The organism is Bradyrhizobium sp. 21 (assembly GCF_023073335.1).
Classification (GTDB): domain Bacteria; phylum Pseudomonadota; class Alphaproteobacteria; order Rhizobiales; family Xanthobacteraceae; genus Bradyrhizobium.
The window spans coordinates 110,979-152,129 of the sequence record NZ_JADPJG010000028.1; the positions used below are offsets into that span (position 1 = coordinate 110,979).

Here is a 41,151-nt window from a genome sequence, read left to right on the forward strand (position 1 = left end):
GCGCAGGGAAATTCTTCGATCTTCGCGCTTGGCGACCCCGCTCATGATCGGGAGACCGGCGTGCGATCGTGAAAAATCGCGGGCGGACCGAGGCTTGAGACGGGCGGCTTTGAAGGGCAGCCGTTACTGGACGTCGAGCGGCGCGGTGCCGGTGGCCTGGCCGCTGGCATCGGTGGTGATCTTGTCGACCCGCGCCTCGGCCTGGCGCAGCAACTCTTCGCAGCGGCGCTTCAGGGCTTCGCCGCGCTCGTAGATCGTGACGGATTCCTCGAGCGGCACCTTGCCGTCCTCGAGCCGCTTCACGATCGTTTCGAGCTCCTCGATGGCGCGTTCGAAGGTCAGCCTGGAGACGTCGATTTGGGTATTTTCGGCCATATAAGTTTCCGATTGCCCGATTCGCTTTCTCAGCGAGAAAACAGAGTTTTGCGGGCGTAATGTGGCGGGTGCTTCAGGCGCCCATCAGGGCGCCGACATGCGCCGTAACAGATTCTTTCAATCCCTGCAGGTCGTAGCCGCCTTCGAGCACAGAAACAACGCGCCCCCCCGCGGACTTGTCGGCGAGGTCCATGAGCTTGCGCGTCACCCAGGCATAATCCTCGGCGCGCAAATTCAGCGACGCCAGCGGATCGCGATAGTGCGCATCGAAGCCTGCAGAGATGACGAGCAGCTCCGGGCTGAATTTTTCGAGCTGCGGCAGGATCAAATTCTCGAACGCGATGCGGAATTCCGGGCCGCCGTCCTCGGAAGCGAGCGGCGCGTTGACGATGGTGTCGTGGTCGCCGCGCTCGCTCTTGGCGCCGGTGCCCGGAAACAGCGGCATCTGGTGCGTCGAGCAGTACATCACGGTCGGGTCGGACCAGAAGATGTCCTGCGTGCCATTGCCGTGATGCACGTCGAAATCGACGATGGCCGCGCGCGTGATGCCGTATTTGCGCTGCGCGTGACGTGCTGCGATTGCGACGTTGTCGAAGAAGCAGAAGCCCATCGGCTTGCCGATCTCGGCGTGATGGCCGGGCGGGCGCACCGCGACGAAGGCGTTGCGATGCTCGCCATTCATCACCGCTTCGGTCGCCGCGACCGCGCCGCCGACGCCGCGCATGACCGCTTCCCATGTGCCCGGCGACATCGAAGTGTCGCCATCGATATAGACCTGGCCGCTGGTCGGGGCGATGTGGCGCAGCTCGGTGACGTAATGCTCGTTGTGGCAGAGCGTGACCAGGTCGAGATCGCCCTCCGGCGCCTGGTCGCGCACCAGGAACTGGAAGCGTTCATGCGACAGTGCTTCCTCCACCGCGCGCAGGCGGTCGGGCCTTTCGGGATGTCCCGGCGGCGTGACGTGGTCGAGGCAGGCCTTGTGGGAGAGGAGAAGCGTACTCATCAGGTCGGCCTCATGGGATGCGGGCTCTCGACGTCGCTTGGCGCATCCGGCGCCAAAACGCAAATGCAGACCCAATCTAGGCGTTCCGCCGGGAATGGCAAAGGGTCGCACGGACCAGCCCGTTTGATCCGGATCAATTCACGCGCAGGATGCGGCTCAGCGGCAGCGGACCGATCGGTCCGTGCGCCCTGAAGAAGGCGAACAGCGCGTCAGCGTCGTAGCCGCCATATTGCGGACCCGTGCCTTGTTTGGCGACTGTAAAGCCGTCGCCCCCGACTGCGAGATAATCGTTGAGGGTGACGCGATAGCTGCTTCCCGCTTCGATCGGCCTGCCGTCGAGCGTCATCTTGTCGGCGGCGACGCGCTCGCCGAATGGCTTCGCCGCATCCCAGGCATAGCTGAACCCGTTCGAGACCTGGAGGATACGCGGCCGCTTCGGATCCAGCCATTGCTGCTCCAGCATGTCCTTGAGCTGGCTGCCCGTGAGCGTCATGGTGACGAGGCGGTTGCGGAACGGCTGGCTCGCGAAAACATCGCCGAAGGATATCGCGCCGTTCTCCTTTGGAACGATGTCGGTGCGAATGCCGCCGGGATTGGTGAGGGCGATGACAGCGCTGCCGTCCTTGGCGTCCCTGGTCGCGGCAAGCTGCGCGTCCGCGATGACGTCGCCGAGCGCGCTTTCGCCGGCCTCGTTCGGCACGCGTGACAGCGTCTGCGTCACCGATCCGGCCGGGCGATTGGCTATCGGCGCCGACAGCTTGTCGTAGGCGTCGATCAGCGCGGTCTGCTCGGGATCCTTCGCCAGCGAGGCATTGGCGACGAGGACGTTCTCGCCCCTGGCGCTGATGATGTCGCGCGTAACTGGGTCGAGCTTGAGGTCGATCGCAGTGACCAGTGTGCCGTATTTGTCGCCGCTGGTGACGAGGCGCCCGTCGATGTCGCAGACATAGGCCCGGTGGGTGTGGCCGCTGACCACGACGTCGACGGCGCGATCGAATTTTTTGACGATATCGACGATCGGTCCCGTAATGGCGGGGCATTCATTGTAGTCGCCTGAGGGCTCGCCGCCCTGGTGGATCAGCACCACGATCGCCTCGACCCCGCGCGCCTTCAACTGCGCGACTTGCGCGTTCACCGTTTCGGCTTCGTCGCGGAATTCGAGGCCGGTGATGCCTGACGGCGAGACGATGCCCGCGGTCTCCTTCAAGGTCAGTCCGATGAAGGCGACGGGGATACCCTCGAACTCCCTGATCTCGTAAGGCGGCAGCACGCTCTTGCCGGTCGTGGTCTCGATGGCAGAGGCCGCGAGATAGTGGAATTTGGCACCCAGGAAGGGATGCGGCCCCTGGCAGCCGTCGACCGGATGACAGCCGCCATTCTGTATCCTGAGCAGCTCGGTCTTGCCCTCGTCGAATTCGTGATTGCCGACCGAGCTGATCGCGAGCCCCATCATGGAGAGCGCCTCGATCGAAGGCTCGTCGTGGAACATCGCCGACAAAAATGGGCTCGCGCCGATCAAATCGCCGGCAGCGACGAGGATCGTGTTCTTGTGTCCCTCGCGCAGCTGCTTCACCAGCGTCGCCATGTATTCGGCACCGCCGGCCGCCACCATGACCTTCCTGGCCTTGTCCTCGGGATCGTTGATGCGGATGCCGCCCGGCGGCGGCCGCAGATTGCCGTGAAAATCGTTGATGGCGAGGATGCGCAGCTCGACCGGCGCCGCGGTCTGGGCCGAGGCGGGGAGGGGGGTGAGCGCGAGTGTGAGGGCGGTCAAACGGAGAAGATGTCGCATGGAACCAGATTAGTCGTTCCGCGCGAAGATTTCACGAAGCTTTCGTCCCACTCCCACAAGCGCAAAGGGAGGATAAAAGCTGCCCTTATCGCTTCTTCCGGTTCGCGAACGCATTGAACGCCGCAATCGCCTCGTCCGATTTCAGCCGCTCGGCGAACAGGTGGGCCTCCTGGTCGATGCGGCGGGTGAGCTCCTCGGGCGCGGTGCGCAGCAGTCTGCGCGAGGTCGCGACCGCTTCGGCGGGAAGCCGGCAGATCTCGCGCGCCACCTTGCGCGCCTCGACCTCGGTGTGTCCCGGCGAGACCACGGTGTTGACGAAGCCGGCGGCATGCGCCTCCGCTGCCGTAAAAGCCCGCCCCATCACCAGCATCGCGAAGGCGCGCTGGTAGCCCATCGTGTTCGGCATCAGGAGGCTGGCCGCGCCGACCGGCACGAGCCCGAGATGGATGTAGGGCGCGGAGAAGGTCGCAGCGGTCGACGCCAGCACATAGTCGCAGTGGAACAGCATCACGGTGCCCATGCCGATCGAGGCGCCGTCGACGGCGGCGATGATCGGCTTGACGTTGAGCGCCAGCGAATAGAGAAATTTTGCACCGTCCGACAGTGTCTCGGAATTCGACTCGGCCTGCATGAAATCGTCGATGTCGTCGCCGGCGGTGAACACGCCGGAGCCGCCGGTGATGATCATGCAGCGGATGTCGGGATTGTTTTGGGCGGTGTCGATCGCTCGGCTCATCTCGCGATACATGTCCTGCGTGATCGCGTTCTTCTTGCTCGGCCGGCGCAGGGTGATCACGCGCGTCCCGCGTTCTTCGGTGACGACGATATTGCCATTCGGCATGAGAGCTCCCTGCGATCGCTGCGACGCTTGCCTTTGCCGAGTCTCGCGAGCATCAGCCTACATCATCTTGCAGGCCTGCCAATGCGCTCGCTCGGCCTTTTCGAGGCCGGCCGGGCGCCGCGGCTCTTCTTCCATCCGAAGACCGCATCGCGCCGGATCATGCCGGTTGTATCGCTTCGCATATGCAGTTGCGCATTGCAACAAATGGCTACAATGTTTTGTTTGAAAAACCGAGGGTTGTGGTGCACGATTGCCTCTTGCGACGGTTCCTTTGACGGATTGCTCGATTGATGATTGCCGCAACGGGTGTCGACGAATCCTCGCTGCACTACCGCGGCTGGCGCGTCGTGCTGGCCTGCTTCCTGATGGCCTTCTTCATGTTCGGCTTCGGCCTGTACGGCCAGGGCGTCTATCTCGCCGAGCTCCAGCGCGCCCATGGCTGGCCGGGCACGCTGGTCTCCGCGGCCAGCACCTTCTCCTTTCTCCTGACCTCCGTCCTCGTCATCTTCACCGACGATCTGCTCGCCCGCATCGGGCTGCGGACGCTGATCCTGTGCGGCCTGTCGGCGCTCGGCGCTTCGACGGTGCTGCTGGCGCTGCTGCACACGCCCTGGCAACTCTATCTCGCCTATGCGCTGATGTCGGTTGGCTGGACTGGCATGGGCACCGTGGTGATCGCGACCGTGCTGAACTCCTGGTTCGAGCGCCGCCGCGGGCTCGCGCTCAGCCTCGCCTACAACGGCGCGACCTGCGGCGGCATCGTGCTCGTTCCGCTGCTGCTGTCGCTGACCGGCAGCATCGGCTTTCGTTCCGCCATGCTGGCGGCCACGATCGCGATGGTGGTGCTGGTGCTGCCGGTGGTCGTGATCTTCATCGGCTGGCCCGCCGGGATGTCGCTGGCATCGGGCGGATCCGCGTCCGGTGCCGGCACGGCCGCGCCGGCGCAGTCCCGCAGGGTGCTGCTCGCCAACGCGGCGTTCTGGACCATGGTGCTGCCGATCGCGATCGCGCTGTTGGCGCAGATGGGTTTCATCATCCACCAGGTGACGTTCCTCGAGCCGATGATCGGCCGCTACGCCGCCGGCCTTGCCGTCACCGTCATGGCGGCGATGGCGGTGGTCGGGCGCCTGTCGCTCGGCCTGTTCGTCGATCGGCTCGATCCGCGGCTCGCCTGCGCGGCGTCGATGACGAGCCAGGCGGCGGCGCTCTTCGTGCTTGTGCAGAGCACGAACCCGACCGTGCTGCTCGTGTGCTGCGCCGTCTACGGTTTCTCGATCGGCAACATGATCACGTTCCCGCCCCTGATCATCCAGCGTGAGATCGGCGCCGGCGCCTTCGCCGCCGCGATGGGACTGGGCACGTCGATCAGCGGCATCGTCAGCGCCTTCGGCCCCGGCATTGTCGGTCTCGTGCGCAGCGTCACCGGCGATTACACGACGGCGTTCGCGATGTGCGTGGTGCTCGATCTGGTGGCGGCGGCGGTCGTGCTGTGGCGGCCGGGGCGGCGTGCGAAGCTCGCCGCTTCGTAGCCGGGTTGAACGGCACTCCGGGACACTGCCCTCCGCCTACCCCAACAACACCGCATCCGCCGCCGCAACCGACTCCGCGCTCTCCGTCACCGTGCGCTCGAGCGCGCCCGCCTGCACGGTGATGTTCTCGGCGAAGAAGCGCGCCAGCGAGACGTAGCGCGCGGCGTCCGTGTTGCCATCGGATTTCGCGGCAAGCGCTTCGGACGCCAGCATGCAGCCGCCGAGCGTGGCCCCGAATTGCTGCAGATACGGCGTCGCGCCGGCGAGCGCCTCGTTCGGCGCGGACGCAACGCGCTCCAAAAGCCATCTGCTGGTGCGCGTCAGGGCCTCCAATGCCTCGCGCAATTTTACGCCCGTGGTGCCGAAGGCGGGATCGTTGGAGGCTTCGACCTGCTTCACGGTTGCCGAGAGCTCGTCGAGCAGCGCCCACACCGACGCGCCGCCATTGGCGGCGAGCTTTCGCGTCACGAGGTCGATGGCCTGGATGCCGTTGGTGCCCTCGTAGATCGCGGTGATCCGCGCATCGCGATAGTGCTGCGCCGCGCCGGTCTCCTCGATGAAGCCCATGCCGCCGTGCACCTGCACGCCGAGATAGGCGACCTCGTTGCCGATGTCGGTCGAATAGCCCTTGGCCATCGGCGTCAGCAGCGCCGCGCGCGCGGCGGCGTCAGCGCGCACCTTCGGATCCTTGGCGCGCGTGGAGACGTCGATTGCGACGGCGGTCGCATAGCAGATGGTCCGCGCCGCCGCGGTCTGCGCCCGCATCCGCATCAGCATGCGCTTGACGTCGGGATGCACGAAGATCGCGTCCGAGCCGTCGCCCTTCTTGCCGACCGCGCGGCCCTGCTTGCGCTCTTGTGCATAAGACAACGCCTGCTGATAGGCGCGGTCGGCAACGCCGACGCCTTCGAGGCCGACGCCGAGACGGGCCTGGTTCATCATCGTGAACATGCAGCGCATGCCCTGGTTCTCTTCGCCGACCAGGAAGCCGATCGCGCCGCCATGATCGCCCATGGTCATGGTGCAGGTGGGGGAGGCATGCATGCCGAGCTTGTGCTCGACGCCCGAGGCAAAAATATCGTTGCGCGCGCCGAGCGAGCCGTCGTCGTTGACCATGAATTTCGGCACCAGGAACAGCGAGATCCCCTTGGTGCCGGCGGGGGCGTCCGGCAGGCGCGCCAGCACGAAATGCACGATGTTGTCGGTCATGTCGTGCTCGCCATAGGTGATGAAGATCTTCGTCCCCTTGATGCGATAGGTGCCGTCGGCCTGCTTTTCCGCGCGGGTGCGCAGCGCGCCGACATCGGAGCCGGCCTGCGGCTCGGTCAGCTGCATCGTGCCGGTCCATTCGCCGGAGACGAGCTTGTCGAGATAGATTTTTTTCAGCTCGTCGCTGCCATGCGCGTCCAGCGCCTCCATCGCCGACGCCGTCAGCAGCGGGCAAAGGCCGAAGGCGAGGTTCGAGGCGCTCCAGATCTCGGTGCAGGCCGCGTTGATCGCGACCGGCAGGCCCTGGCCGCCAAAATCCTCGGGCCCGGAGACTGCGTTCCAGCCGCCCTCGGTCCAGCGCTTGTAGGCATCCGGCCAGCCCGGCGCCGTCGTGACCTTGCCGTCGGTAAGCTTGATGCCGTGCTCGTCGCCGACCTTGTTGAGCGGCGCCAGCACGTCGGTTGCGAACTTGCCGGCCTCTTCCAGCACCGCGGCGACGATGTCGGCATCGAAATCGCCGTAATGACCGGCCTCCACGGCGGCCTTCAGGCCCGCGCCGTGGTTGAGCGACAGCAGCATGTCAGAGATCGGCGCGCGGTAGGTCATGGCTCACTCCCCGTGGACAGGTCTTCGCTAGACAGGTCTTGGCGCCGTATTCCCATGAAACGGGGGAGGTCTCAACTGTCCGCAGGAGGGCGGAAGAATTCCCGTCGGGAACGGGGCGGCGTCGCGGTCATATAAGGTATGGCGCGGCGCCCCCGCCGGCTGCGGTATTTTGGCCCTCCGGGCGGTTGAAATGCCGCGTCTCTCCCTATAGACCGGCACCACTCGAGGGAATCTGCGGTAGCGCGTGCCGCCGCCGTTTCCGAGGGCCTGTTGGGGCGTAGCCAAGTGGTAAGGCAGCGGATTTTGATTCCGCCATTCGGAGGTTCGATCCCTCCCGCCCCAGCCAGATTTCCCACACAGTCTGCTGCGCAAGAATACCATGGCAGGGCACTGATCACATCGCATTCGACCGAAATGGCCGGGGATGGCAGCTGGTTCAAAGAGAGCGCGTGGAGGCAGCGGCCGTGTCAAGCTCGAGGAGGTTGCCCGCAAGGCCAATGTCTCGACCGCGACCGTATCGCGCGCGTTCAACGAGCCCGGGAAGGTTTCCGAAGAGGTCAGGCAGCGGGTCAAGGACGCCGCACGCGCGCTGAACTGGATTCCGAATGCCGCCGGAAGGGCGCTGGCCTCGCGCAGGACGCATATCGCCGGCGCCATCATCCCGACGCTCGACAACGAAATCTTTGCCCATCAGATCAGCGGCATGCAGACGGTCTTCAGTGAACGGGGCTTCACGCTGTTCCTGGGCTGCTCGAACTACGATCCGGACGAAGGGTTGAGGCAGGCCGATGCCATGCTTGCGCGCGGCGTGGAAGCGCTGGCCGTGGTCGGTGAAAATCATCCTCCCGAGCTTTTTGACGCGCTCAACTCGCGGCGCATCCCCTACGTCGTGACATACTCCTACGACAAGCTGTCGCCGCACCCGTGTATCGGCTTCGACAATCGGGCCGCCTTCGATCGGATGACCCACCACCTGCTGTCTCTGGGCCATCGTCGGTTTGCCGCCATCTTTCAGCCCGACACCAACAACGACCGCGTGAGGGAAAGGCTTCGCGGCATCAGCGAAGCGCTCGCGGCCGCGGGACTGGAAATGGCCGCGCAGGATCTGATGATGGGTCCCTCGACGCTGGAATTCGGGGCGGCAAGTTTTGCGAGTTTGATGACGCGAGCGGTCGAGGCGCGGCCGACCGCGATCATCTGCGGCAATGACAATCTGGCGCTCGGTGCGCTGATGGCTGCGCGGGAGTCCGGCCTGGAGGCGCCCAGGGATTTTTCCATCACCGGCTTCGACGATCTTGCGATTTCATCGCGCTTTTCGCCCGGACTCACGACGATGAGGGTCGACAATCAGCAGATCGGCATCTTGGCGGCCAACGAGCTCCTCGCTGTGATCGCAGGCGAGCAAGGGCAGGCACAATCCCGGGAAATCGTACCTGTTCTGAAGATCCGCGAGAGTGCCGGTAAGGCCAGGGGCCGCTGAGCAACAAGCGGCAAGGGCAACCGCCGTCTCATCAACAAGCGCAAACGCTCCGCAGGCAGCCCGCTTGACAGCTGTGATGTAAGCGCTTACATGACGCCGCATCAAAAGCCATGAAAGCAACCGGCGGGCCCCTCGCCGGGATCGGACGGAGAGGAAACGATAATGCGCGACAGCCTTTTGCGGTGGGTGAGAAACTGTTCGATGGCGGTCTCTCTGCTCATGCCGGTGATGGGAACGGTGAGCCCGGCGACCGCCGAGGAGAAGCTCGTCGTTTGGTGGAACAAGGGCTACTACAAGGCCGAGGAAGACGCGCTGCTCGCCGTCGTCAAGAAGTTCGAGGCCAAGACCGGGGTCAAGGTCGAACTGTCGCAATATGCGACGCAGGACATGATGCCGAAGCTCGTGGCGGCGCTCGATGCGGGCAGTCCGCCCGACGTCAGCTATGCGGACACCTACCATTTCCAGGGCGCCGGCAAGTGGGCGTCCGAAGGCAAGCTGGTCGATCTCGGCTCCGTGCTCGCGCCCATCAAGGGCGAGTTCTCGCCGGAGTCGCTCGAAACGGTGATGCTGTACAACGACAAGACCAAGGCAAAGGCCTACTACGCCTTCCCGTTGAAGCAGGCGACGCTGCATCTGCACTATTGGAAGGACATGCTCGAGGAGGGCGGTCTCAAGGAGACCGACATCCCGAAGGACTGGAAGGACTTCTGGTCGTTCTGGTGCGACAAGGCGCAGCCGGCCGTGCGCAAGGCAAGCGGCAAGCGCGTCTACGGCATCGGTCATCCCATGGGCGTCGACGCCACCGACAGCTTCATCTCGTTCCTGGTGTTCATGGATGCCTACAACGTCGTGCTCGTTGACGACAACGGCAAGCTCCTGGTCGACGATCCCAAGGTGAAGGCGGGCCTCGTCGCCGCCATGAAGGATTACGTCGAGATCTCCGCGAAGGGCTGCACCCCGCAATCGGCGACGAGCTGGAAGGACCCCGACAACAACGTCGCCTTCCACAACAAGACGACCATCATGACGCACAATTCGACGATCTCCGTCCCCGGCAAATGGCTGGACGATGCCGGCAACGAGACGCTCACCCCCGAGCAGCGCGATGAGGCGAAGAAGAACTATTCCGACCGCATCCGCACCATGGTCTGGCCCAACAAGCCGGATGGCACACCGGTCCACACCCGGGCCTCCGTGGTGGTCGGCCTGATCTTCGAGCAGGCCAAGAACAAGGAGCGGGCCAAGGAGTTCGTTTCGTTCCTGCTGCGCGATGAAAACCTGCAGCCCTATGTCGAAGGCGCGCTCGGCCGCTGGTTCCCGGTCAAGACCGCCGCACAGAAGTCCGCCTTCTGGGACGGCGACGTCCATCGCCGTGCCGAGCGCGACCAGTTCTTCGCCGGCGTCGGTGGTTACGAGATGAGCAAGAACTACAAGTTCACCACCCTCTACAGCGAGAACGTCTGGATCAAGGCCGTGAACGCCATCGTCACCAACAAGGTGCCGGTCGACAAGGCCGTCGACGACATGATCGCGCGCATCAAGGAAGTGGCTGGCAACTGACCGCCAGCCACGCCCCTGACGCTCACGCGTTGCAAGACGCGTGAGCGGTTCGAGGTCACCGTACCTGCAGGCGAAGCTCCGTGGAGATCGTGCATGTCTCTGATCACCGTCTTCGGCTCGATCAATGTCGACCTCGTCGCTGGTGTCGACGCGATTGCCCGCCCCGGCGAGACGGTTCTGGCCAGCGGCTATGTCACGCTGTGCGGCGGCAAGGGCGCCAACCAGGCGGTCGCCGCCGCGCGCGTGTCGTCGCAGGGGCGCGTGGCCATGGTCGGCCGGATCGGGCGGGATGCGTTCGGCCAGCTGTGCATGGACAATCTTGCGGCCAACGGGGTCAACGTCGATCGCGTCACGAGGGGTCCGGAGCCGACCGGATGCGCCTTCATCGCCGTCAGCACAGACGGAGAGAATGCCATCACGGTTGCGAGCGGCGCCAATGGATATCTTGCGGCTGAATTGATGGATGCGGCCGAACTGTCCTCGGCGACGACGCTTGTCCTTCAGATGGAGGTGCCGTTTCCGGCCTCGCTCGCCGTTGCGCGGCGCGTCCGCGCGGCGGCAGGCCGCGTGATCTGGAATCTCGCGCCGGTACCGGAGCGCCTGAGCGGAGCCGATCTGCGCATGCTCCTCGAAGCCACGAGCGTTCTCGTCGTGAACGAGCACGAGGCCTGCGTCGCGGCGCGGCGATTGGGCTGGACCGGCGAGCGCTTCGAAGCCGCGGCGGCGTTTCTCACAGCCACAGGTGCTGTGACCTGCATCGTGACCGCGGGACCTCTGGGAGCCCGCGCGTGTCATCCGGACGGCACGCACCACGCCGTTGCGGCCGAACGGATCATCCCGATCGATACGACCGGGGCGGGCGACACCTTCGTCGGCATTCTGGCGGCAGGGCTCGACGAGGGCCGCGGCTGGCATGAGGTGCTTGCCCGCGCGTGCCGCGGAGCCTCGCTGGCCTGCCTTGCACACGGCGCGCAGAGAGGCATGCCGACCGCCGAGGCTCTGTTGTGAGGGCCGCCGGCGGACTGCCGCATGTGTTTTTCCGCGAGAGACTTTTCCATCTCGCCGATGTCAACGTTTTTGGAGTTAGCCTGTGACTGCAACCATCCAGGGCATCATTCCCGTGATGCTGACACCGTTCACTGAAGCGGACGCGATCGACTATTCCGGTCTCGAAAATCTCATCGAATGGTACATTGCCAATGGCGCGGACACGCTGTTCGCCGTGGCCCAGTCGAGCGAGATGCAGTTCCTGAGCCTCGAGGAGCGCGTCGCGCTGGCGCGTTTCGTCGTCGAAAAAGCAGCCGGCAGGGTGCCCGTCATTGCGTCGGGCCATGTCAGTGAATCCCGCGACGATCAAGTGACGGAGCTGATCTCGGTCGCCGCAACCGGCGTGGATGGATTGGTGCTGGTGACGAACCGGTTCGACCCGAAGGGGCAGGGCGGCGCCGTCTTCATGGATAATCTGCGCCATCTGCTCGATGCGCTGCCTGCCGATCTTCCCCTCGGCCTCTACGAATGCCCCGCGCCGTTCCGCCGGCTCCTGTCCGACGACGAATTGGCGTTCTGCGCCGACAGCGGACGGTTCGCGATCCTCAAGGACGTGTCCTGCGACCTCGCGACCGTGAAACGCCGCGTCGCACTGACGCGCAATTCATCCCTCGCCGTCGTCAACGCCAATGCAGCGATCGCCTTCGATGCAATGAGGGCCGGATCTGCCGGCTTCACCGGCGTGTTCACGAATTTCCATCCCGATCTCTACAAATGGCTGTTGGCTCACAGCTCTGAGCATCCGGCGCTGGCGGACGATCTCTCCGTCTATCTCGCGCTCGCGGCGATGGCCGAGCCGATGGGATATCCCAAGCTGGCGAAGCTGTACCATCAGAGGCTCGGCACGTTCTCGTGCGCCCGCAGCCGGGCCGTCGATTTCGACATCCGTGAGCGCTTCTGGGCGCTCGACGCCTTGCTCGACAAGATCATGCAGGGGCAGGAAAACTTTCGCGCCAGGATTGCGGCGACGCGCTGACCAGATCACGGATGAGGCTGCGGCGGATGCCGCCTGTCGGCAAGCTCCAGGACGGCAGGACATGGACGAGCCGGCGGGATTTCAGCGGGACGTCGGGCAGCACGGAGAGTCCTCCGCCGGCATGTCGGCTAGGCCGGAGGGGCAACCGAAGCCTGGAGCGAGAGGGCATTCTCCATCGCGGCACCCAGCGTCGTGTTGTCAAATATGCACCAGACTTCACTTGATGAAATCAACGTGGACATTTGCTCACCAAGCTTGCTCACGAATTTGTCGTCATAAGCCGAGTAATAGACACGAGGCGACCCGTGCAACCGGAAATAACGCAGGCCCTGCCATCCTCCCGGCTGGTCCGCATTTAAGGCGCGGGCCGGATCGGCCCCCGCGCGACTGATGTGTCGCTCGGCGAACCATTGCTCGACATCCGGTGTAAACCAGCTTTCATGACGCGGCTCGCAAACCAGTGCGGCGTGTGATTCTTGCCGCAACGCTTCGAAAAGCACGTGCGCCTCGCGCTCATCAAAGATCTTGCGCGGCGGAAACTGGATGAGAAAAATTGCGAGCTTTGCCGCAAGCCCCGCGTTTTGCTCAGCGCGATATTTGTCTTTTTAGAAGCGCGGGCAACGCTGGCGGCCGGTGTTCACTCCGTCGCTTCCATGTGGTTTCGGTCCACGACCCGCAGCGTTCGCCGCACCATGCCCTCGACAATTGCCGCCGACTCGCTTGGACGTAGATAGATCGCCGTGGACTTCAGCAGCCATGGCAACACGGCCTGCTCCAGCCGCTCCTCATAGGCGTGGCGCATCATGTCGAAAGCCTGCAGGCCGGGCCCCGCCAAGATCATATGGTGTGGGCGCAACACGGATATCGTCGCCGCGACCGCCTCGGCAAGCGCGCGACCTGCCTGCTGGAATAGGTGCTCGAGACGGGGATCGCCGCCTCGTGCTCGTTCCCGCAGCAAGGCCATCTGCGCCTCGGAGGGCTGCTGCGAGGCCGCCGGCGGCAAGTCGAGGAAGGTCCGGGCGTCCCGGTAGAGCGCATAGTCGGCGAGATGGGCTTCGATGCAGCCGCGCTGGCCGCAGCGGCATTGCGGCCCGTTCGATCCCAGCTTGATGTGGCCGATCTCGCTGCTGGCGCCTGCGCCCCAGCGCGCTTCACCGTCGACAACGACGCCCATGCCGACGCCGTGGCCGACCATGATCGTAGCCGAGAGGCCCTGCGCCAGTGACGGCTCCGCGGCGCAAAGACCGAGCGCAACTGCGACAGCGTCATTGGCCATCACGACTTCGGCGCCGAATGCCTGGCGCACCGGCTTCGCCAGATCGATGTCGGTGACGGATAGCGCCGGGCTCCACAGATGCCGGCCGGTGTCCGCGTTCACGATACCCTGCAGGGCAATGCCGATTCCCAGCAGCCGATGGCGCGGTGTGGCCGTCGCCTCCAACATCGCATCGATCTGCGCGATCACGAGATCGCACAACGCGCCGGTGTCGAGAGCCCGCGTAGCAATTTCGAGCCGCGATTGCGCCAGGCTGGAGCCGCTGAAATCCGCGATCAGTGTTTCGATCAAATTCATGCGCAGCGAGACTGCGATGATGCGGCCGAACTCCGGGTTCAGGGTCAGCAGCACGGCCGGCCGGCCTCGGCGGCGGCCATTCACATCCTCTTCGTCGGGATCATCGGACCATGATGTTGCCGCGGTGTCGCTCTCGCAGAGCAACTCTTCCGCTATCAGTCTCGACGTCAGGCCGGAAACGGCGGGGAAGCTCAATCCCGTACTCCGGGCGAGTTCTACACGCGGCAGCGGTCCCTGGCGTCGCAAGACTTCGACGAGCCGGCCGCGGTTCGAGTCGCGGGCCATGCCTGAATTACGTCTCCGCGGCTCAATCTGGTCAATCATGCTGTCTCTTTAATTTATTAGGTGAAATTAATAACCGCGCCTCTACCGAGGTGTGACCGAAAAAGCACAGGAAGAGTGCGTCATTACGACGCTATATTTACTAATTCTATCCTCCATGTACTATCTCCACTTGAAGAATGGAACATTACATCCTGTTTTTGATGTTTTGCTCTGCAACATTCATTCGCCGCGTAAATAAAACAAGGCGCAAAGCGCCGTGAAGCCCCTCGTCGGGGGGTGACCAATGGGAGGTGCACATGAACGGATCAATGAAAAAATTGATAGTCCCGCTGCTCGCGGCCGCTGCGCTCGCGATGGCCACGGGGATGGCTCAGGCCCAGCAGAAAAAGACCATTGCGCTGGTCACCAATGTCGCGGCCGACTTCTGGACCATCGCAGGCCGCGGGCTCGAGAAGGCGCAAAAGGAGCACCCGGACTACAATATCGAGTTGATCGTCACCAACGATGGAACGGCGGCAGGCCAGCGGCGCGAGCTGGACGACTTGCTGGTGCGCGGCGTGGCCGGCATCTCCATCTCGGTAGACGATGCGTCGCACGCAACCGAAGTGCTCAACAAGGTTGCGGCCAAGACCGTGTTGATCACGACGGACAGCGACGCGCCGCAGAGCAAACGCCTCGCCTATATCGGCACCGACAACGTCGCGGCGGGGCGGCAAGCAGGCGAGGAGATCAAGAAGGCGCTGCCGAACGGCGGCAAGATCGCGCTGTTCGTCGGCACGATGGACGCGGACAATGCCCGCGAGCGGGTGCAGGGCATCAAGGAGGCGATCGCCGGCACCAAGGTCGAGCTGGTCGACGTCTTCACCGACCAGGTGGACTCCGCCAAGGCCAAGGCGAATATGGAGAACGTGCTCGTCAAATATCCCGACATTGCGCTGTTGTCGGGGCTTTGGAGCTACGAGACACCGCTGATCTATGACGCGGTCAAGGCGGCGGGCAAGGCCGGCAAGGTGAAGATCGTCGGCTTCGACGAAGACCAGCGCACGCTGCGGGGCGTCTCGGACGGCACGATCGAGTCGACGGTCGTGCAGCAACCATACGAGTTCGGCTATCTCTCGGCGACCAACATCATCAAGACGCTGAACGGCGACAAGTCCTGGATCCCGGAGGGCGGCAAGCTGATCGTGCCGACCAAGGTGATCAGCAAGTCCAACGTCGCAGACTTCACCGCAAATCTGAAGGACCTGCTGAAGAAGTGATTCTTCAGCGCCTTTCGGCGCCCGGCTGCCAAAGCTGCCGGGCGTCGTGCGGGAGGAAATGAATGGCGGAAATCCTGTTCGAACTCGCCGGCATCAGCAAGTCCTATCCCGGGGTCATAGCGCTCGACGATGTCAGCCTCCGCGTGAGCCGTGGCGAAGTGTTGGGCCTGATCGGCGAGAACGGCGCCGGCAAGTCGACGCTGATGCGCGTGCTGGGTGGCGTGGTCGCGCCGAGCGAGGGGGTGATCCGCATCGGCGGCCAGGAGCATGCCCGGATGACGGTGACCGAGGCGACCAAGGCCGGCATCGCCTTCGTGCATCAGGAGCTGAACCTGTTTGAGAATCTTGACGTCGCCGCGAATGTTTTCATCGGACGCGAGCCGCTTGTCGGAGGCCCGCTGAAGCTGGTGGACAACGCGCAGATGCGCGCTCGCGTGAGCCCGCTGCTGGCGCGGCTGGGCGCCGATTTCACCCCGGACACGCTGGTCGACGATCTGTCCATCGCCGAGCGTCAGATGGTGGAGATCGCCAAGGCGCTCTCGATCGACGCCCGCGTGATCATCATGGACGAGCCGACCTCGAGCCTGACGATTTCGGAGACCGAACGTTTGCTGGAGGTGATTGCCGACTTGAAGGCGCACGGCATCGCGGTGATCTACATCTCTCACCGGCTCGGCGAGATCATGACCTGCGCCGACCGCGTCGTCGTGCTGCGCGATGGGCGCACGGTCGGGGAGCTTGCGCGGCACGAGCTAAGCCATGCCGCAATGATCCGACTGATGATCGGCCGCGACCTGAAGGCGCTGTATACGCCGCCGAAACGGCCATCGCAGCCGGGCGGCTGCGATATCGCCGGCCTCGTGACGTCAGCCTTTCCCGACCGGCAGATCGATCTTTCCGTGCGGCATGGCGAGATCCTCGGCTTGGCAGGGCTCGTGGGTGCCGGCCGCACCTCCCTTGCCCGCGCGGCCTTCGGCATCGACCCGCTGCTGGGCGGCGAGATCAGGATCGATAACGCAGCGGTCGGGGTCGCATCGCCGCGGGACGCGATCAGGCAGGGAATCTATCTGGTGCCGGAGGACCGCAAGAAATCCGGGCTCGTGCTGGAGCTGCCGATCCGCGAAAACGTGACGCTCGCCAGCCTGCTGAACTACGCGCGGATGTGGCTGGTGAGCGGCGTGGACGAGCGCAAGGTCGCGAAAGAGCAGGTGAGGCGTCTCGCCATCAAGGCGCCGAGCATCGATATGGAGGCGGTGACGCTCTCCGGCGGCAACCAGCAGAAAGTCGTGTTGGGCAAGTGGCTTTCCATGCAGCCGCGCGTGATGTTCTTCGACGAGCCCACCCGTGGGGTCGATGTCGGCGCCAAGAGCGAGATCTACGCGCTGATGCGCGAACTCGCCGAGCAGGGCGTCGCGATCGTGATGATCTCCTCGGACATGGAGGAGGTCATCGGCGTCTCCGACCGGGTGGCCGTGATGCATGAAGGCAGCGTCAGCGGCGTGCTCGAGCGCCCTCAGTTCAGCGAATACAACGTGTTGCGGCTAGCAATGGGCCAGGCGCTGGAAACCGTGGAAGCGGCTGCGCCATGATCAAGAAGGAACTCGGCCTCGGGTTGCTGCTGGTGGTGATCTCCGCCATCACGGGCGCCATCAATCCGGCCTTCCTGTCGCTGGTGAACTTGCTGAATATGGCCAATCTGATCGGCCTCTTCGGTGTGTTCGCGCTTGGCGAGGGGCTCGTGATCATCACCGGCGGCATCGACCTTTCGCTCGGTTCGATGTTCGCGCTGCTCGGTGTCGTATTCGTCGATCTTCTGACGACCTATCAGGTTCCCTGGCCCATCGCGCTGCTGGCTGTGCTGCTTGGCGGTCTGACGCTGGGAGGAATCCAGGGTTTCCTGATCACCCGGCTGAAAATGCAGCCGTTCATCGTGACCCTGTGCGGGTTGCTGATCTATCGCGGAGCCGCCCGCTACTATACGACCGATTCGACGCGCGGCTTCGGCTACGGCGACGAGGCCGGGGCACTGAGCGACATCGCCTCCGGCAATGTGGCCGGTGTCCCGAACTCCTTCATCCTCCTCATCATCCTTGCGCTGATTCTCGGCGTGCTGCTGCACCGTTCGGTCTACGGGCGCTGGCTTTATGCCGTCGGCAAAAACGAGGAAGCGGCACGCTTCTCCGGCATCAGCACGAATATCGTGATCGCAACCGCCTATATCATCAGTGGCGGACTCGCCGGAGTTTCAACGGTCTTGTTCGTGTTCTACACGAACTCGGTCTCACCCAGCTCCTTCGGCAACTTCTATGAGCTCTACGCGATCGCGGCAGCCGTCCTGGGTGGGTGCAGCCTGCGCGGCGGCGAGGGCTCCATTCTCGGTATCGTGCTGGGGACGGCGCTGCTGCAGGTGCTGCAGAACCTCGTCAACATCCTGGGTATCCCCAATTCGCTGAACTTCGCGGTGATGGGGACAGTGATTCTGATCGGCGTGCTGGCGGACCATCAATTGCAGGCCCGTCGGCGGCGCAAGCTGGCGCTGGCCGGCCTCGCTCGCACGGCGCCGAGATCGACACTTGTGCAAGGACAGCAGGGCGCATCACCGCGCGGCGCGGACGCGTTGCCAGTGAGAACAGGCGATCAGGCATGACAGATCCAGGCTCCAGTTGACACGGGACCGCTTCGTCGGCGGCTGAAATGGTGCGCGGTGGAGAAGGAGACGTTCCAGGCTCGAGGGCTTTGGGCAGGGACGTAAGGCAAAATCGACAAAGCCTGAGACGGCGGGAGGACGAGAGAAATGGTGTGCAGGTTTGTAAACACCGCACGTGCGTGCGGTGTGGGGATTGCTTTCTCATCTCTGTTGAGCGGTGGAGTATATGCGGCCGATCTTCCAATGAAGGCGCCGCCTGTTCCCTACGCCACGGCTGATGATTTCTGGACGAGACCATATCTTTTCGGTGACCTTGGCAGGACCAAGCTGAAGGAGCAGGGCATCGAGCTGGGCCTGACGCTGGGTAATGAAACCGTCGGCAACGTGTCGGGCGGAGACAGGAACACCGCGGCCAACGCTGGACAGTTGTGGTTCGGGGCCAAGCTCGATATGGCCAAGCTGGCCGGCATCCCGGGCGGCACGATCGGTCTCACGCTGGTCGATCGCTTCGGAAAGAACCTGAATACCGAAGCGGGCATTCCGGCCCTGCAGCTCACCAACGAAGTGTTCGGCCGCGGCAATATTCTGCGCCTGACCCAGCTCTACTACTCGCAGAAGCTCTTCGATGATCGCCTCGAACTCAAGGGCGGCCGTCTTCCGGTCGGCTCGGACTTCTTCTTTGGTCTGTGCGAGTTCATCAACCTGACGTTCTGCGGCGGCCAGCCGGGCAACATCCAGGGTGGCTACATCTACAACTGGCCGGTGAGCCAGTGGGGCGGTGTCGCCCACTTCAAGGTGGCCCCGGAATTCACGGTTTCGGTCGGCGTCTACGACGCCAATCCGAATTATCTGACGACGTCGGATCCTACCGTTTACTTCCTGCCGGGCATCCCCGCCTCGAGCCCGGCCAGTGGCGTGCTGGTGCCGGTGGAGTTGGTCTGGGCGCCGAAGGGTCCCCTGACAGGGACCTGGAGACTTGGCGGCTGGTATGACAACGCGTCGACAATCGATGGCGGCCTTCCGGGTGTCATCAGCACCATCCCGGGCATCGGTGGCGTCCCGGATCAAAATCTCGGGGATCAAAGAGGCCGCTACGGCGTCTACGAGTCAGTCGTGCAGCGGTTGACCGTTGACGGCCCCGGCGCGGTGGGTTGGTATACCTTCCTCAATACGACGTGGGCCGATCACCGGACTGCGTATCAAGACTACCAGATCGCCGGGGGCTTCCGGCACACCGGAACGTTCACCTGGCGTCCCCAGGATGAAGTCGGCTTCGCGGTGGGTACGACGCACGTGAATTCGGCGGCCCTCAGCCCCAATGCCGGCGGCAACGAAGTTCCGATCGAAGTCTGGTATGGCTGGCAGGCGACCGGCTGGCTGAACCTCAAGTTCGACGCCCAGTATGTGATCAATCCCGGCGGGCGCGGCTACAACGCCGTCGGCGTGAAGACCGACAATGCCGTGGTTCTTGGTATGCGCACCGAGGTCCACTTCTGATGGGACGCTCGCCTCGTGATGCGCAAAATGGGCATGCCCGTCCCATTTGAGCGCACACAACATGCGGCGGCTCCGCCCTCAGCGGAGCCGCCGTGCAACCGAGACTTCGGGCGTTGCCGCTGTCAGGCGCAGCACTTGGCTAGTGCCTATCCCTCGTATTGGTCCGGGCCCATCGCCCAGGAAGCCTCGTCGTAGCCGAACGCATAGTTGCGGTTGTTGATCGCCGGATTGCGATTGACCATCGGCCGCATGAACATCGGGTGGGTGGCGCTGCGCACCTCGTGCTCGACCGTGAACAGCGGCTTGCCGTTGTCGAGATCGACGATGTCGCAGAACCGGTACTGGTATCGATTGTCCTCGCGCGAGACCAGGTTGCGCGCCAGCAGCCGGCGGTAAGGGCCGGAGAAGTCGGTGATGTACATCTGCACATGGTGGCCGTCATAGTCGCCTTGCGGCCGATCGGTCTCGCGGAACAACAGATGCTGGTCGCGGCCCGTCTTCACGGCGGCGACCGTGCCGTCGCCGTTCCACAGATCGGATGGCATACCCATGATCTCGGGATAGAAGGCGCAGATGCTAGCTGCGGATCCCACCGGCACGTCGAACTCGACATAGGGAATGCCGAGCGCGATGCGCCCGAAGCGCGCGGCGTCCGGCTCGTAGCAGCGCAGGCGGTTGCCCCACGGACAAACCGCTTCGACATGGTCGTTGTGCTCGGTGAAGGCGAACGCCGTGCCCTCGAGCTTCTTGGCGACTGACGCAAGGCGGGCGAGCAGCGCCTCGCGGCCCGCGACGACCAGCCCGACATGACCGCGCAGCACCTGCGGCCTGCCGCTCGGCAGATGAAACTGGCTGCGTCCGGCGTTGATCCACATGTTGGTGTCGGACACCATGAGGTAGGGATCGCGGGTGAGCCCGAGGCCCGTGACATAGAACAGGGTGGCGAGGCGCTGATCCGGGACCTGGATATTGACGTGCTCGAGATGGATCGCGTTGCCGAGATCCTCGGTGGATCGATCGAATTGTTGCGGCATGGATGTTCGCTTCTGGCTGGGGACGGACGCGGCATATTAAAGCAGAATTTCCGCCAGCCGAAACGGCTGGCCGATGACATCTTGAGGGCAGGTTTGTTGAGGGCAGGGCATGATGTCCGTTGCGACCTTGCCGTGACAGCCAGTCCCTGTAATCTGACAAAAACTGGGGGACGGAAGGATGCGGGGAGTTTTGGCGGGCGTGCGCGTTCTCGATTTCGGTCGTTATATCGCAGGGCCCTATTGCGCGACCTTGCTGGCCGAATTCGGCGCCGAGGTCATTCGCGTGGAGAAGCGCGACGGCAGCGAGGATCGCTTCGTGGCGCCGGTCGGCGAGGGCGGCGAAGGCGCGCTGTTCCTTCAAATCAACCGCAACAAGAAGTGCCTCACGCTCGATCCGATGAAGCCGGAAGGGCAGGAGGTGATGCGCCGCCTGGTCGCGACCGCGGACGTCGTCGTCGCCAATCTGCCGCCGCAGACCCTGCGCGCGATGAAGCTCGACTACGAGCAGCTGAAGGCGATCAAGCCCGACATCATCCTGACCACGGCAACCGCGTTCGGCGGGCCGGGGCCCTGGTCCGACCGCGTCGGCTTCGATGGTGTCGGCCAGGTCATGTCGGGCGCGGTGTACATGACGGGCGCCGGCGATCCGCCGTACCGGGCCGCGGTCAACTGGGTCGATTTCGGAACCGCGCTGCATTGCGCATTCGGCACGCTCGCCGCGCTGATCGAGCGCGGCAAATCCGGACGCGGGCAGATCGTCGAGGGCGCGCTGCTTGCGACCGCTCTGTCCTTCACCAATGCCACGCTGATCGAGCAGGCCCTGATCAACGTCAATCGCGTGCCATCGGGCAATCTCGGCCAGACCGCTGCGCCGGCCGACATCTACCGCACCAAAGACGGTTGGGTGCTGTGCCAGGTCACGGGGCATCCGCTGTTCAAGCGCTGGGCCAGGCTGATGGGCGAGGAGGAATTGTGGCTGAACGATCCGCGCTTTGCCGACGACATCAGCCGCGGCAATAACGGCCCCGTCATCAGCGAGCGGATGGCGCGCTGGTGCGCCGAGCGCACCACGCAGGAGGCCGTCGACACGCTCGGACAAGCGATGATTCCGACCGGCCCCGTGCTGAGCCCGCAACAGGCGCTGGATCATCCGCACATCCGCGCCGCCGGCTTCATGCAGGACGTCGACTATCCCGGCCTGCCGAAGCCCGCCCCGGTGACACGCGCCGCCGTCCGCCTCTCGGAAACGCCAGGCGAAATCGCGACGCGCCCGCCGACACTCGGCGAGCACACTGATCTCATCCTGACCGAGCTCGGCTACGACAAGGCCGCGATCGCGGCGCTTCGGCAAGGTGGCGTCGTCTAGCTCGGAAGGGCAGGGCGATCGCACAGGGCAGCTGAGAGGTTGCCGGACGTGCTCGGCCTGCATGGTTCGAGACGCCCGCTATGGCGGGCTCCTCACCATGAGGGTCTGGCATCTCGCAGCGAACCGCGAACCTCATCCTGAGGGCCCGCCGTAGGCGGGCGTCTCGAAGGATGGCCGCAGACAAAGCTTCCCGCCACGTTTCGGTCCCTCCGCGATAGCAAACTCACAGCGAGCTGCCGCCGCAGATGACGAGTTGCTGTCCGGTGATGGCGGCGGCGTCCGCCGAGAGCAGAAATGCCACGGCGTGCGCGACTTCCTCGGCGCGGATGTAGCGGCCGATCGGCGGCAGTTTTGGCGCGACATCGGCGCGCGAGGGATCCTTCAGCATCGGCGTCTCGGTCGCTGCCGGCGCGACCACGTTGACGGTGACGCCGCGCGGCGCGAGCTCGATCGCCCAGGACCGCGCCAGCGCCACCAGCGCCGCCTTGGTCGCGGCATATTGCCCGCGGCCGGCCGCGCCCGATGCGGTGCGGCTGCCGATGAAGACGATGCGCCCGCCCTGCGTCAGGCGCGGCGCCAGAGCGTTGGCGAGACGTTCCGCGACGTCGACATGCAGCCGCCACATCGCAGCGCTGTCGTCATGGTCGAGCGATCCGAGCTGCCCGACCTTGAGCATGCCGGCGGCATGAACCAGTGCGGTCGGCGCGATGTCCGCGACGGCGGCTGCGATGGCGTCGACGTCGGCGAGGTCGAGTGACACATGATCGAAGGCCGGATGGTCGAACGGTCCGAGTCGTCGGCTGATGCCGGTGACGCGCCAGCCGTCGCGCAGCAGGCGCTCGACGATCGCCGCACCAATTCCCGAGCTGGCGCCGGTGACGAGTGCGTGCGGCCTCTTGTCCATGATCTCAGTCCCGTGTCACCCAGTTCTCACCCAGCTCTCGTCACCCATGCCTCGCTCACGCGCACATATTTGATGGCGCGGCGATGGAATGTGAACGCCATGTGGATCGCGCCGTCGGCGGTCTGTTTGACGGACGGGTAGGACAGCTCGCGATTGGTCTGCTCGCGCGAATTGTTGGTCATGCAATAACCATCGCCAGTCTCGACGTTGCGCCGGGTCCAGCTTCGTCCGTCGTCGGCCGAAATCGCCAGCGTCATCGGTGCCCGCGGCGCGCCCCAGAATGCGGTGCGTCCATCGATCCTGCTGCCGTCGCCGGCGATCACGGGGGGCAGGTCGTCCTCGATCTCGTCATAGAGCGAGAGACGGCGTCCGGTCGCGTCATTGGCGCTCGAATCGTTGGACACGAGCGCGAGATGACCGTTGCCGAGCGCCGTGACCTGGATCGAGGAATTGTTGTTGGGAAGCACGGTCGCAACAGGTGCCGACCAGGTGCGGCCCTGGTCGGTGGACCGGCTTTGATAGATGTTGTCCGCCCAGCGGCTGCGATACAGCGCAAGCAGCGAGCCGTCCTCGAGGCGGGCGATGCACATGTGCACGCAGCCGCGGCTGCCGGGGACGTCGACGTCGCGCCAGGTCGCGCCGGAATCGGACGAGATCTTCACCGCGCTGGTGTCCTCGTCGCCGTTCCATTTCCGTCCCGGGGTGCTGTGACAATAGAACACCGGCAGCAGCCAGTCGCCATTGTCGAGCACGACGATCGGCTGGCGGATGAAGGTGCCGCGGCCGCGGTGCTCGGGAAACAGCGTCTCGATCGGGCCCCAGCTCTTGCCGTCGTCGCGGGACAGGCGGCGGCGGATCAGGGCGGTGTCCTGGTTTCCCGCGAGCTGCGCCGTCCACATCAGCCACAGCGTGCCGTCGGGTGCGGGAAACAGCACCGGGTTCTGCTCCGAGCGCGCGGTGTCGTCGGACAGTTTTTCGGCGCGCGACCATTGCGTCGCGCCGCGAGCCAGGCGCGAAAAATACACCGATATGTCCGACATGCCCTCCTGCGTGCCGCCGAACCAGACGCAAGCCAGATCGCCATTGGAGAGCGGCATCAGATTGGCAGCGTGGTTCTGCACGCAAGGCGAGGGAATGAAGGCGTCGAACCGGTCGGGATCGCCGGCGGCCGGGCGAACGAGGCCGTCGGCGGCGATCTCGATGTCGGTGGTCGCGATCTCGCCACCGATGATCATGTCGAAGTCCTTTCCACGAAAGCAGTGGGCGGCGCCGCCTGCGGCGTCGCGGAGGCGGCGGGAGCGCGGCCCAGCGCCAGGCGCTCGATCGCCATCACGAGCAGCGGCGTCGCGGCGGCGACATACATGTTGTCGATGCCGAAGGGGTTTCCGAGCATGTACCAGAGCGTCGTCGAGACCGCGGCGCCGATCAGGCCTGCGGTGGCGCCGCGGTTGCTGGCGAACAGCGGCAGATAGAAACCCATCATCGCGATGATCGTGATCGACAGTCGCAGCGCGCGGGTGAAGAACGACAGCTTGAGGATCTCGGGGACGAAGAACACGAACACCAGCGGCGCGATGCCGATCACCACCGAGAACAGGCGGGTCATCTTCAGCTCGCGCTCCGGCGTCGGCTTCCAATAGGGGACGTAGAAGTCGCGCACCACCAGCGAGGCGATGGCCAGCGCGACGGTGCAGACGCTGACGAAGATCGAGGCGACCAGCGAGGTGGTCACGAAGGCCGAGACCAGCGGCGGCATCTTTTCCAGAAACACCGGCAGCGCGTACAGGCTGTTCATGTCGGGATAGAGGAATTTCGCGGCAACGCCGATCAGTGCGAGCAGGAAGCCGAGCGGCAGACAGAACGCGGCGGCATAGAAGGTGGCCTTGCGGGCATCGTCGGCGCTCGGGGTCGAGGAGATCGCCTGGACGATGAACTGGGTCGAGAAGATCGCGCCGACCGTGCCGAAGGTCCAGGCGAAGATGGTCGCAAAGCCGATCTTGCCGTCCCAGCTGAAATAATGGGCGGGCAGCTTGGCCTGCATCGGCGCAATGCCGCCGGTCAGCGACATCGCGACCGTGAAGATGATGACGATGCCGACGACCTTGAAGGCGCTGTGCAGGATCGTCACCCAGGCAACACCCTTCAATCCGCCGAACACGTAATAGAAGGTGCTGACCACGGCGATGACGCACATCGCGAGCGGCAGGCTGACATGCAGCGCCGTGGCGATCGCAGCCGAGCCGCTGATGTAATTGCCGACGTTCACGAGCAGCAGCGCGTAGATCATGATCACGGAGACCGTGAGCATGGTCGACTTGCCGTATTTCTGCGCGATCGCGGCCGAGATGGTGTATTCGCCGGAATTGTAGAGCTTCTTCACCATCAGCAGGCCGAACAGCAGGAAGCCGATCGAGGCGCCGAGCACGGCCCAGCCCGCCGCCATGCCGGACTGGAACGCTTCCTGCGCGGTGCCGACGGTGGATTTGGCGCCGACGAATTCGGACATCATCAGCACGCCGACCACCACGGCCGGCATCGCGCGCCCGCCGGTCATGAACTGCTCGCTCGTCCTGCTGCGCAGCTTGAGCGTGAGCCAGGACGTGAAGGCGATGTAGGCGACGATCATCGCGACGATGAGCGTGCTGTCGCCATTGAGGATGGCTTGCATCGGTGACGTTCCTCCGGTGAACGTGGACGCGGTGTTGAGCCCGCTCTGTCCGACTGATAATGTTCGGAATGCGAACAATTGTTCTTGAGGATTATTAGACCCGTCCGGAGGGCGTGCGTCAAGCGCGCGGGCCGCGGGCAAGCGCCGTCAACGGCGTTGCCAAAGTGTGTTCAACGGGTTGCCTGGAAGGAGGAACGTCGGCAGCCTGCCGAGGGGCTATGCGGAGCGATCGATTAAGGTGCGCCGATCAGGTGGTCGGCCCTCATCGTCGGCTCCCGCATCAAATGCGGGACGCCGCAGCCGCATCGAAGCGCCGCCGCGGGGCGGCGGGTCGTCGTCGTCATCCAGCTTGCGTAGTGCGGCGAGGATGTCCGCGAGCCGGATGGTGTGGTCCATGCCGGGAATCTCGCGCAGCGCGGGATGGGATTCAACGGCGTACATGTCCGAGGCCCACGACGACAGGATGATCCGCTTCTCCGGTGTCGAGAGGCTGCGATCGCCAAGGACGGCGCCCGGAGATGCATAATAGGCGGCGGGATGAAACAGCGGGTTGAGACCGCCGGTGGTCGCATTGGCATTGGTCATGGTTGTCTCCCTCTACACTCCTTCCGAAGGGATGGTTCTCGATCGGCGGACGGCGACCCCGGTCGCCATCCGCCATGCTGGTTGCGGCAGTGCCGAACCCCTGCGACAAGGCTAGGCCGCCTTCCTCTGCTCGATCCGCGGTGACGAAGCGCCCGCGATCTGGATCTGGCGCGGCTTCATCGCGTCCGGAATCTCGCGCACGAGATCGATGATCAAGAGACCGTCCTGGAAGGCGGCCTGCTTGACCTGGACGTAGTCGGCGAGATTGAAGACGCGGCGGAACGGGCGTGCCCCGATACCCTGGTAGAGGTACTCGCGCGCGGCGCCGTCGGGCTTCCTGCCCTCGATGGTGAGCGCGTTCTGTTCGGCGGTCACCGTGATGTCGTTGACGCCGAATCCCGCCACCGCCAGCGTGATCCGGTAATGGTCTTCGCCGGAGCGCTCGATGTTGTAGGGGGGATAATTGTCCTCGCTCGCCTGGCGCAGCGTGCTGTCGACGAGGTCGGCCAGGTGGTCGAAGCCGATGGTGGAACGCCACAGGGGCGCAAAGTCAAAATGGGTCCTCATACCAAGTCCTCCAAAGAGCAAGATGGATACGAAGGAGCGCGAGACAGGGGATCGGACCAAGTCCGAAGCCCCGGCCGGCGCCCGCGCCGGACCCGATTGGGCATCCGGCACACCGCTCTCGCGGCGAAAAACGACTTAGAATGGCGGAAGAACCTTGCAAGAGGGGGGACGAAAATTTCTTTGGCGGACGGCGGCGGCCGCCCCCAGGGCCGGCAGGCGGCAAGGGAGCCTCTTGACAGAGGGAGCGGCCCGAATATTTTTTCGCGCCGGAAGATTCCTCTTCCGACACCGCAAAATCGAAAAGGACCGTGAAAGACCGTCTGGAGTGACGACGATGCTCGATCAAGAGATGCTCGATCAAGACTTGCTCGATCAAGACTTGCTGGATCAAGACCTTCTGGATCAAGACCTGGCCCGCATTCGCGCGCACCGCAACAACCTCTTCCGCTACCGGCGCTTGCTGAAGACGAAGCTGTCGGGCATCGAACGGCGGTATATCGAACGACGCCTCGCCGAGGAGCAGACCGCGATCGAGGCTCTTGCCGGCGCCGCCTTCCCCGTCGCATTCACCCTCCCGAACACGCCATCGGCCTCCGCCGGGACGGGAGCGCAACGATGAGCGACGTCCGCGACCTCCTCATCCGCAGCAGCGAGAAGGTGATCTCGCACTATCGCCTGCTGCTGGCCGGAGCCAGAACCGAGAGCGAGCGCGCACTCTACCGGAGCAGGATCGAGCGCGAGCAGCGCCTGCTCGACGTGCTGCAGGGCGGCTTCCCGGATCGGGCGGCGGCATGACGGCACTGCGCCATGCCGTGTCCGCGCATTACAGCAATTGCTTCAACGTCCGTGCATCGGCGGGCGCTGCGCTCTTCTGGTCGTTGTCGAAATAGACAAAGACGTCGCAGCCCTGCCGCTTCCAGGACTTGATACGCCCAGCCCATTGCGCCAGCGTGGCTTTCGTATAGTGCCCGTGATAGCGCCCGCCCGGTCCGTGTCCGCGCACATAGACGAAGTCCGCCGTGCGCTTCCATGGCGCCGGCGCATCGTGATGGTCGGACAGGCAGAGCGAAATGTTCTCGTCGGCCAGCATCCGCAAGATGCGCGGCTGGTACCAGCTCGGATGACGAAATTCGAAGCTGTAACGCCGTTTCCTCGACAGCAGCTTGAAAAAGGCGGCGAGGCGGTCCGCGTCCACCTGGAATTGCGGCGGCAGCTGGAACAGGATCGGGCCGGCCTTGCCGCGCAACAATGAGATGCGATCCTCCAGCAGTTCGAGGCTGTTGACGGAGCGGCCGGACAGGCGCTTCCAGTGTGTGATGAATTTCGACGCCTTCCAGGCGAAGACGAAATCGCCCCCGGTCTGCGCCCGCCAGGCCTCGACGGCCTCCGGCGTCGGGGTGCGGTAGAACACCCCGTTCAGCTCGGTGGTATCGAACTGCCCGGCATAATAGCGGAGCTGCTCCTTCAGCGTTACCCCCTCTGGAAAGAACGGGCCACGCCAGGAGGCGTAATGCCAGCCGGAAGTTCCGATCAGAACGCGCGCCATTTTCTCCGTGCCATCCGTTGAGTGCGGCGAGTGCCGCGTTTGCCGGAGGGGAACGTCGGTGCGGCCGATACGTTGCTGCCTAGGATTGATCAACTCAGGACCGGAACCGATGTATGCGCTCGAAGGTAGCAAGCAGATCGGCGATCCCTTTCCGACCGAGAAAGAAGTGTGGGAAGCCGCCTTGATCGAGGGGCTGGTGACCGACGTTCCGGTCGCGGACGAGGAGGGCGGCCGGCTGCTGCCTGCCGGATATCACGTCGCGCGCCTGGACGAGGTCTGCGAGCCGCGGCCGGATTGGAAGCTGCCGCGCGAGATCTCGTGACCGGCGTGCGGTCGCGCTAGTTCGACGCCAGCGCCGTCCTGGCGACTTCGGCCATCCAGCTCGCGGCCACCGGCAAAATCGCGTCGTTGAAATCATAGCGCGGGCCGTGCAACTCGGCGCCGTCGCGCAAAGGCCCGTTGCCGATCCAGACGAAGGCGCCCGGCCGCTGTTGGAGATAGAAGGCAAAATCCTCGCCGGCCATGCTGGGCGCGAGGTCGCGCCGCACCTCCGCCCGCACCTTTTCCGCGGCGATGCGGGCAAGGCCAGCTTCCGTCGGCGTGTTGATCACGACGCCAACACCGATGACGATCTCGGGCGTCACCTTGACGCCAAAGCTCGTCGCAATCCCGGCGCAAACGCGCTCGATCCCGTCGAGGAGGGTGCCCTTCACCGCGTCGCGATGATACCGCAGCGTGCCGCCGATCGTGACACGTCCAGCGATCTGGTTGCGCGCCGTGCCGCCCTCGATCGTGCACAGCGAGAGCACGGCGGTGTCGAGCGGATCGACGCCGCGCGACACGATCGATTGCAGCGCCACGATCAAATGGCCCGCCGCCACCACCGGATCGCGGGTCAGATGCGGCATGCCGGCGTGCCCGGCATGGCCATCGATGGTGATGGTGATGCGCCCGCCGGAGGCCATGACGACGCCGTCATGCACCGCGATGGTGCCGGCGGCAAGGCCCGGCCAGTTGTGAAAGCCGAACACCCGGTCCATCGGAAAGCGGTCGAACAGCCCGGCCGCGACCATTGCGCGCGAGCCGCCATAGCCTTCCTCGGCCGGCTGGAAGATGAAATCGACCGTGCCGCTCCAATTGGTGTCGGCGGCGAGCAGCGCGGCGGCGCCGAGCAGCGAGGCGGTATGCCCGTCATGCCCGCAGGCATGCATCACGCCGGGATTCTTCGAGGCGTAGGGCAGGGCCGTATCCTCGGTGATCGGCAGCGCATCCATGTCGGCGCGCAGGCCGACGCGCGCTTGCGCAGACCCGCGGGCCAGCGTCGCGACAATGCCGTGGCCGCCGATGCCAGCCTCGAAGGGAATGCCGAGCTCGGTGAGCTTTTGCTGCACGAAGGCGGCGGTGGCCTTTTCCTGGAGGGACAATTCGGGATGCGCATGCAAATGCTGGCGCCACGCGGTCAGTTTCTGGTGCAGCTCGGGGGTCAAGGCAGGCGTCTCTCGATGATGTCGGCTGCCGCCACCATAGCGGAATAACTGCGCCCTGCATCCAGCGCCTTGGAATGCCTCGCGTGCAGCAACGCGCGGTTAAGCCGACAGCTTCGCCAGCCCCGCCCAGTCAAAGCTGATGCCGTGACCAGGGCGGTCCGGCGCCAGCGCAAGCCCATCCTCCAGCACCAGCGGATGCTCGATATACTTGTCCAGCCCGAAACCATGGGCCTCCAGATAGGAGCGGTTCGGGCAGGCCGCGAGCAGATGCACGGTGATGTCGTGCGCACCGTGGCTGGTAACGGGCAGGTTGAAGGCCTCCGCCAGCCGCGCGATTTTCATGAACGTACTCACGCCGCCGCAATTGGTGACATCGGGCTCGGGATAGGACACGGCGCCCGCGACGATGTAATTCTTGAACTCCCACAGCGAGCGCAGATTCTCGCCCGCCGCGATCGGTACGCCGCCGGCCTGCATGATGCGGGCATGGCCCGCGACATCGTCGGGAATGATCGGCTCCTCGAGCCAGGTGAGGTCATAAGGTTGGAACGCGCGGGCGGCGCGGATCGCTTCCTCGACCGTCCATTTCATGTTGGCATCCACCATCAGCGGAAAGCCGTCGCCGAGATGCTGTCGCATCGCGGAGACCTTCGCGACGTCGGTTTTGAGATCGGGCCGGCCGACCTTCATCTTGATGGCGCGAAAGCCCTTTGCGAGATTGCCGTCGGTCTGCGCGAGCAGCGCCTCGACGGAGAGATCGAGGTCGATGCCGCCGGCGTAGCACGGCACGCGCGCATCGAAGCCGCCGAGCAGCCGGAACAGCGGCAGCTTCGCGCGCCGCCCCTTCAGATCCCACAGCGCGATGTCGAGCGCCGAGAGCGCCAGCACCATTGGCCCGCCGCGCCCGCCATAATGCAGGCCCCACCAGACATGGTGCCAGATCGCTTCGGTATCATCGGCCTCGCGGCCCTCGATCAGCGGAGGGATCTCGCGCTTGAGGATGTCGGCGACGGCGCCGCCATTGCGCCCGACCGTGTAGGTGTAGCCGACGCCTTCGGCGCCATCGGCATCACGGATGCGGCAGGTGATCAGCTCGAACGCGGTGATGTCGCCGTGGGTGCTATCGGAGAGCGTGACGGGAAGGGGGATCCGGTAGAATCCGGTCTCGATGGTTGCGATGCGTGCCATGTGGCCTCCCTCCCTGTTTTTATTTTTGTTCGTAGGATGGGTAGAGCGCAGCGAAACCCATCATCGTCATCTTCGCAAGTTGCGATGGGTTTCGCTCTACCCATCCTACAGGCTACGTGCTCACCGCATCGTCGCGAGCTGCACCGCCAACGCACACGCGCGATCATATTCGTCGAGATTGATCCACTCGTCGATCGTGTGCGCCTCGTTCTGCCCCGCGCCGAAGGTTACGGTCGGAACGCCGTGGCGCACCATCCAGTTCGCATCCAGCCCGCCATTGGCGGCGCGGACGTTCGGCGTGCCGCCGACCGCGGACACAGCCTCTATCGCACGTTTCACGACCGGCAGGTTCTCCTTCATGCGGAACGGAAAATAGTCGGTCTCCGCCTTGAACTTGACCTTGCCGGATTTGCCCTGCGCGTTCGTCACCTTCTTGGCCGCCTTCTCGAACGCGGCCTTGTAGGCCTTGGTGATCTCCTTGAAGAACTTTCCGTCATGGCTGCGGCTTTCGCCGCGCACATGGACGTAGTCGGTGACGACATTGGTGGCATCGCCGGCCGGGCGGCCCTCGCCGCCGGTGACGGGGCCGACATTGCTGGTGCCTTGTTGTTTGCCCTTCACCACCTTGCCGAACCAGCCGCCGGCCTTCACGTCGGCGAGCGCGAGCGCCATGATCATGGTCGAGGAGATGCCGCGCTCCGGTGCGACGCCGGCATGCGAGGCGCGGCCAAGAATCTCGACGGTCCAGCGATCGGCGCCGACGGCGCCGATGACGACGTTGGAAGCCGCGCCGCCGTCATAGTTGAACGCCATCACTGGCGAGCCGAGCTCGTCGAGCTTGACGTGGCGCGCGCCGTAGAGCCCGCTCTCCTCGCGCACGCAAAACAGCAGCGTGATCGGCGGATGGTCGAGCTTCTGCTTTTCGAGTTCGGCGGCCAGTGTCACCAGCACGCCGCAGCCGCAGCGATTGTCGCCGCCGAGCGCGGTCTTGGCCTCGTTGACGATCTTGCGCCCGGATTTCTTGGGCTTGGCGCCGGCGCAGAGCGGCACGGTGTCCATGTGGGTCATGAACATGATGCGCGGCTGGTTGTGCAGCGCGCCGCGGCCGGGCAGGTCGACGATGAGGTTGCCGGTCTCGGTCGGCACGGGAATGCGTGTATTGGCGTCGTCGAGCCGAATCGCTTTCGCCGGCACGCCGCTTTCCTTCAGCGCGGCCGTGAGCTCCCGCCCGATCGCTGCCTCCTGTCCGGTGACGCCTTCGACAGCGAGGAAGCGCATGAGGCGGTCGGTGGCGGCTTTGGTGTCGACAGGCATGAGATGTCCCCTTGATGCACGGCTCTACTCTATCGCCGCTCTTGGCGAGGTATAGATCAAAAAGATCAGCGCGCCGATGCCAAGCATGGCTGCCATGAACAGCAGCACCGCCGGCAGCCCGGCAAGCGCCGCCACCGCGCCGGTGATCGACTGCATCAGCGCGGCGCCGAGGAAGAAGGCGAGATTGATCGCGGCGAGCGCCTTGCCCGCCACTTGCGCGTCGACCAGCTGACGCGACATGCCGAACAGCAGCGGCTGCGCAGAGGTGGCGAGCCCGATGAGCACGAACAGCACGAGGTCGTATTGCGGCGGCATCACGGGCACACCCCACAGCACGGAGACCAAATAGTGCGGCGCCCCTAACGCCATCAGCGCCAGCAGCAATGCCCCGACCAGGTGCGTTCCCGCCACCAGCCCGCGGCGGCGGCCGATCCTGCGGTCGATCATACCGATCAGAAGTGGACCGGCGATCATCGCCAGCGTGAAGGCGCCGAGCTGGTTGCCGGCCTCGACCCGGGTCAAGCCCTTGACCTGCATCAGCCATGGCCCGCCCCAGAGGCCGCGCAGCACCAGCGAGGTCGCAAGCGACACCAGCGCCAGCGCGATCAGGCCGCGCAAGGGCCGCGACAGTCCGAGCCTGAGCACCTCGATCATCTGCGACAGCGGCGAAGATTCGTCCTTGTGCTCGGCCGGCTGGCCCGGCACCAGCACGAACACGGCAAACGCCACCACGATGCCGCCGAGGCCTGCGATCCAGAACCCGGCGCGCCAGCCATAAGTGTCGACCACGAAGGCGAGCGGGCTCGACGACAACAGCATGCCGATATTGCCGATCGAGAGGATCGCGCCCGACCACAGCCCGAAACGCGCGGCCGACAATTGCTTGGCCGCCAGCGTCATCGGGCACATCAGCATGCCGGAGGTCGCAACGCCCAGCAGCACCTGTCCGACCGCAAAGCTTTCGGGCCCCGTCGCAAAGCCCGACGCGATGGCGCCGACCACGGTTCCCGCCAGCAGGCTCAGCGACACCGGCCGTACGCCAAAGCGGTCCATCGCAGCCCCGACTGGAATCTGAGCGGCCGCGAAGGCGAACGGATAGACCGAGGTGAGGCTCGCCAGCGCCTGCGGCTCAATGTGGAAATCCGCCGCCATCAGATCCAGGCTGACCGCGGGGATGGTGCGCAGCAAGGTCGAGAGCATGTGCCCGCAGGCAAGCGCGAGCAACGCGAGGATCAGCGCGCGGGTGGCTCCCGCGGCGTTGGTGGCGTCGGTGGTCATGAGCGTTGCGTCCCCGGCAGGTTTCGGGTGGGGTTACATGATTGGCTGGCGCATGCCAACATCGGGAGCGCCATGCCCGCAATGTCATGGACGTGCAGGATCTTGGACGCGCAGGATTCTGGACGCGCAGGATTCTGGACGCGCAGGATCCCGGACGCGCAAGACCCTGGATGCGCAAGACCCTGGATGCGTAAGGCAAGTGGCATCATGTATCTCGGCATCGACCTCGGCACGTCTGCCGTCAAAACCGTTCTGGTCGACGACGCGCAGCGCGTGGTGGCGAGCCGTAGCCGGTCGCTGACCATCAGTTCGCCGCGTCCCGGCCATAGCGAGCAGGACCCGTCGCAGTGGATCGAGGCCACGTTCGCGACGCTGGACGCCTTGAAGGCAGATCACGCGCGCGAGTTGGCCGCCGTCGAGGGCATCGGCTTGTCGGGACAGATGCACGGCGCAACGCTGCTCGACGCTGGTCACACGCCGTTGCGACCCTGCATTCTCTGGAATGACGGACGGTCTTTCGCGGAATGCGCCGAACTGGAACAGCGCTGGCCCGCCCTGCGAACGACGACAGGCAACAAGGCAATGCCGGGATTCACCGCACCAAAACTGCTGTGGGTCGCCAGGCACGAACCGGAGATTTTCGCCGCCACCACGCTTGTGCTGCAGCCAAAGGCCTATCTGCGCCTGGTGCTGACGGGCGAGGCGATCGAGGATGTCTCGGACGCCTCGGGTTCGCTGTGGCTCGATGTTATCAGCCGCGATTGGTCGGATGAGGGGCTCGCCGCGACCGCTCTGTCGCGCCGGCAGATGCCGCGTCTGGTCGAGGGCTGCGCGCCGTCGGCACGGCTGCGCAGCGAGATGGCGCAGCGCTGGGGCATGAGCAGACGGCCGATGATCGCAGGCGGGGCCGGCGACAATCCAGCGGGCGCCGTCGGCATCGGCGCCATCAATCCAGGCGCAGCCTTCATTTCGCTCGGAACCTCCGGCGCATTGCTGGTGCCGACCGATACGATCGCGGCCAACCCGGAGCGCGTGGTCCACACCTTCTGTCACGCCGTTCCCGACCGGTGGATTCAAGCCGGCGCGATCCTCTCGGCGGCATCGTGCCTCGCCTGGATCGCGCGGCTGCTGGGGACTGCCGAGGCCGATCTGCTGGCGCCGCTCGGGTCGCATCCGAGGGCGCCGTCGCCGGTCAGCTTCCTGCCGTATCTCTCCGGCGAACGCACCCCGCACGATGATCCCGAAGTGCGCGGCATGCTCGACGGGCTCAGTCACGCCACCGATCGTGACGCCATCGTGCAAGCCGTGCTCGAAGGCGTTGCCTTCGCGCTGGCGGATTGCCGGGACGCGCTTGCGGAAACCGGACTTGTCATCGCGGAGGCGGATGCCATCGGCGGTGGCGCACGGTCGCGATTCTGGCTTTCGGTGCTGGCCAATGTCCTGAACATGCCCATCCATCGCTTTGCCGACGGCGAGACGGGCGCCGCGTTTGGTGCGGCGCGGCTCGGTCGCCTCGCCGTCACCGGGGAGGCGATCGAGGCCGTCTGCACCAGGCCACGTCGCGTCGAGACGTTCGCGCCCGACCGCGCGCTTGCGCAGGCCTACGCCGCGCGGCTGCCGGAATGGCGCCGCCTGTACCGGCCGCGGCGCTGATCGCGATCCACAAAGCATCGCGACCGATCATGCAGATGGTGCGCGATGATGTGGCGAAGAAAAGGCATCACGCCCGGGATCGGTTCCGGTTGCAAAAGATAAATCCGCGCCCGGCGGTGCATCGGCTCGCGGGAGGTATTGCCCTGTGCCGCGGCCTTTTGTTTAATGGCCCCACGCGCGCCAGGGACCGAATGAGACGCGTGTGAGATGCGATGCCGCCACTGGCCGCGTCGGGGAGGTGTGATGAGCGAGCCCATCCTCGAGATGCGCCGGGTCTCCAAATCGTTTTTCAGCATCAAGGCGCTGCGCGACGTCGACCTCACCGTCTACGCCGGCGAGATCCACGCCTTGATGGGCGAGAACGGCGCCGGCAAATCCACCCTGATGAAGATCCTGTCGGGCGCCTACCGGCCGGACCCGGGCAGCGAAATCCGTATCGACGGCCAGTCGGTGCAGATCAGCGGCCCGCTCGGCGGCCGCGCGGCCGGCATCGCGATCATCTATCAGGAACTCTCGCTCGCCCCCAATCTGAGCGTTGCGGAGAACATCTATCTCGGTCGCGAGGTCTCCCGCGGCGGCTTGCTGGCGCGCGAGGCGATGCAGGCCGCCGTCGGTCCGATCCTTGCGCGGCTCGGCGCGGATTTCACGCCGCAGACGCAGGTCGCCAATCTCTCGATGGGCCAGCGCCAACTGGTCGAGATCGCGCGCGCGCTGCACGCCCGCTCCAGGATCCTGATCATGGACGAACCGACCACCGCGCTGTCGGCCGGTGAGAGCGAAAGGCTGTTCGCGCTGATCCGCCAGCTGCGCGCCGAAGGTCTCGCCATCATCTATATCTCGCATCGCATGGACGAGGTCTATGCGCTCGGCGATCGCGTCACGGTGCTGCGCGACGGCACGCTGGTCGGTTCGCTCGACAAGGGCGACATCCGCGCCGACACCATCGTCCGGATGATGGTGGGACGCGACGTCTCCTCCTTCTACAAGAAGGAGCATGATCCCAGGAACGATTCCAACGCGCGGCAGGGCGCGCCCGTGCTCGCGGCCGTCGACATCGCCGACGGCAGGCGCGTCAAGGGATGTTCGCTGACGGTGCATGCGGGCGAGGTCGTCGGTCTTGCCGGCCTGGTCGGCGCCGGCCGCACCGAGCTTGCGCATCTCATCATCGGCGCTGTGCCCATGATCTCCGGCCATGTCGAGATCGAGGGCCGCGCGGTCCGCATCCGCACGCCCGGCGAGGCGCTGGACGCGGGCATTGCCTACCTCACCGAGGACAGAAAGGCGCTCGGCCTGTTCCTCGACATGTCCTGCCTCGACAACATCAATCTCGCGGTGCTGGGCCGGGATGCGAAATTCGGCGGCATCCTCGATCGCGACAAGGCCCGCGACCGCGCCAAGCGGGCGTTCGCGGGGCTCGGCATCCGTGCCGCGAATGTCGGTGTTCCCGTCGGCGGGCTCTCCGGCGGCAATCAGCAGAAGGTGCTGCTGTCGCGGCTGCTCGCGATCGGCCCGAAAATCCTGATCCTGGACGAGCCGACGCGCGGCGTCGACGTCGGCGCCAAGTCCGAGATTTATTCCATCATCGACAACCTCGCGAAGTCGGGCACCGCGGTTCTCGTCATCTCGTCGGACTTGCCCGAGATCATCGGCATCTGCGACCGCGTCGTCGTGATGCGCGCCGGGCAGATCGCCGGCCAGATCCGGCGGGACGCGACATCGCCGCTCAGTCAGGAGGAGATCATGGCACTCGCCACCGGGACGGAGCAGCTCGATGCCTGAGAACGGCGCTTCCGCCAATGCCGCCACGACCAAAGCCGCCACCGCCGCCTCCGGTCTTGCCGCCGCGCAGGAGACGAAGCGGCAACGTACCCGGACGATCATTCGCGCGGTCGGCATGCTGCCGGTGCTGCTGTTGCTCTGCATCGGCTTTCACGTCCTGTCTGACGGCCGCTTCTTCACCGGTCAGAACATCGGCATCGTGGTGCAGCAGTCCGCGGTCAATACCGTGCTGGCCGCAGGCATGACCTTTGTCATCCTTACCGGCGGCATCGACCTCTCGGTCGGCTCCATCCTGGCGGCCTCTGCGATGGCCGGGTTGATTATCTCCAAATTCCCCGACCTCGGAGTGCTGTGGTTGCCGGCCGCGGTGCTCACCGGCGCCGTCTTCGGCGTTCTCAATGGCGCCTTGATTGCGCTGCTGCGCCTGCCGCCCTTCATCGTCACGCTGGGGTCGTTGACTGCCGTCCGCGGTGCGGCGCGCCTGCTCGGCGCCGACACCACGGTGTTCAATCCGTCGATCCCCTATGCCTTCATCGGCAACGGCGCGGTGACGCTCGTTCCCGGCGTCGTGTCGATACCCTGGCTCTGGGTGATCGCCTTGCTGGTCATCCTGGTGTCGTGGCTGGTGCTCAAGCGCACCGTGCTCGGGGTGCACATCTATGCGGTCGGCGGCAACGAGAGCGCGGCGCGGCTCGCCGGCATCAAGGTCTGGGCTGTGCTTATCTTCGTCTACGGCGTGTCCGGCCTGCTCGCCGGCCTCGGCGGCGCCATGCAGGCGGCGCGCCTCTACGCCGCCAACGGCCTGCAACTCGGCCAGTCCTACGAGCTCGACGCCATCACTGCGGTGATCCTGGGTGGCACCTCCTTTGTCGGCGGCATCGGCTCGATCTGGGGAACGCTGGTCGGCGCGCTGATCATCGCCGTGTTGTCGAACGGCCTCATCCTGATTGGCGTGTCCGACGTCTGGCAATATGTGATCAAGGGCCTGGTGATCATCGGCGCGGTGGCGCTGGACCGCTATCGGCTGCAGGGCTCGGCGCGCACGTAAAATCAGAGATCCGTCACGGCAACTGGTCGCCGCGCCGGAGCTTCAAACAGACCAGGGAGGAAGCCAATGTTGAAGTCGATCTCGTTTGCCGGCGCCGCGATGGCGCTCGTCCTGAGCTCTGCGCCGTCCTTCGCCAAGGAGCTCAAGTCGATCGGCATTTCGCTGGGCTCGCTCGGCAACCCGTTCTTCGTCGCGTTGTCGAAGGGCGCCGAATTCGAGGCCAGGAAGACCAATCCCAACGTCAAGATCACCACCGTCGGCTTCGAGTATGATCTCGGCAAGCAGGTCACCCAGATCGACAATTTCATCGCCGCCGGCGTCGACCTGATCCTGCTCAATCCCGGCGATCCCAAGGCGGTCGGCCCGGCGATCAAGAAGGCGCAGGCCGCCGGCATCGTCGTCGTTGCCGTCGACACCGCAGCCGAAGGTGCCGACGCCACGGTGACCACCAACAACGTCCAGGCCGGCGAGATCTCCTGCCAGTACATCGTCGACAAGCTGGGGGGCAAAGGCGACGTGATCATCGAGAACGGCCCGCAGGTTTCCGCGGTAGTCGACCGCGTCGTCGGCTGCAAGAACGTGCTCGGCAAGAACCCCGGCATCAAGGTCCTGTCCAACGACCAGGACGGCAAGGGCTCGCGCGAAGGCGGCCTCACGGTGGCGCAGGGCTATCTGACCCGCTTTGCCAAGATCGACGCCATCTTCGCCATCAACGATCCGCAGGCCATCGGCACCGACCTTGCCGCGCGCCAGCAGCAGCGCACCGGCATCGTCATCGCCGCGGTCGACGGCGCGCCCGACATCGAAGCAGCGCTGAAGGACCCGCAGGCGCAGCAGATCCAGGCCTCCGCCTCGCAGGACCCGTTCTTCATGGCTCGACGCGCCGTGCAGGTCGGCGTCAACATTCTCAACGGCCAGAGGCCGGCGTCCACCGTCGAGCTGCTGCCGTCGAAACTGGTGACGCGCGACAATGTCGGCGACTACAAGGGCTGGACCTCGGACCGGTCGCAGTAACGAGCGGGCTTGCGTGGTGCGGTGTTAACGGGGCGTGCAGCGGTTGACCGCGGCTGGGTCGGCCGCGCTCGCTCGTTAGGCTCATGATCTTGGGGTCATAGGTTCAAATCCTGTCTCCACGCGGCCCCACAGACTCCGGGAGCGCGGGCCACCGATGTCGGCTTGTGGAAGTGAATCGGTCGTCGCTATTCGCGCGCCGTACCGACCCTTTTGACCCCGAGCGGACATTATCGCCTACGAACAAGGCCCCGCTTCGTGCGTCTGCCGAGCCGCACGCTGTGTCGAACAAAGCCGCAGGCGGCGAGCAGGATAGTGAGAAGACCGATCTCCCAACGACCGGTAGCAAATAGAGCGATGCAAATCAGATAGACTAGGAAAAGCAGGACGGTCCAAGCTAGGGCAAACCCCAGATAGGTCCGTCCGGTTGGGATATTGCTCGTGTTATCCGCCATGACGAAGTGCAGAATACCGGTAGTCTGGCTAAATTGGGTAGCGCCATTTCAAGGCGCGGCGCAGAAAGAGTAAAGCCACGATGATCGCCAGGGCGACAAACCAGAGGAAGGCCGGAACGGGCGAGTGATGGTGAATATGGGCGATATACAGCACGAGGGCCAACAGAATAGCTACGAGCGCGTTCGACACCCAATATAGTGGTGAGCGGCTAAAATTAGTGGCTGTCAATTCGGCAGCTCGTTCACGCGCTTTTGCCGCGCGCCACCAACAAAAGCCCAAGAATGCAAGAGCGATAAGCCAGTTCATTCCAGCACAATCAATTGGCTTTGCGGCTTTCGTCTTCGAACGGCGGACGACTGAGATGCCTTGTGAGACGGCCTTCATTGCCCCACCCGTAGCGCTTAGCGAACGGGACGTACATAAGGCAGGCTAGGCCCAACGCTATCAATACCATAATCAGGTTGAGGCCGAGGAACACGTAGATGCTGGACGTGCCCCCGACGATGAGGACGAGCATAAGGGTGGAACGAATGCTGAAAGCCGAGATGCCCGCTAAGGTAGCACGAGGATGCTATTAGCTGGCAGCTCTCAGACGATTAGGGTTTGCAGATCATTAAGTCTGCTGCTGGCCCGTTGACGACCTTCGCGTACACGCCCGCTATGTCTGCCTCCAGGAGATAAGCCGACCCCAGGTCCAGTCGGTGCGGAAGTCAGCCTGACCCAAGGCAGACGTGCCCCGCTCGCTAGGCCGCATTGCGCTGAATGTATTAGCGGCGTTAAAGATACCTGATGATGGTTCGCCCGATACCCACGCCTCTCTGGTTCGCGGCGGCCCTTTTCCCAATGGTTGTGTCGCAAATTATAAGGCTGCAACAATCCGATCCGGCCGCATGGATCGTTTGGGACTACGCAGGCCGCCTTGGGGCTTTGGCAGTTCTGAGCGCCATACCTGCTGCGCGGACGATAGCCTTCCGATTTGAACCACTTCGAATAGCGCGATGGGAAGTGACCATCTGGATTGTCGGCATTGTCCTCGCGGACCACTATTTGGGTGAGTGGATCCGACGGACCATTAATGGATGGCTACCCGCGACAGTGCTCGGGGCATATCCTGAAACGCAAGGCTGGCTACATGTCGCCGATATCTTTTTTGGTCTTGGGCTAGTCGCCTTAAATGAGGAGATCGTATTCCGCCGCTGTGCGCGGCATCTGCTCCAGAGCCATTTGGACGACGGCTATGCCTTGGTTCTCGTAACCTCATTTATGTTTGGAGCCTATCACTGGTGGACGGGTTTCGGGAATATTGGCGCGGCTGTGGTGACAGGTGGCTTGTTGATGACGTTGTACCGCAGATCCGGGGCGCTCTGGCCTGCAGTTCTTGGACACTACCTGGCTGACATAGCGAACTTCGCGTTTTGAAAGATCGCCTTCTGGCCCATCGCTTCCATCGACGCGGTACCCCCACATGTCGGCTCACGAGCCCAGACCGGAAGTTTGCAGCCGGGCGCCAAATCGACGCTTGTGACCCGGAGCCGAACTTCGGCTCTACTGTATTTATTCGCTTGTCTCGCCGTGAAGTTCTGCCTTG

At 64.6% G+C, this 41,151-nt stretch carries 36 protein-coding genes, 1 tRNA gene and 2 pseudogenes; 19 read left to right on the plus strand and 20 right to left on the minus strand.

The genetic code is table 11. From position 1 onward, the window contains the following. Positions 1-123: 123 nt before the first annotated feature. The 4 genes from IVB31_RS23100 to IVB31_RS23115 form a co-directional block, all read right to left on the minus strand. Positions 124-375 (minus strand): exodeoxyribonuclease VII small subunit, encoded by a 252-nt coding sequence (locus tag IVB31_RS23100; RefSeq protein WP_027516568.1) that lies wholly within the window; start codon positions 373-375, stop codon positions 124-126. A gap of 73 nt (positions 376-448) precedes the next feature. After that, complete coding sequence (locus IVB31_RS23105; RefSeq protein WP_247328064.1) at positions 449-1,378, minus strand: histone deacetylase family protein; 930 nt, start codon at positions 1,376-1,378, stop codon at positions 449-451. A 133-nt stretch (positions 1,379-1,511) separates the two neighbouring features. Next, positions 1,512-3,170, minus strand: a complete 1,659-nt coding sequence (locus tag IVB31_RS23110) for a bifunctional metallophosphatase/5'-nucleotidase (RefSeq protein WP_247328066.1) — start codon at positions 3,168-3,170, stop codon at positions 1,512-1,514. A gap of 85 nt (positions 3,171-3,255) precedes the next feature. After that, the gene (locus IVB31_RS23115) at positions 3,256-4,011 is read right to left on the minus strand and encodes an enoyl-CoA hydratase-related protein (protein ID WP_247328068.1); all 756 of its coding nucleotides are present in this window, start codon (positions 4,009-4,011) and stop codon (positions 3,256-3,258) included. A 290-nt stretch (positions 4,012-4,301) separates the two neighbouring features. Here IVB31_RS23115 and IVB31_RS23120 point away from each other — a divergent pair, with 290 nt between their 5' ends. Continuing rightward, positions 4,302-5,540 carry an MFS transporter gene (locus IVB31_RS23120; RefSeq protein ID WP_247328145.1) on the plus strand — a complete coding sequence of 413 codons (1,239 nt, stop codon included), beginning with the start codon at positions 4,302-4,304 and terminating at the stop codon, positions 5,538-5,540. A 36-nt stretch (positions 5,541-5,576) separates the two neighbouring features. Here IVB31_RS23120 and IVB31_RS23125 read toward each other — a convergent pair whose 3' ends face one another. Next, the gene (locus IVB31_RS23125) at positions 5,577-7,355 is read right to left on the minus strand and encodes an acyl-CoA dehydrogenase (protein ID WP_247328071.1); all 1,779 of its coding nucleotides are present in this window, start codon (positions 7,353-7,355) and stop codon (positions 5,577-5,579) included. 271 nt (positions 7,356-7,626) lie between these two features. Between IVB31_RS23125 and IVB31_RS23130 the strand changes: the two genes are divergently transcribed. The 5 genes from IVB31_RS23130 to IVB31_RS23155 all read left to right on the plus strand — a co-directional run bounded on the left by IVB31_RS23130 (position 7,627) and on the right by IVB31_RS23155 (position 12,418). Continuing rightward, positions 7,627-7,701, plus strand: a tRNA-Gln gene (locus IVB31_RS23130). Between the two features lie 78 nt (positions 7,702-7,779). Then, positions 7,780-8,835 (plus strand): LacI family DNA-binding transcriptional regulator, encoded by a 1,056-nt coding sequence (locus IVB31_RS23140; RefSeq protein ID WP_256464347.1) that lies wholly within the window; start codon positions 7,780-7,782, stop codon positions 8,833-8,835. Positions 8,836-9,036: 201 nt separating this feature from the next. Then, the gene (locus tag IVB31_RS23145; RefSeq protein ID WP_247328073.1) at positions 9,037-10,395 is read left to right on the plus strand and encodes an ABC transporter substrate-binding protein; all 1,359 of its coding nucleotides are present in this window, start codon (positions 9,037-9,039) and stop codon (positions 10,393-10,395) included. Positions 10,396-10,488: 93 nt separating this feature from the next. Then, on the plus strand, positions 10,489-11,403 hold the full coding sequence (locus tag IVB31_RS23150; RefSeq protein ID WP_346730891.1) for a ribokinase: 915 nt from the start codon (positions 10,489-10,491) through the stop codon (positions 11,401-11,403). 82 nt (positions 11,404-11,485) lie between these two features. Next, a complete protein-coding gene (locus IVB31_RS23155) occupies positions 11,486-12,418 on the plus strand; it encodes a dihydrodipicolinate synthase family protein (RefSeq protein WP_247328075.1) in 933 nt (310 codons plus the stop codon). Positions 12,419-12,443: 25 nt separating this feature from the next. Here IVB31_RS23155 and IVB31_RS23160 read toward each other — a convergent pair. The 3 genes and pseudogenes from IVB31_RS23160 to IVB31_RS23170 all read right to left on the minus strand — a co-directional run. Continuing rightward, a pseudogene (locus IVB31_RS23160) lies at positions 12,444-12,539 on the minus strand (LysR family transcriptional regulator); the annotation flags it as partial. 7 nt (positions 12,540-12,546) lie between these two features. Further along, a pseudogene (locus IVB31_RS23165) lies at positions 12,547-12,987 on the minus strand (DUF72 domain-containing protein); the annotation flags it as partial. Positions 12,988-13,055: 68 nt separating this feature from the next. Beyond that, positions 13,056-14,315, minus strand: coding sequence for an ROK family protein (locus tag IVB31_RS23170; protein WP_247328077.1), 1,260 nt, complete (start codon positions 14,313-14,315; stop codon positions 13,056-13,058). 257 nt (positions 14,316-14,572) lie between these two features. On the opposite strand from IVB31_RS23170, the gene IVB31_RS23175 reads away from it, so the two are divergent. From IVB31_RS23175 to IVB31_RS23190, 4 genes are all read left to right on the plus strand, one after another. Then, a complete protein-coding gene (locus IVB31_RS23175; protein WP_247328079.1) occupies positions 14,573-15,535 on the plus strand; it encodes a sugar-binding protein in 963 nt (320 codons plus the stop codon). Between the two features lie 62 nt (positions 15,536-15,597). Next, positions 15,598-17,124: a sugar ABC transporter ATP-binding protein gene (locus tag IVB31_RS23180; RefSeq protein WP_247328081.1), complete on the plus strand. Its 1,527-nt coding sequence runs from the start codon at positions 15,598-15,600 to the stop codon at positions 17,122-17,124. After that, positions 17,121-18,182, plus strand: a complete 1,062-nt coding sequence (locus IVB31_RS23185) for an ABC transporter permease (RefSeq protein WP_247328083.1) — start codon at positions 17,121-17,123, stop codon at positions 18,180-18,182. The genes IVB31_RS23180 and IVB31_RS23185 overlap by 4 nt, the downstream gene beginning before the upstream one ends. Positions 18,183-18,329: 147 nt before the next feature. Further along, positions 18,330-19,679 (plus strand): carbohydrate porin, encoded by a 1,350-nt coding sequence (locus tag IVB31_RS23190; protein WP_247328086.1) that lies wholly within the window; start codon positions 18,330-18,332, stop codon positions 19,677-19,679. 146 nt (positions 19,680-19,825) lie between these two features. Here IVB31_RS23190 and IVB31_RS23195 read toward each other — a convergent pair whose 3' ends face one another. Beyond that, positions 19,826-20,713, minus strand: coding sequence for a hypothetical protein (locus IVB31_RS23195; protein WP_247328088.1), 888 nt, complete (start codon positions 20,711-20,713; stop codon positions 19,826-19,828). 178 nt (positions 20,714-20,891) lie between these two features. On the opposite strand from IVB31_RS23195, the gene IVB31_RS23200 reads away from it, so the two are divergent. Beyond that, entirely contained in the window at positions 20,892-22,079 is a 1,188-nt protein-coding gene (locus tag IVB31_RS23200; protein WP_247328090.1) for a CoA transferase, read from the plus strand. Positions 22,080-22,302: 223 nt separating this feature from the next. Here the strand turns inward: IVB31_RS23200 and IVB31_RS23205 are convergent, their stop codons facing one another. From IVB31_RS23205 to IVB31_RS23225, 5 genes are all read right to left on the minus strand, one after another. Next, complete coding sequence (locus tag IVB31_RS23205; RefSeq protein ID WP_247328092.1) at positions 22,303-22,983, minus strand: SDR family oxidoreductase; 681 nt, start codon at positions 22,981-22,983, stop codon at positions 22,303-22,305. Positions 22,984-23,009: 26 nt separating this feature from the next. After that, on the minus strand, positions 23,010-24,218 hold the full coding sequence (locus tag IVB31_RS23210) for an exo-alpha-sialidase (RefSeq protein ID WP_247328094.1): 1,209 nt from the start codon (positions 24,216-24,218) through the stop codon (positions 23,010-23,012). After that, on the minus strand, positions 24,215-25,651 hold the full coding sequence (locus tag IVB31_RS23215; RefSeq protein WP_247328097.1) for a sodium:solute symporter family protein: 1,437 nt from the start codon (positions 25,649-25,651) through the stop codon (positions 24,215-24,217). Before IVB31_RS23215 ends, IVB31_RS23210 begins: the two co-directional genes overlap by 4 nt. Before the next feature lie 216 nt (positions 25,652-25,867). After that, complete coding sequence (locus IVB31_RS23220) at positions 25,868-26,236, minus strand: hypothetical protein (protein WP_247328101.1); 369 nt, start codon at positions 26,234-26,236, stop codon at positions 25,868-25,870. 111 nt (positions 26,237-26,347) lie between these two features. Further along, positions 26,348-26,803 (minus strand): Hsp20 family protein, encoded by a 456-nt coding sequence (locus IVB31_RS23225; RefSeq protein ID WP_247328104.1) that lies wholly within the window; start codon positions 26,801-26,803, stop codon positions 26,348-26,350. 334 nt (positions 26,804-27,137) lie between these two features. Between IVB31_RS23225 and IVB31_RS23230 the strand changes: the two genes are divergently transcribed. After that, positions 27,138-27,422, plus strand: a complete 285-nt coding sequence (locus IVB31_RS23230) for a hypothetical protein (RefSeq protein WP_346730892.1) — start codon at positions 27,138-27,140, stop codon at positions 27,420-27,422. Then, positions 27,419-27,598 (plus strand): hypothetical protein, encoded by a 180-nt coding sequence (locus IVB31_RS23235; protein ID WP_247328106.1) that lies wholly within the window; start codon positions 27,419-27,421, stop codon positions 27,596-27,598. The genes IVB31_RS23230 and IVB31_RS23235 overlap by 4 nt, the downstream gene beginning before the upstream one ends. Positions 27,599-27,626: 28 nt before the next feature. On the opposite strand, the gene IVB31_RS23240 is transcribed toward IVB31_RS23235, so the two are convergent. After that, positions 27,627-28,349, minus strand: coding sequence for a DUF72 domain-containing protein (locus IVB31_RS23240; RefSeq protein ID WP_247328110.1), 723 nt, complete (start codon positions 28,347-28,349; stop codon positions 27,627-27,629). A 109-nt stretch (positions 28,350-28,458) separates the two neighbouring features. Between IVB31_RS23240 and IVB31_RS23245 the strand changes: the two genes are divergently transcribed. Beyond that, positions 28,459-28,671 (plus strand): hypothetical protein, encoded by a 213-nt coding sequence (locus tag IVB31_RS23245; protein ID WP_247328113.1) that lies wholly within the window; start codon positions 28,459-28,461, stop codon positions 28,669-28,671. Between the two features lie 16 nt (positions 28,672-28,687). Here IVB31_RS23245 and IVB31_RS23250 read toward each other — a convergent pair whose 3' ends face one another. From IVB31_RS23250 to IVB31_RS23265, 4 genes are all read right to left on the minus strand, one after another. After that, on the minus strand, positions 28,688-29,836 hold the full coding sequence (locus tag IVB31_RS23250; protein WP_247328115.1) for an amidohydrolase: 1,149 nt from the start codon (positions 29,834-29,836) through the stop codon (positions 28,688-28,690). A 99-nt stretch (positions 29,837-29,935) separates the two neighbouring features. Next, positions 29,936-31,024, minus strand: a complete 1,089-nt coding sequence (locus tag IVB31_RS23255) for a mandelate racemase/muconate lactonizing enzyme family protein (protein WP_247328117.1) — start codon at positions 31,022-31,024, stop codon at positions 29,936-29,938. Positions 31,025-31,144: 120 nt separating this feature from the next. After that, the gene (locus tag IVB31_RS23260; protein ID WP_247328119.1) at positions 31,145-32,338 is read right to left on the minus strand and encodes a M20/M25/M40 family metallo-hydrolase; all 1,194 of its coding nucleotides are present in this window, start codon (positions 32,336-32,338) and stop codon (positions 31,145-31,147) included. 24 nt (positions 32,339-32,362) lie between these two features. Next, complete coding sequence (locus IVB31_RS23265; RefSeq protein ID WP_247328121.1) at positions 32,363-33,616, minus strand: MFS transporter; 1,254 nt, start codon at positions 33,614-33,616, stop codon at positions 32,363-32,365. Between the two features lie 207 nt (positions 33,617-33,823). Between IVB31_RS23265 and xylB the strand changes: the two genes are divergently transcribed. From xylB to IVB31_RS23285, 4 genes are all read left to right on the plus strand, one after another. Continuing rightward, positions 33,824-35,269, plus strand: a complete 1,446-nt coding sequence (gene xylB, locus IVB31_RS23270) for a xylulokinase (RefSeq protein WP_247328158.1) — start codon at positions 33,824-33,826, stop codon at positions 35,267-35,269. A gap of 243 nt (positions 35,270-35,512) precedes the next feature. Further along, positions 35,513-37,048 carry a sugar ABC transporter ATP-binding protein gene (locus IVB31_RS23275; RefSeq protein WP_247328124.1) on the plus strand — a complete coding sequence of 512 codons (1,536 nt, stop codon included), beginning with the start codon at positions 35,513-35,515 and terminating at the stop codon, positions 37,046-37,048. After that, on the plus strand, positions 37,041-38,096 hold the full coding sequence (locus IVB31_RS23280) for a ribose ABC transporter permease (protein ID WP_247328126.1): 1,056 nt from the start codon (positions 37,041-37,043) through the stop codon (positions 38,094-38,096). The genes IVB31_RS23275 and IVB31_RS23280 overlap by 8 nt, the downstream gene beginning before the upstream one ends. Positions 38,097-38,162: 66 nt before the next feature. Beyond that, a complete protein-coding gene (locus IVB31_RS23285; RefSeq protein ID WP_247328129.1) occupies positions 38,163-39,110 on the plus strand; it encodes an ABC transporter substrate-binding protein in 948 nt (315 codons plus the stop codon). Between the two features lie 480 nt (positions 39,111-39,590). Here the strand turns inward: IVB31_RS23285 and IVB31_RS23290 are convergent, their stop codons facing one another. After that, on the minus strand, positions 39,591-39,947 hold the full coding sequence (locus IVB31_RS23290) for a hypothetical protein (protein WP_247328131.1): 357 nt from the start codon (positions 39,945-39,947) through the stop codon (positions 39,591-39,593). 405 nt (positions 39,948-40,352) lie between these two features. Here IVB31_RS23290 and IVB31_RS23295 point away from each other — a divergent pair, with 405 nt between their 5' ends. Further along, a complete protein-coding gene (locus IVB31_RS23295; RefSeq protein ID WP_247328135.1) occupies positions 40,353-40,982 on the plus strand; it encodes a CPBP family intramembrane glutamic endopeptidase in 630 nt (209 codons plus the stop codon). Positions 40,983-41,151 lie beyond the last annotated feature (169 nt).

Coding starts and splice junctions, on each gene's coding strand:
- IVB31_RS23190 (WP_247328086.1), top strand. CDS start 18,330: ATGGTGTGCAGGTTTGTAAACACCGCACGTGCGTGCGGTGTGGGGATT.
- IVB31_RS23115 (WP_247328068.1), bottom strand. CDS start 4,011: ATGCCGAATGGCAATATCGTCGTCACCGAAGAACGCGGGACGCGCGTG.
- IVB31_RS23280 (WP_247328126.1), top strand. CDS start 37,041: ATGCCTGAGAACGGCGCTTCCGCCAATGCCGCCACGACCAAAGCCGCC.
- IVB31_RS23215 (WP_247328097.1), bottom strand. CDS start 25,651: ATGCAAGCCATCCTCAATGGCGACAGCACGCTCATCGTCGCGATGATC.
- IVB31_RS23180 (WP_247328081.1), top strand. CDS start 15,598: ATGGCGGAAATCCTGTTCGAACTCGCCGGCATCAGCAAGTCCTATCCC.
- IVB31_RS23240 (WP_247328110.1), bottom strand. CDS start 28,349: ATGGCGCGCGTTCTGATCGGAACTTCCGGCTGGCATTACGCCTCCTGG.
- IVB31_RS23120 (WP_247328145.1), top strand. CDS start 4,302: ATGATTGCCGCAACGGGTGTCGACGAATCCTCGCTGCACTACCGCGGC.
- IVB31_RS23145 (WP_247328073.1), top strand. CDS start 9,037: ATGGCGGTCTCTCTGCTCATGCCGGTGATGGGAACGGTGAGCCCGGCG.
- IVB31_RS23265 (WP_247328121.1), bottom strand. CDS start 33,616: ATGACCACCGACGCCACCAACGCCGCGGGAGCCACCCGCGCGCTGATC.
- IVB31_RS23185 (WP_247328083.1), top strand. CDS start 17,121: ATGATCAAGAAGGAACTCGGCCTCGGGTTGCTGCTGGTGGTGATCTCC.
- IVB31_RS23275 (WP_247328124.1), top strand. CDS start 35,513: ATGAGCGAGCCCATCCTCGAGATGCGCCGGGTCTCCAAATCGTTTTTC.
- IVB31_RS23110 (WP_247328066.1), bottom strand. CDS start 3,170: ATGCGACATCTTCTCCGTTTGACCGCCCTCACACTCGCGCTCACCCCC.
- IVB31_RS23150 (WP_346730891.1), top strand. CDS start 10,489: ATGTCTCTGATCACCGTCTTCGGCTCGATCAATGTCGACCTCGTCGCT.
- IVB31_RS23260 (WP_247328119.1), bottom strand. CDS start 32,338: ATGCCTGTCGACACCAAAGCCGCCACCGACCGCCTCATGCGCTTCCTC.
- IVB31_RS23295 (WP_247328135.1), top strand. CDS start 40,353: ATGATGGTTCGCCCGATACCCACGCCTCTCTGGTTCGCGGCGGCCCTT.
- IVB31_RS23140 (WP_256464347.1), top strand. CDS start 7,780: ATGGCAGCTGGTTCAAAGAGAGCGCGTGGAGGCAGCGGCCGTGTCAAG.
- IVB31_RS23210 (WP_247328094.1), bottom strand. CDS start 24,218: ATGATCATCGGTGGCGAGATCGCGACCACCGACATCGAGATCGCCGCC.
- IVB31_RS23220 (WP_247328101.1), bottom strand. CDS start 26,236: ATGACCAATGCCAATGCGACCACCGGCGGTCTCAACCCGCTGTTTCAT.
- IVB31_RS23100 (WP_027516568.1), bottom strand. CDS start 375: ATGGCCGAAAATACCCAAATCGACGTCTCCAGGCTGACCTTCGAACGC.
- IVB31_RS23195 (WP_247328088.1), bottom strand. CDS start 20,713: ATGCCGCAACAATTCGATCGATCCACCGAGGATCTCGGCAACGCGATC.
- IVB31_RS23225 (WP_247328104.1), bottom strand. CDS start 26,803: ATGAGGACCCATTTTGACTTTGCGCCCCTGTGGCGTTCCACCATCGGC.
- IVB31_RS23205 (WP_247328092.1), bottom strand. CDS start 22,983: ATGGACAAGAGGCCGCACGCACTCGTCACCGGCGCCAGCTCGGGAATT.
- IVB31_RS23125 (WP_247328071.1), bottom strand. CDS start 7,355: ATGACCTACCGCGCGCCGATCTCTGACATGCTGCTGTCGCTCAACCAC.
- xylB (WP_247328158.1), top strand. CDS start 33,824: ATGTATCTCGGCATCGACCTCGGCACGTCTGCCGTCAAAACCGTTCTG.
- IVB31_RS23235 (WP_247328106.1), top strand. CDS start 27,419: ATGAGCGACGTCCGCGACCTCCTCATCCGCAGCAGCGAGAAGGTGATC.
- IVB31_RS23170 (WP_247328077.1), bottom strand. CDS start 14,315: ATGATTGACCAGATTGAGCCGCGGAGACGTAATTCAGGCATGGCCCGC.
- IVB31_RS23285 (WP_247328129.1), top strand. CDS start 38,163: ATGTTGAAGTCGATCTCGTTTGCCGGCGCCGCGATGGCGCTCGTCCTG.
- IVB31_RS23105 (WP_247328064.1), bottom strand. CDS start 1,378: ATGAGTACGCTTCTCCTCTCCCACAAGGCCTGCCTCGACCACGTCACG.
- IVB31_RS23290 (WP_247328131.1), bottom strand. CDS start 39,947: ATGAAGGCCGTCTCACAAGGCATCTCAGTCGTCCGCCGTTCGAAGACG.
- IVB31_RS23230 (WP_346730892.1), top strand. CDS start 27,138: ATGCTCGATCAAGAGATGCTCGATCAAGACTTGCTCGATCAAGACTTG.
- IVB31_RS23245 (WP_247328113.1), top strand. CDS start 28,459: ATGTATGCGCTCGAAGGTAGCAAGCAGATCGGCGATCCCTTTCCGACC.
- IVB31_RS23255 (WP_247328117.1), bottom strand. CDS start 31,024: ATGGCACGCATCGCAACCATCGAGACCGGATTCTACCGGATCCCCCTT.
- IVB31_RS23200 (WP_247328090.1), top strand. CDS start 20,892: ATGCGGGGAGTTTTGGCGGGCGTGCGCGTTCTCGATTTCGGTCGTTAT.
- IVB31_RS23175 (WP_247328079.1), top strand. CDS start 14,573: ATGAACGGATCAATGAAAAAATTGATAGTCCCGCTGCTCGCGGCCGCT.